Consider the following 57,120-nt stretch of genomic DNA (forward strand, 5'->3'; position numbering starts at 1 on the left):
AGCCGAGGCTGACACCCCGACCGGTGTCAGCGGACCAGCAGCTGCAGCACCAGGGCCGCCACAGACATCCCCAGCAGACCGGCGGCAGGCTGGAGATCGGGGTCCTTCACCCGCAGGTGGGCCACCACGGCGCAGACGAAATAGGCCACCAACCCGATCGCAGCCGCGACCCCCAGCGGCATCCAGACCAGCAGTCCGACCACCAGCCCGGCGGCACCGGCGAACTCCACCAGCGCCAGCATCCACATCCTCTCGGTCGGAAAGTGCACGGCCTGCATCGACGCGGCGACGGCCGGCACCTTGCGCAGCTTGCCCACGCCGGAGGCGAGCAGGACGACGGCGAGGATGACCGTGACGGCCAGGGCGGCGGTGAACATGGTGCTCCTTGCGAAGAGATACGTAGCGGGTCGGCCCGCAGCACCGGAAGTATGCCGGATACCTCACGTCGTGGTCAGCGGTTTTATGCCTCGATAGGTCGATCGCGACCGGCGCGTGCCAACACCCCCGCAGGAGCGCTACACCACCGGCTCCGCCGCCGGACGTGCGGTTCGGGTCGCCCCGACGCTGGCCACCACGACACAGCCCAGCGCCAGCCACTGGTTCCAGCCGAGAAACTCCGCCAGCAAGATCATCGCCGCGACCGCGGCCACCGCCGGTTCCAGGCTCATCAGGATGCCGAACACCCGCGGGGGAATTCGGCGCAGCGCAGTGAGCTCCAGGCTGTACGGGATCACCGACGACAGCAGTCCCACCGCGACGCCGAGCAGCAGCACCTTCGGCTGCAGCAAGGTGGCGCCGGCCTCGGCCACCGCGGGCCCGGCCAGGACCAGCGCGCCGACCAGACTGGCCACCGCGAGCCCGGACAGCCCGGACCAACGGCGCCCGGTCTGCGCACTGAGCAGGATGTACGCCGCCCACCCGGCCCCCGCCAGCAACGCGAACAGCACCCCGGGCACCGTCAGGTTCGAGCGGCTGAAGCCGAGCAGAGCGACGCCGACCGCCGCCAGGCCCACCCACAGCAGGTCGCGGGGGCGCCGCGACCCGGCCACCGCCACCACCAGCGGCCCGAGGAACTCGATGGTGACCGCGACCCCGAGCGGGATCCGGGCGAACGACTGATAGATGGCCCAGTTCATCGTCATCAGCGACACCCCGAAGGCGAGCGCCACCCCCCAGTCCGCCCGGCTACGTCCCCGCAGCCGCGGCCGAACCACCAGCGCGAAGATCACCGCCGAGGTGACCAGCCGCATCCAGACCATCGCGGTGGGCGGCACCAAGTCGAACAGGTCCTTGGCGATCGCTGCGCCGAACTGGACCGAGAAGATGCCGCCGACCACCAGCCAGACCGCGGGGATCCGCTCGAGCGCTCCGGTCGGCAACGAGGTCGGGGCGGGCGGCACCCGCCCACTCTGCCATGCGAGCGCGCACCGGCACGTGGCCGGCCTGCCGCCACGGCCGCCTCACGACCCGGACAGGTCCACCAGGCCACGGCTGTAGGCCAGGACCACCGCGTGGGTCCGGTCCCGGGCGCCCAGCTTGCGCAGAACCGCGGCGACCTGGCTGCGGACGGTCTCCACCCCCACCACCAACCGGTCGGCGATCGCGGCGTTGGACAACCCCTCGGCCATCAGCTCCAGCACCGCGTGCTCCCGGTCACTCAGGACAGGACCGGCGTACGGCTCCGGTCGGCGCTGTCGCAGCGCCAGGTCCCGGATCGCGGCGGGGAAGAGCAGGCCAGTGCCCCCGGCGACGGTCCGGACGGCCGCCACCAGCGCGTCAGCGGTGGCCCGCTTGAGAATGAAGCCTGCGGCGCCGGCCCGCAACGCGTCGAAGACGTACTCGTCACTGGAGAACGTAGTCACCACCAGCACCTTGGGCGGGTCGGGCAGTGCCAGCAGCAGCTCGGTGGCGCGGATGCCATCCACGTCGGGCATCCGCACGTCCATGCACACGAGGTCCGGCTGAAGACGACGGACGAGGCCCACCGCCTCGGCCCCGTCGCCGGCCTCCCCGACCACCTCCAGGTCCGGCTCGCCGTCGAGGATCATGCGCAGACCCTGCCGGACCAAGGGCTCGTCGTCGACGAGCACCAGCCGAATGATGTGCTGCGGTTCGCGCAGCTGGGCGGGAGGCGGCTCACTCACGGCCGGCCCCCGTGGGGATCTCGGCCCGGAGCACCCAGTGGGTGTCGACCGGCCCGGCGCTGATGGTGCCGCCGAACAGGGCCACCCGCTCCGCGATGCCGGTCAGACCGCGACCGCTCCCCTGCCTCGGGTGGGGCGCCGAGGGCAGCTGGTTCCGCACCTCGACGACGAGCCGGTCCCGAGCACGCCCGAGCTGCAGCTGGACCGGTCCGGCGCCGGCGTAGCGCTGCGCGTTGGCCAGGGCCTCGGACACGATCCGGTATCCGGTGCTCGACACCAGCCGAGGGAGTGCGCAGTCGGAGCCGAGGTCGGCCTCGAGCTCCATCCCCGCGGACCGGTACGCCGACACGAGCCCCGGCAACCGCCCCAGATCCGGCTCCGGTGCGCGTCCGGCGGCGTCTTCACGAAGTAACCCCAGCATGGCGTCGAGTTCGTCGGCCGCGTCCCGCGCGGTGCTCTCGATGCTGCCCAGCGCCGCTTCGGCCCGCCCAGGGTCTCGGGCCAGCACCCGTCGACCTGCGGCTGCCTGAACCCCGATGATGGTGAGCGCGTGACCGATCCCGTCGTGCAGCTCTCGCGCGAGCCGGGTGTGCTCGGACTCGGCCTGCAACCGGGACAGCGCCACCTCCAACCGGTCCTGCGCCGTCGGTCCCAGCAGCCGGGCGGCACACCAGGCCGACCACCGGCCGAGTGCGTACGTGCCGGCCAGCAAGCCGATGATCGCCGCCACCCCGAGCCCGAGCGCGACCGCCGGAGGGGCCGGCAACACCCGCAGCCCGGCCAGAACCACGGAGCGACCCTGCAGGCTCGACGCGACCAGGACCACCGTCCCGGGCAGCAGGCCGAACAGGAACGCCGCCGCCAGCAGGCCGGCCACGAGGTGCAGGAGGACGGTGACCACCGTCCGCCAGCGGTGCTCGGGGCGGGGCCGACCGGGTTGCACCAGATCGGAGGTGACCCCCAGCAGCGTCCGCGCCGAGGTCACCTCCAGCTCGCGGGTGCCCGGGAGCAAACCGATCAACAGGGCGGGGACGAGGCAACCCGCGGTCAGCGCCAGCGACGCCGCACCGACCTGTTGGGCCAGGGTCTGCGCCACGCTGAGCAGCAGCAGCAGCGCGGCCAGTCCGATCGCGGCGCCGACCAGCAGCCACACCGTCCGCAGCGCCGCCCTGCGCAGCCCGTGCCTCATCTGCCCATCCTCTGCCGCCGACGCTCAGCGCGTGACCCGGCGCGACAACGCATAGCCCCAGACGGCCAGCGCCAGTGCTGGTCCCCAGATCCAGAAGGGGAAGATCAGCGTAGCCCCCAGACGCTCCGTCAGGCTCAGACCGCTGAACACCGTCTCCCCGGGCTCGGGCACCAACGTCCCACGGAGCATCGGCAGGGCGGACAGGCACAGGGCGGCGGCGACCAGGCCACCGGGGATCGTGGCCGCCCGGACCGGCACCGGACGACCTGACCAGTAGGGCATCCAGCGAGGGAACACCACGCCCCAGGGGCGGATCAGCCCACAGGTCAGCACAGTGCCCAGCACGGCTGCACCACCCAGCAGCAGGCCCCAGAGCCGGATCTCCGGGTCGACGGCTTCACCGGGGTTGATCAAGGGCCAGGGGGTGAGCCAGCTGGCGCGGATGGTGGCGTACGGGAGCGGGCAGACGGCTGCGAGCACCGTGAGGCCCCGCCGGTGCCGCAACACCCAGCCCGCCAGCTCGGACGAGGACCCGCTGGACCTCAGGCCTGCGCGCAGGACCAGTGCCCAGCAGAGGGCGCCGGCGGTGACCAGCACGGCCAGGACCAGCTGGAGGGCGTTGCCTGCGAAGCCGGCTCCGAGTTTGCCGACCAGCCCGGCGAGGTGGCCGGGCGACATGGTGCCGGTGACGACTCCCCAGGCGGCCACCGCCCCCAGCACGGCCACGGCGAACCACCGCAGCCGCCGGTAGCGCCGGATGACCTGCACGATCAACCACCCGATCCCCACGGGCAGAGCCATGGCGATCAGGTAGCCGGCCAGCGTGATCGTGCTCATGGACCCGACGAGCAAGGCACCGACCAGCTGGACGACGGCCACGGTGAGCAGCATGCGGCGAGTCCCGCGGGCGGCCGGACGAGCCTGCGCCACCGTGCCGGCCAGGAAGCCGACCGCGCCGAGCGCGACCAGCACGAGGGTGGCGCCGGTGACCCCGAGGAGGGCCCGGACCAGCGCCGCATCGGCGTCGAGCAGAGGGTTCGAGGCAGGGTGGGCCAGAAACCAGACACCTGCGGTCAGGAGGGCGACCGAGCAGGCGCCGGCGGCGCCGACCAGGGCTCGGCTGAAGGTGAGCGGGCTGTTCGTGAGCCGGGCTGGGCCGGCGGGCGCTGTCTGAGACATCGGGACTCCGATCGGTGCGGTTGACCCTCCCTACGCTCGTCGACCCGCGCACCAGGCGGGTCCCCCGATCGGGTGAACTCACCCGTCTACCGGGTGAACCAGGTCCGGCGTCGCTCGGCGCACCGGCACGACGGCCCGGACAGCACAAAGCCCCCGCTACCGGAAGGTAGCGGGGGCTTTGTGGGTGGAGCGGTAGGTCAGTCCTTGGGCTCGGTGCCCTCGGCCAGACCTTCGATGTCGAGGATGCCCTCGAACTCCACCGGCGGGGTGTCCGGCGCAGGCGTACGCCGGTTGCCGGTGAAGGTGAACGGGAACTCCGACCCCGGGTCGGCCACGTCGACGACGACGATCTCGCCGGCCTTGAGCTCGCCGAACAGGATCCGCTCCGCCAGGTGATCCTCGATGTCGCGCTGCAGCGCACGGCGCAGCGGCCGGGCACCCATCACCGGGTCGAACCCACGCTGGGCGATCAGGCTCTTGGCGGCAGGGGTCAACTCGACACCCATGTCGCGGTCCTTGAGCCGGCCCTCGACCTCGGCCAGCATCAGGTCGACGATCCGCTCGATGTCGGTCTGGGTCAGCTGGCGGAACACCACGATCTCGTCCACCCGGTTGAGGAACTCGGGACGGAAGTGCTGCTTGAGCTCGTCCGCCACCTTCGCCTTCATCCGCTCGTAGGAGCTCTCGGTGTCACCGGACTGGCTGAAGCCCAGGGTGACGCTCTTGGCGATGTCGCGGGTACCCAGGTTCGTGGTCATAACGATCACGGTGTTCTTGAAGTCGACAACCCGGCCCTGCGCGTCGGTCAGTCGACCTTCGTCCAGGATCTGCAGCAGTGAGTTGAAGATGTCCGGGTGGGCCTTCTCGACCTCGTCGAACAGCACCACCGAGAACGGCTTGCGACGGACCTTCTCGGTCAGCTGGCCGCCCTCTTCGTAGCCGACGTAGCCGGGAGGCGAACCGAACAGCCGCGACGCCGTGTGCTTCTCGGAGTATTCGCTCATGTCGAGTGAGATGAGCGCGTCCTCGTCACCGAACAAGAACTCGGTCAGCGCCTTGGTGAGCTCGGTCTTGCCGACGCCCGACGGGCCGGCGAAGATGAACGAGCCGCTCGGGCGCTTCGGGTCCTTCAGACCCGCACGGGTCCGCCGGATCGACCGGGACAGTGCCCGGACGGCGTCGTTCTGGCCGATGTAGCGCTTGCCGAGCTCCTCCTCCATCCGGAGCAGGCGGGCCGACTCCTCCTCGGTGAGCTTGAACACCGGGATGCCGGTCGAGGACGACAGCACCTCGGCGATGGTCTCCTCGTCCACCTCGGCCACGACGTCCAGGTCGCCGGACTTCCACTGCGCCTCCCGCTCGGAGCGGGCGGTGAGCAGCTTCTTCTCGTCGTCGCGGAGGCCGGCGGCGCGCTCGAAGTCCTGCGCGTCGATGGCTGCTTCCTTCTCCAGCCGGACTGCGGCGATCTTCTCGTCGAACTCCCGCAGGTCCGGCGGCGCGGTCATCCGACGGATCCGGAGCCGGGCACCCGCCTCGTCGATCAGGTCGATCGCCTTGTCGGGCAGGAACCGGTCGGAGATGTAGCGGTCGGCCATCTGAGCGGCCGCCACCAGAGCCTGGTCGGTGATGGTGATGCGGTGGTGCGCCTCGTAGCGGTCGCGCAACCCGCGGAGGATGTCGATGGTGTGGGAGATGGACGGCTCAGCCACCTGGATCGGCTGGAAACGACGCTCCAGCGCCGCGTCCTTCTCGACATACTTGCGGTATTCGTCGAGGGTGGTCGCGCCGATCGTCTGCAGCTCGCCACGGGCCAGCATCGGCTTGAGGATGCTGGCGGCGTCGATCGCACCCTCGGCGGCACCGGCGCCGACCAGGGTGTGGATCTCGTCGATGAACAGCACCACGTCGCCGCGGGTCTTGATCTCCTTGAGCACCTTCTTGAGCCGCTCCTCGAAGTCACCGCGATAGCGCGAGCCGGCCACCAGGGCGCCGAGGTCGAGGGTGTAGATCTGCTTGTCCCGCAGCGTCTCGGGCACGTCGCCGCGGACGATGGCCTGGGACAGGCCCTCCACGACGGCGGTCTTGCCGACGCCGGGCTCACCGATCAGCACGGGGTTGTTCTTGGTCCGCCGCGACAGGACGGTCATCACGCGCTCGATCTCGGTCTCGCGGCCGATGACGGGGTCGAGCTTGTTCTCGCGGGCCGCCTGGGTCAGGTTGCGACCGAACTGGTCGAGCACCATCGACGACGACGGGGCGCTGCCGGATTCGGGCGCACCGGAGGTCGCGGATTCCTTGCCCTGGAATCCGGACAGCAATTGCAGGACCTGATTGCGTACGCGATTGAGATCGGCACCCAGTTTCACCAGAACCTGAGCGGCGACACCTTCGCCTTCACGAATGAGCCCGAGCAAGATGTGCTCGGTGCCGATGTAGGAGTGATTGATCTGCAAGGCCTCACGCAGGCTGAGCTCGAGGACCTTCTTGGCACGGGGAGTGAAAGGAATGTGCCCACTCGGGGACTGCTGTCCGTGCCCGATGATCTCTTCGACCTTCTGACGGACGGCTTCGAGCGAGATACCCAGTGACTCCAGTGCCTTCGCCGCTACACCCTCACCCTCGTGGATGAGCCCGAGCAGGATGTGCTCGGTGCCGATGTAGTTGTGGTTCAGCATGCGGGCCTCTTCTTGCGCCAACACGACGACGCGACGGGCCCGATCGGTAAACCGCTCAAACATGATTGCTCCTCGCTTTGGATGCCGAGTAGGGACCCACACTAGGAGGGCCGGCATCTGTGACCAACTCTAGTCGGACCGTTTCGACGCAGGCAGCGTCGCGGTGTAACGAGCGTGGAAGAACCACGCAACGATCCGGAGTTCGCCCAGTACAACCACCGACTACCGCCGTGTGTTCCACATCGCGGCGGCTCTGGGCGAACAACTCGTTCGCCCAGAGCGCAACGCGGCGGACAACCTTCGCGGTCGGATCCGGGTGGATCTCAGCCGTGCGCCTGCTCGTACGCCTCGCGGATCTCGGCCGACACCCGCCCGCGCGAGCTCACCTCGTACCCGTTGTCGGCCGCCCAGGCACGAATGTCGCTGGTGTTGTTCGACGACGTCGATGCGGCAGCGGCGGCCGGCTTGGTGCCGCGCCGCCGACGTCCGCCGACCTTGCGGCCGTTGGCGACCCACGGAGCGAGCGCGTCGCGCAGGGCGGCAGCGTTCTCCTCCGACAGGTCGATCTCGTACTCCGCGCCGTCCAGGCCGAAGGTGACGGTCTCGGTCGCGACCGAACCGTCGAGATCGTCTTCGAGGACGATCTGAACTCGTTGCGCCATGTGTTTTCCTCTGCTGTCGTCGTGCGAATCACCTAACCCGAAAAGATTAGCGGATTCGGTCGACGTTCAAGAAACGAAATCCAACGCAATATCCAGAATGGGTGCGGAATGTGTGATCGCACCCACCGCCACGAAGTCCACTCCGGTACGCGCCACAGCCACCGCCGTGTCCACTGTCAAACCGCCGCTGGCCTCGAAGCGGGCCTTTCCTGAATATTTATCAACTATTGATTTCATGGCGTTCACCGACATGTTGTCGAGCAACACCTCGTCGGCTCCGGCCTCGATCACAGCCTCGGCCTGCTCGGGCGTGGTGACCTCCACCTGGACCACCAGGTCGGGGAAGGCGGCGCGCACGGCCCGGTAGGCCGGCACCACCCCGCCGGCTGCGATGACGTGGTTGTCCTTGATCAGCGCGGCGTCGGCCAGGCAGAGCCGGTGGTTGACGCCGCCACCGGCGCGCACGGCGTACTTCTGCAGCATCCGCAGCCCGGGGATCGTCTTGCGGGAGTCGCGTACCCGGGTGGAGCTGCCGTCCAGCGCCCGCACCCAGGCGGCGGTGGCGGTGGCCACCCCGGACATCATGGTGAGCAGGTTCAGTGCCACCCGCTCGGCGGTCAGCAGGGCCCGGCTGTTGCCGCTCACCCGCAGCAGCACGTCACCGCGCTGCACTTCGGCGCCGTCGTCGACCAAGCAGTCGATGGTGAAGTCCCCCGCCGGTGCGCACACCACCCCGACGACGTACGCCGCCACGGCCACACCGGCCACCACGCCCGGTGCGCGGACCACGAACTCCCCCACCGCGGTCGCCTCAGCCGGGACCGTCGCGTAGGAGGTGACGTCCACCCCGGCCCCGGTGCCCGGCGGCAGCACGCCGCGGCCGCCCAGGTCCTCGTCGAGCGCCTCACGGACGATGGTGTCCACGGCGGTCACGTCGAGCCCCAGCTGGTGGACCCAGTCGGCCAGCGCGGTGAGGTCGGAATAGGTCATCGAAGCTCCTCGGTCTCAGACGGTGCGAACTCGTGCTGCAGGCGGTCGCCATCGGCCGCCACCCGCAGATGGCCCCGCCACTCGTCGCGGCGGCCTTCGACGTCGTCGCGCCAGTGCGCGCCGCGGGACTCCTGTCGTATCCGGGCCGAGGTCGCGACGGCGGTGGCCACCGTGATCAGGTTGGTCGCCTCCCATGCCTCCAGCCCGGGCACGGAGCTCTCCACCTCGGCTAGCGCGGCCAGGTCGGTCAGGCAGCGGTCGAGGCCGGGGGCATCCCGCAGGCCGCCGGCGTTGCGGCTCATGGTCTGCTGCAGGGCGGGCACCACCGACCCGTCGACCAGACCGGTGGGTCGGGCGTCGGTCGCCGGGCGGCGCTGGAGCGGCAGGTCGCGGTGCAGCGCGGCGGCGATCCGCCGGGCGAACACCAGACCCTCGAGCAACGAGTTCGAGGCCAGCCGGTTCGCGCCATGCACCCCGGAGGAGGCCACCTCGCCGCAGGCGTAGAGACCGGCCAGGTCGGTGGCCCCGTCGAGGTCAGTTTCCACCCCGCCGCAGAAGTAGTGGCAGGCCGGTGCGACCGGGATGAGGTCGGTCACCGGGTTGATGCCGACCTGGCGGCAGCTCTGCAGGATGGTCGGGAACCGCACCCGCCAGAGCTCCTCGCCCAGCATCCGGCCGTCGACGAAGACGTGGTCGGAGCCCTCCTTGGCCATCTCCTTCATGATCGCCTTGGCCACGACGTCACGGGGGGCAAGCTCGGCCAGGTCGTGCTGGCCGAGCATGAAGCGCTCGCCGCGGGCGTTCAGCAGGTGGCCGCCCTCGCCACGGACGGCCTCGCTGACCAGCGGCAGCTGGCCGCGGGCACCGGGTCCGAGGTAGAGCACCGTGGGGTGGAACTGGATGAACTCGACGTCGCGCAGCCGGGCACCGGCACGCAGGGCCGCCGCGACCCCGTCACCGGTGGACACGGGCGGGTTGGTGGTGGCGGCGTAGACCTGGCCGATGCCGCCACTGGCCAGCACCACGGCTCGGGCATGCACTGCGCCGACACCGCCGCGGGTCCCTTCCCCCATGACGTGCAAGGTCACCCCCGCCACCCCGGGGCGCTCCCCCGGGCCGGTCTCGGCGGGGATCAGGTCGAGGGCGAGAGCGTGCTCGATGATCTCGATGGCGGGATCGGCCCGGACCGAGGAGACCAGCGCCCGCTCGATCTCGGCTCCGGTGGCGTCCCCGCCGGCGTGGGCGATCCGGTTGCGCAGATGCCCGCCCTCGCGGGTCAAGGCGAGCTCTCCGGTCGCCTCCCGGTCGAACTCCGCTCCACGGGCGATGAGCTTGGCGACTTCGTCCGGGCCCTCACTGACCAGCACCCGGACCGACTCCTCGACGCAGAGGCCGGCTCCGGCCACCAAGGTGTCGCGGACGTGCTGCTCGACCGTGTCCCCCTCGCCCTGGACCGAGGCGATGCCGCCCTGCGCCCATGGGGTCGACCCGGCCGCCACCACGCTCTTGGTCACCACCAGCACCCGACCGAGGTCGCGGCACTCCAGCGCGGCAGTCAGGCCGGCGATGCCGGAGCCGACGACCACCACGTCGACCTCGTGCACCCATCCCGGGGTCTCCGCGGCCAGGCGCCGCGGCAGGGCGGGGAGAACATCCGGCCCGGTGATGGTGGCGATGGGTGAGCTGGTGACGTCGGGCAGCATGGGCTCCATGCTTGCGTACCCGCCGACCTGGTTTCGCGCCTGGGTCGACTCGGCCTACGGACCGAACGGCTTCTGGACCCGAGAGCGGCCGTCCGCCCACTTCCGGACGGCCGCGGCGACCACCGCGCTGCTGGCGGAGCTGGTCGACGCGGTGCTGCGCGAGCACCCCGAGATCGCCACGGTGGTCGACCTGGGGGCCGGGGAAGGTGAGCTGGTGACTGCGCTGGTGGCCCGGCGCCCGGACCTGGCCTGCTATGCCGTGGACCTGCGTCCCCGGCCGGACCGCCTCAGCGAGCAGGTGACCTGGTGTCAGGACCGGTGGGACGTCGAGTCGGGGGCCTGGACCAGTGCCGAAGCGGAGGTGGTGCTGGCCACCCTCGACACACCGACGCTGATCACCGCCGTCGAGTGGCTGGACGACCTGCCCTGTGTGGTGGCCGAGGACGACCGGGAGCCCCCGTCCGGCCCGCCGCTCGCGGCCGAGGACGCGGCCTGGGGGCGTACCTGGTGGCCCGAGGGCCGGCGGCGCGAGATCGGCCGTACCCGCGACGTCGCCTGGGCGGCCGCGATGGCACACCTGCGGCCTGTCGGCGGCCTGGGACTGGTGGTGGACTACGGACACGTCGGGCCTGACCGGCCCGCCGACCTCACGCTGACCGGCTTTCGCGACGGTGCCGCGGTCAGTCCGCGCCCGGACGGCAGCACCAACCTGACGGCGTGGGTCGCGATCGACGCAGTCGCCGCCGCGGCGGTGCGCTGCGGGGCGCGCACGCGATGGTGTGACCGGCAGCAGGCGGTGGTGGAGCGGCTGCTGCCGCGTACGGCCGCCTCCGCTGACCCGCTGGCTGCCCTGACCTACCGCAGCGAGCGCGCGGCGCTGGCCCGGCCAACGGGCTGGGGCGCCCAGTGGTGGCTGCTGCAGCAGGTCGCGGCGGTCGACGCCGCCGTGGTGGACTGACGCCATGCACGAACCGGTCCACGTCCTCGTCGGGTCGCTGTCGGCCGGCATGCTGCCCACTCCCGACGGCGAGACTCCGCCGGCGGGCACCATCCTGCTCGACCTGGGTCCCGATCATCCCAGTCGTGCCGGTCTGCTGGAGCTGCGGCTGTGGGTCGAGGATGACGTGGTCAGCAGCGCCGAGGTGGTGGTCGGCGCCATGCACCGCGGCGCGGAGAAGCTCTTCGAGGTCCGCGACTATCGCCAGATCCTGATGCTGGCCGACCGGCACGACTGGCAGGCCCCGTTCGCCGGCGAGCTGGGCATCGCCCTCACCTGCGAGCAGCTGCTCGGCCTTGAGGTGCCCCGCCGGGCGGTGTGGCTACGCACGCTGCTGGCCGAGCACACCCGGCTGCTCTCCCATCTGGGCTTCCTCGGCTTCGTGCCGTACGCCCTTGACGCAACCAGCGGCGTGGCAGCGGTGCGCGAGCGGCTGCGGAACCTCACAGCCGCCCTGACCGGCAACCGGATCCATCCGATGGCCAACCGGATAGGCGGTCTGGCCGTCGACGCCGACCAGAGCTGGCTGGATGCCGAGGAGGCGGCGATGGCCGCGGTCCTGGCCACGCACGCCGAGCTCGAGGAGCTGGTCACCAGCGCTGACTTCGCGGCGAGAACCGCCTCGGTCGCCGTGCTGGCGCGGGAGACCATCGAGCAGTACGGCGTGAGCGGTCCCGCGGCACGCTCCAGCGGGGTCGAGCTGGACCTGCGCCGGCAGCGGCCGTACCTGGCCTATGCCGAGCTGGCCGAGCTGCTCGAGCCCACCCGGTCGGTCGGCGGGGACGCCCACGCCCGCTTCGCCACCCTGCTGCACGAGGTCCGGGTGAGCGTGTCGCTGGTGCTGGCGTGCGTCCGGCGGCTGCGGACCGAGCCGGGGCCGGTGGCCGTCAAGCTCGGCAAGATCGTCAAGCTGCCGGAGGGCGAGGCTTATCTGACCACCGAGGCGCCGCTGGGGCTGGCCGGGGTGCACCTGGTCTCCCGGGGGGAGAAGACACCGTGGCGGCTGAAGCTGCGGACTCCGTCCTTCAGCAACGTGTCAGCCCTGGAGTCGCTGCTCCGGGGAGTGAACGTGCACGACCTGGATGTCGCGCTGGCGTCGATGGGCTATGTGGTCGGGGATATCGACCGCTGAGGTCGGCCCTAAAGCACGACCGCTGAGGTCGGCCCATAAGCACGACCGCTGAAGCGATCAGGCGTGCTTGCGGTCCTCTTCGTAGTTGGGCAGGACCATCGCCGTCTGCAGCATCTTGAGGTCCACCACGGTCGGATGGCTGCCGTCGGTCCACAGCTCGTCCGCCGCGGGGAGCTGCTCCCAGACCGACTCGTGCTCGGCCAGCACCCGACGCGGCAGCGCATGCACCTCGGCGTCGTCGCCCTCGTCCCGCAGAGCGATGAGCTCGGCCTCGCGGGCCCGGACCGTCTCGCGGAGCGCGGCGATGGCCTTCTCCCGCTGGGTGACCTCGGTGCGCAGGAAGGCGTTGTCGCCGTGCAGGGTGGAGATCTCGCTGCTCAGCTCGGCGATGGTGACCTTGTGCTTCTCGACCTCGGTGCGCGCGGCGGCGACCCGGTCCGCGAGGGTGTCGACCACCAAGCCGTTGTGCTTGCGCTCGGCCGACAGCGCGGCACCGTGCTGCCGGGTGGCGGCGAGCATGTCCGCGGCGTGCAACCGGCGGGCCTGGGCGGCCTCGCGCCAGGCATACCCGACGGCGACGACGCCGGTCACCACGGCGCAGATCACGCCGGCCCGTACCACCCAGACCGGACCGAATGCCGCCGCGAGTGCGAGCACGGCACCGACCGCGAGGACGACACGGGAGACGGTACGAAGGGACGAACGGCTGGTACGGCGCGCGGCGGGTGCGTTTCGGGTGGTCACGCGAGAATCCTAGGCCAGGAAGGCCCCGGATCAGTGGCGGGCGCGCTCAGGTTTGCGGCGCCGTATCGGTGTCTTCGTCGTCGTCGCCACCGGGCACCTTGCAGGCACGCTCGAGCAGCAGTCCGGCGACGAGCAGCAGGATGCCGCCGACCACCGCCACCGCGGACTTGATCACCCGGTCCCGCGGGTTGGTCGCGTCGATCCGGGCCAGGAACATCACCGCGTACGCCAGATAGCCGCCGGCCACGAACGCCCCGGCCAGCGCCGAGGCCTTGCCCAGGACCAAGAAGGCCACCGCGCGCTGCGGGTCCATCCGTTCCCGGCGTACCTGGATCCGCTGGTGGGTGTTGTACGCGAGCGCGCCGACCAGGGCGACGATGAGCAGCACCCCGATCGGGGCGGTCCACGGCACGCCGGGGGGAATGAGGTCCATCGCGTTCGCGATGACGACGACGAGCCAGCCGCCGAGCGCGCCGAACAGCGCTGCGACGACAAGGGCCTGGACCGGGGTGCTCCGCAGCGAGCCGGGCGAGGGCTGGTCAGCCAACCGAGCTACCGTCCTCAGTCGGTTTCGATGTCGAGGTCGTCGCGGCGTACCACGCCGGACAGGTCCACCGCGGCCAGCAGGTCGGCGATCGGGCCCTTGCCGGGCAGCTCACCCCGGGGGTCGATCTCGACCCACGGCGCCAGCACGAACCCGCGCTCGTGGGCGCGCGGGTGCGGAATCTTCATGTCGTCCTGGTCGGTCACGGTGTTGCCGACCACCACCAGGTCGACGTCCAGGGTGCGCGGAGCCCACCGCTCGGTGCGGACCCGGCCGAAGGCGTCCTCCACGGCGAGCGCCCGCTCGAGCAGGGTGCGCGGTTCCAGGGTCGTCTCGGCCACGATCACCAGGTTGAGGAACGCCGGGCTGTCCTCGGGCCCGCCGACGGAAGCCGTCTCATAGACCGACGACACGTCGACGACGATCACGTCCGGGGTGTCGCGGATGGCGTCGACCGCCCCCTGCAGGTTGGCCAACCGGTCCCCGAGATTGGAACCGACGGAGTAGACGACCTTGCGCAGCGGCTTCATGCCACTGAGCGTGTCGGCGTCGATGGCATAGGGGTTGGGGCTACTCATGCTTGCTCCTGGTCATCGTGACGGCCACGTCGGCGAACTCCACCGAGATGGGGGCGTCAGGTTTGTGGACCGTGACCTCGACCGTTCTCACGGCCGGCACGGCCAGGCACGTCTTGCTGATCCTCGTGGCGAGGGCTTCGATCAGGTTCAGCGGCTCGCCCTCGATGTCGGCCACGACGGCGGTGGAGAGCGCTCCGTAGTCGACGGTGTTCTCGAGGTCGTCAGTCTCGCCGGCCCGGCGCAGATCAGCCCAGCACACCAGGTCCACGACGAACCGCTGGCCCTGGGACCGCTCGAAGTCGAAGACACCGTGGCGACCGAAGCCGGCCAGTCCGCGGAGCGTGATCCGATCGAGCACCGTACGCCCCTCCGGGTCGCCCGAACGCTGTTGTGTCTCCGCTGACATCTGCCACCTCCTCAGGCGTGAACCCTACCGAACCCCCAAGGTACGTCCGAACCGCGATGGCACTGTCGAGACCGTATACCCCGATCATGAACAGCAGGCTCGCTGCACCACCGCGATCGCGTCCCGGTGGGGCCGAACAGTGTGCGTGCGGACCCCCCAGACACCGCGGGCGGCGACCAGGGTGGTCAGCGCCAGCGAGGCGTCATCGCGCTCCAGCGCCGGGCGGGGAGCGCCGTCCGGGCCGGCCAGCAGCCGACCCAGGAACGCCTTCCGGGAGACCCCGATCAGCAGCGGCAGGCCCAGCTGCTCGAGCTCGGCCAAGCGCTGCAACAGCTGCCAGTTGTGCTCACCGGTCTTGGCGAACCCGAAGCCGGGGTCCAAGACCAGCTGGTCGTCGTGGATACCGGCGGCCCGAGCCCGGTCGAGCTGCTCGGCCAGCTCCGCCGTCACCTGGGCGACCACGTCGTCGTAGACGGCCCTGCTCTGCATGTCCTCCGCGTGGCCACGCCAGTGCATGCAGACATAGCCGACCCCGAGGTCGGCCACCTGTCCCAGCATGTCCGGGTCCGCCAGACCACCGGAGACGTCGTTGACCATCCGCGCGCCAGCCTCGACCGCGGCCAGCGCCACCGGTGCCCGCATCGTGTCGACGCTGACGACGGCACCGGCCGCGGCCAGCGCTGCGACGACCGGGACAACCCGGCGAAGCTCCTCCTGTTGACTGGGCCGCACGGCGCCCGGGCGGGTGGACTCACCGCCCACGTCCACCAGATCGGCTCCCTCGGTCAGCAGGTCGAGCCCGTGCTGGATCGCCTCGGCCGGGTCGAACCACGTCCCTCCGTCGGAGAACGAGTCGGGCGTCACGTTGACCACGCCCATCACCAGGGTGCGACCGGGAGCAGGCATACGCCGGACCGGAGCCGAAGGAGAGGCAGTCACGCCGGTCAGCCTAGTGTCGAGTCGCCGGGCCTCTTCGTCGACCGCCCGCCGCGCAACCGGGCCAGATCGTCCTGCAGCTCGAGCACCATGGCGACTCCGGCCAGGTTCAACCCCTGGGCCAACAGGTCGACGATCCGCCCGACCCGATGCAGGTCGTCTCGGCTGTAGCGGCGGGTTCCGCGCTCCGTCCGGGCGGGTTCGACCAGGCCGCGCTCCTCATACAGCCGGAGGTTCTGCACCCCGGTGCCGACGATCTCGGCGGCGACGGAGATCGCGTACACGCCGCGCGCCGGATCCGGCTCGCCCCGACGCTGCTCGCGGCCGGGATCGGGACCGGGGCGGTGAGGCGTTCTTTCCTCCGACATGTACTTGATGTTATCGGCGAGCAGCGATATAAGAAACCTATAGTCGCCAATAGAGATTTGGCGCTCCTACTACTGAACCAGGAGGCACAAGACATGCTGATGCGAACCGACCCCTTCCGTGACCTGGACCGGCTGACTCAGCAGGTCTTCGGCACCGCAGCACGGCCCGCCGTGATGCCCATGGATGCCTGGCGCGAGCAGGACAGCTTCGTGGTGGAGTTCGACCTGCCCGGCGTGGATGTCAACTCCATCGACCTCGACGTCGAGCGGAACGTCCTGACCGTCCGGGCGGACCGGCCGGCTCGGGAGGGCATCGCCGAGCTGGTCGCTGCGGAACGTCCACGGGGCGTCTTCAGCCGCCAGCTCATCCTCGGCGACAACCTGGACACCGAGCGAATAAGCGCGCACTACGACAGCGGCGTGCTGAGGCTGGAGATCCCGGTGGCCGAGAAGGCGAAGCCGCGCAAGATCGAGATCGCCAAGTCTGACGACCAGAAGGTGATCCACGCCTGAGAGTCCACCCCGGCCCGCCCACTGCACCCCCCGTCGGTGGGCGGGCCCTGGCACGCCGCGCGCCGAGAGGTGCGGTGGTCAGCCGTGGCGGAGCACGTCCGGACGCAGCCGCCCCGCCACCACCACCGAGGGCCAGCGAGGGTCCGTGGTGAGGCAACGGTGGCCGGCGGCGTCCAGCAGCACCGTGTCCTCCACCTTGGCCCCGAGCGCCGTGGGATTCCAGGCGAAGGCCGTCGGCGCCATGATCCGGTCCGCTGCGCCTTCGGTGCCTCGGGGGTCACGACCGGCGTAGCCGGCGACCCCGCCCTGGTGATGGCGGCGCCACTCCTCGGGGTCGAATCCGTGCTCGGCGTACGCGTCGCAGCCGGCTGCGAATGCCTCCCCGACAGTGGCTCCCGGACGCGATGCGTCGAGATAGGCCGCCTCGACGGCGAGGATCCGGGCGTCGGCATCGGCCTCGGCCGGGTCAGAGCCGTCGAACTGCACCCAGCGGGTGGCGTTGACCACCAGCCCATCGCGGCGGCCGCAGACCACGGCCATCGCCCGGCGACCGAGGACCTCCTCGGTGGGCAGCGGGTGACGGTAAGCGCGGCGGGCGAACCCGCCCACCAGCACCACCAGTGGGTCGGCCGCCAGCTCGACCAGTCCACCGGTCAGCCGCGCGGCCACCGACCGCTCGGTGTCGTCCGGGCGGGCCTCGAGCAGCGTGTCAGTCAGCAGACCGGCCACGTCGACGCCGAGGGCGGTGAACCGCTCCACCTCACCGGGGAGCAGCGGGGTACGGGCAGCCCGCAACTCGGTCTCCAGCTCGTTCTCGATGACCGTGCCCAGAGCATCGAGTCGCGCGGCCGCGAGGACCGAGCCGTGCCACGGCACCGCCTGCACCTGCACCGAACCCGGCAGCTCCTCGGCCATCAGCCGCTCGCTCTCGTTCTCGGTCGCCACCAGCAGGTCGCGGTCGGCGTCGACGACCACGCAGACGATCGGCGGCGCCGCCAGGCTCACGTGCACCCGGGCGCCGTCGAGATACCAAGCCAGGGCGGTCTGCGAGGTGAGGACCAGCCGCTCGGCGCCGCGATCCCGAAGCAGGCCCAGCAGCCGTTCCCGTTTGACCTGATGCTCGGCGAGTCCGGGGAGGTGGTTCACGGCGGGGTCCAGTCTCTTCGATGTCGTCGGGCGCACCCGAGCGCGGCTCGTCCTGAGTAACCGCTTTCTAGCCAACCCGCACCGCGGATGTCAACCGGCCGCTTCGGGTCGGTCGTCGGTCAGTCAGCCACCGTGACGGCCGCTGCTGCCGCGAGCGACCAGCCGTGGTCGGAAGACCACGTTGTGCTCGGGCGTCTCACCGGCGATCATCGCCTTGAGCCGCAACCAGGCCAGCTCCCCCAGCTCGGTCTGCGGAACGGACGCGGTGGTCAGCGCCGGGCTGGTGAACTGAGCGAACGGGATGTCGTCGAAGCCGACCACCGACAGCTGCTTGGGCACCTCGATGCCGAGCTCGTGCAACGCGCCCAGCAACCCGAGCGCGACCACGTCGTTGTAGGCGACCACCGCGGTGACGTCGGCGTCCAGCACCTGCCCGGCCACGGCGTGGCCGTCGGAGAACAGCGCCCCGCAGGGGATCTCTGTCAGTTCGAGCTCGGACCGGAATGCCTCGAAGCCGCGCAGCCGGTCGGTGTTGGAGGCGCTGGCGACCGGACCGGCCAGATAGGCGATCCTGCTGTGGCCCAGGCCGGTCAGGTGCCGGACCAGGTCGCGGATCCCCGATGCCCAGTCCACAGCCAGCACTGGGGTGGAATCGTCCCCGGCATCACGGTTCAACAGCACCACCGGCGCCAGCTCGGGCAGCAGCGCCGTGAGGACCTCCTGTGGCATCCGGGGCGCACAGAGCACCAGGGCGTCGCAACGGCGGCGCGCCTCCACCGCCAGGATGGCTTCCTCGGTGGGGTTCTCGACCGAGTCGGCGATGAGCACCCGGTAGTCGTCGCGGGCGGCCGCCAGACTCAGCCCACGCATCGCGCCGTGGAAGGCGGGGTTGGTCAGATCCGGCACCACAAAGCCGACAGTGTGGGTACGCCCCAGCGCCAGGCTGCGCGCGGTCAGACTCGGCGTATAGCTGAGCTCGGCCGCCGCGGCGCGGACCCGGGTCGTGATGGCGGGGTCGACGGTGGCGAGACCGTTCATCACCCGCGAGACGGTGGCGCGGGAGACGCCGGCCCGATCCGCGACGTCGCCGATGGTGACCCGACGGCCACTTCGTGAACGACCCATCGCTCTCCTCACCGACCCCGGGTGGACCAGCCTAGCAAGGGCGCCGCCGCAGCGACCGACCCCGAGCCCACCGGCCGCCGCACGTCGAACCGGTCGGCGCGGATTCGCTTGTCCTCCCTCCCGTCCGCCGACTAAGGTAGCGAGAAACCGGTTACCCTGGAGGACTCCACCGTGTCGAACACTCCTCGCCGCTACGCCGTCGTCGGTACGGGTTCGCGGTCAGAGATGTACATCCGGGCACTGCTCACCACCCACGCCGACGTCGGAACGCTGGTCGGCTGGTGCGACGTCAACCCGCTGCGGATCGAGCACCACGCGGCCACGGTCGCCGCACTCGGTCTGCCGCCGGTGCCGGCGTACGCAGCCGAGGACTTCGAGACGATGCTGGCCGAACAGCGACCCGACGCGGTCATCGTCACCTCCCCCGACTACACCCATGCCTTCTACATCTGCGCCGCCTTGGACCGCGACATCGACGTTCTCAGCGAGAAGCCGATGACCATCGACGTGCCCAGCCTGGAGGCCATCGTCGCCGCGGTGGAGCGATCCAAGGCGCGCCTGGTCGTGACCTTCAACTACCGCTACTCCCCGCGCAACTCGATCCTGCGCGAGCTGATCGCGGCCGGGGAGATCGGCGACGTCACCTCGGTGCATTTCGAATGGCTGCTGGACACCGCCCACGGCGCCGACTACTTCCGCCGCTGGCACCGGGAGAAGAAGAACTCCGGCGGCCTGCTGGTGCACAAGGCCACTCATCACTTCGACCTGGTGAACTGGTGGCTCGCCGACGTCCCCCAGACGGTGTACGCCCTGGGCGGACTGCGCTTCTACGGGGACGCGAACGCCGCCGCCCGCGGTCTCGGTCCGCGCCCGGCGCTGAGCCGTGACACCGACCCGGCCACCGACCCGTTCCACCTCGAGCTGGCCGACGACCCGAAGCTGAAGTCGCTGTATCTCGACGCCGAGTCCGCCGACGGCTACCACCGCGACCAGGACGTGTTCGCCCCCGGCATCACGATCGAGGACACCATGAACCTCGCCGTCTCCTACGCCCGCGGAGCGGCCATGTCGTACTCACTGACCGCGTACTGCCCCTGGGAGGGCTACCGGGTGGGCTTCAACGGGACCGCGGGCCGGCTGGAGATCGAGGTGATCGAGCGCAGCGCCGTCCCGGCGGCCGGCGTCACCGGCGCCCAAGCCGTGGTGGACCCCAGCGCGAACCCCGAAGACGCCTCGGCCACCACCGAGCTCCGCCCGGTCGGCGCCCGGGTGCTGCTGCAGAAGCAGTGGGGACCCGCGGTCGAGGTGGCCATCCCCGAGGGCGGCGGCTCGCACGGCGGCGGCGACCAAATGCTGCTGGACGACCTGTTCCGTGGTGCCGGGGAGGACCCGCTGCATCGCCAGTCCGGCTATCTGGACGGCATTCGCAGCGCACTGGTCGGGATCGCGGGCAACGACAGCCTGCGCAGCGGCGCGGCCGTACGGCTCGCCGACTATGGCCTGCCACTGGCTGAACCTGTGGTGACCCGATGAAGGTCGCGGTCACCGGCGGCGGCGGCCGGCTGGGCACCAGCGTGGTCACCGGGCTGGTCGCGGCCGGTCACGAGGTCGTCTCCATCGATCGGGCCGTGTTCGCCGGCCTGCCCGCGCAGCACCAGATCGTCGCCGACCTGACCGATCACGCCGCGGCCACGGCGGCACTGGCCCAGGCTCGCGCCCAGGCGCTGGTCCACCTCGCCGCCCTGGCCGTGCCGTTCTCCCGGCCCGAGCACGAGCTGCTCCAGACCAACACCATGATCGCCTTCCACACCCTCGAGGCGGCGGTGGCCGCCGGAGTCGACCGGATCCTGGTGGCGTCCAGTCCCACGCCGATCGGCTACGGCGCACCGGGCGGCTGGCTGCCGGACTATCTGCCGATCGACGAGGACCATCCGCTGCGGCCGTGGAACGCGTACGCGCTGTCGAAGCAGACGATGGAGGCGACCGTGGCCATGTTCGCCGCCCAGCACGGGGACCGGCTCAGCATCGGTGCCTTCCGGCCGTGCTTCGTGCTGTCGCCGGACGAGTGGCGCGGCGCCCCGACCCAGCAGGGCCACACGGTCGCCGACCGGCTCGCCGATCCCGGCCTGGCCGCGGTGTCACTGTTCAACTATGTCGACGCCCGCGACGCCGCGGACTTCGTCGACACGTGGCTGTCCGGCGCCCCCGACCTGCCGCCGGCGGAGGTCTTCTTCGTCGGCGCCGCGGACGCGTTGGCGCGGCGGCCGCTGGCCGAGCTGTTGCCCGAGTATCTTCCGGGCAGCGAAGAGCTCGCCGCCGGCCTGACCGGCACCGCCCCAGCCTTCTCCTGCGCCAAGGCCGACCGGCTGCTCGGCTGGCGACCTCGCCGGTCCTGGCGCACCGAGCTGGTCGAGACACCCGAGTCCCTCGCCACCACCAGGAGCGCCTGATGACATCCACCCCGCTGCAGTTCGACGGTGTGCTGTTCTTCCCCATCACCCCGTTCACCGAGGACGGGGCGGTCGACGCCGGGCTGCTGCGCGAGCACGTCGCCTCGAGGATGGAGCACCGGCCCGGCGGCGTGTTCGCCGCGTGCGGCACCGGTGAGTTCCACAGCATGACCGCGGACGAGGTCGGCACGGTGACTGCCGCCGCCGCCGCCGGCTCGGGCGGTGCCGTTCCGGTGCTCAGCGGAGCCGGTGGGCCGCTGGGGCATGCCGTCGCCTGCGCCCGGGCCGCCGAGGAGGCGGGCGCCGCGGGCCTGCTGGTGCTGCCCCCGTACCTGGTCTCCGCACCCGCGGCCGGGCTGGTGCGCTATGTGGAGACCCTGGCCGCGGCGACCGAGCTGCCGCTGATCGTCTACCACCGCGCCAACGCCCAGTTCAGCGTCGCCGCGATGGCCCAGCTGGCCGCCGACCCGCAGGTGATCGGTTTCAAGGATGGCGTCGGCGACATCGGACAGACCCAGCGGATGGTGCTGGCGGTCAAGCAGGTCCGCGGTGACGACTTCTGTTTCTTCAACGGGCTGCTGACCGCTGAGCTGACCCAGGCCGCATACCGCGGCATCGGCGTCCCGCTCTACTCCTCGGCCGTGTTCGCCATGGCCCCCGCCATCGCCACCGCGTTCTACCAGGCGTACGTCTCCCACGACGAGCCCCGCCGGCTGCAGCTGCTGAGTGAGTTCTATGAGCCGTTGGTCGCCCTGCGCGACCGCGTTCCCGGTTATGCCGTCTCGCTGATCAAGGCCGGCGTACGCCTGTCCGGCCTGCCGGTCGGTTCGGTCCGCCCGCCGCTGGTGGACCCGACCGAGGAAGATCTCGCCGCTCTTCGCGCGCTGCTCGCCGCCGGGCACGATCTGGTGGCATGACCGAGCCCTGGTCCCCCGGCTGGGACACCCGCCGGGTGCCACGCATCGCAGAGCTGCGGACCCGGCTGCTGACGGCACCACTGCCGCGGCCGTGGGGGCCGACCGTGACCGAGAACTCCGTGATCGTGGTGGAGGTGATCACCGACGACGGCGCGCTCGGTACCGGCTTCAGCTGGACCCCGACCATCGGGCCGTACGCGGTGCAGGCGCTGCTCGAGCACGACATCGCCGACTTCGTGATCGGCCGGGAGGCCGCACCGGCAGCGATCTGGGACGCCCTCTGGGTGCACCTGCACGAGGCCGGCGGCGGTGGGCTGACGACCATTGCGATGGCCGGGCTCGACCTGGCGTTGTGGGACCTTCGTGCTCGCGCCGCCCAGACCTCTGTGGCCACCCTGATCGGTCGGCGCCGCGACACCGTCACCGCCTACGGCAGCGGCGTGAACCTGCACTACGAACTGGACGAGCTGATCGACCAGGCCCGTCGCTGGGTGGCTGCCGGCTATCCGGGCGTCAAGATCAAAGTCGGCAGCCCGGACCTGGACCGCGACGTCGAGCGGGTGGCTGCGGTGCGCTCGGTGATCGGGCCGCGCCGTCGGCTGATGATCGACGCCAACCAGCGCTGGGACCTGGCCGCGGCGCTGCGCGCGGTGAGCGCCCTCTCCCGGTTCGACCTGCATTGGCTGGAGGAACCGCTCCGCGCCGATGACACGGCTGCCCACGTGGCCCTGCGGAGCCGCGTATCGGTGCCGATCGCGGTCGGTGAGAACCTGCACAACGCGTACCGCTTCGCACAGCTGATCGAGGCCGGTGGCTGTGACGTGGTGCAGCCCAATGTGGTCCGGGTGGGCGGCATCACCCCGTTCCTGCGGATCGTCGAGCTCACCCGGCGCTGCTGTCTCCAGCTCGCCCCGCATCTGCTGCGCGACCTGTCCGCCCAGTTGGCGTGCACGCTGGCCGAGCCGGTCTGGGTGGAGGAGGTGGAGGACGCCTCGTTCGCGTCGATGGGCTTCCTCCGTTCGCCGAGCCCGGTGCAGCTGGAGGGAGCGGTGTATCGCGTCGCCGAGGAGCCTGGGCTGGGCCTGGACTTCGTACCCGAGCTGCCCGCCCGCGGCTGATCGCTGGGCGAGAACCGCAACCGCGAAAGTCGTGATCGAACCGGAACCGTCCGTGCGGGCTGTAGGCCTGGTCATGACCGCTACGGCCTCTATGCTCATCGCGTGTCCTATCCCCCGTCGGGCCCCCGTGGTGATGAATCGGAAGACGGACCGCAGGGGCAGGCGCTCCCGCCGTCAGAGGGGTCGGCGGGTGCCCGGCTTCCGCAGGGTCAGCCGCCCTCTGGATGGCCAGCCCCCAGCCAACCCGCCGCCGGGTGGCCACCCCGGCAGCAGTGGCCGAACCAGCCCGACCCGAACCAGCCCGGGCAGGGTCAGTTCGGCCCCAACCAGCCCGGCCCCAACCAGCCCGGCCCCAACCAGTACGGGCAGAACCAGCCCGGCCCCAACCAGCCCCGCCCCGACCAATACGGCCCCGGTCAGTACGGCCCCGGCGGGCAGTTCGGCGGCGGGCAGTTCGGCCCGAGCCCGTCCGGGCCGTACCCACCGCCCCCGCCCGGTGCGTGGTCGGGGGGCGGCGGCTGGGGCCCACCGCCACCCCCACCGAAGAAGAAGTCACCGGTCGGCAAGGTCATCGCCGCGGTCGGCGGCGGGCTGGCCATCTTGATGCTGAGCACCTGCGGCACGATCGCCCTGCTCGACCGCGACGAGACGACCACCGCCGGCAGCACCCCGCGTGCCGGCGGACCGAGCGCCTCGGCCAGTCCCGCCCGGACGCCGACCCCGTCGGCGTCGACCTCGGCGAAACCGACACCGAAGCCGAGCCGATCCACCGCGGCCCCGAAACCCCGCCAGCCGACCCCGCCGCCGGAACCGGACCAGTCACTGACCGGCAACAGCATCTACAAGATCGACCTGCCCACCGGGGCGACCAGCTGCAAGGTCAAGCTCAAGCGGGCCAAGCCCCCGGTGAAGAACTCGGCCCTGGACGACCACATCGAGGACCTCGTCGGCTGCATGATGAAGGCCTTCAAGGCGCCGATGGCCAAGCAGGGTTTTGAGCTCACCACGCCGGCGGTCAAGACCTACAAGGGCAGCATCGAGTCCCCCTGCGGGCGACTCGGCTCCGGCCTGTCGCCGGCCTACTACTGCGACAACACGATCTATTGGCCGGTCACCAGCGACGACGACAACCAGGCGTACACGTTCGCGCGGCTGGGCTATCTCGGGCTGACTGCGCACGAGTTCGGGCATCACCTGCAGCAGACCAGCGGGATGTTCTATGAGTTCAACGCCGCGTACGCCGAAGCGAGCACGAAGAAGCGGTTGGAGCTGAGCCGCCGGCTGGAGCTGCAGGCCCAATGCTTCGAGGGTGTCTTCCTGGCCAACGTGGCCAAGTCCATCGACCTCAGCAAGGCCGACCGTGCCGAGATCCGGGAGTGGCACTCCTACACCGGCGACGAGGATCCGCCGTCCGACCGCAAGCCCGACCACGGCACCAGCAAGGCCCAGCTGGCCTGGCTGGACAAGGGCCTGGACGGCGCCGACTTCGGCCGCTGCAACACCTGGAAGGCGTCCGCCAAGTCGGTGAAGTGACCGACGGTCCGCTCGGGTGACCTCAGGGGAGTCAGCGGCCGGCCATGATCAGGCTCATCGCCTCGGCGCGGGTGGCCACGTCACGCAGCTGCCCACGGACGGCGCTGGTGACGGTCCGCGATCCGGGCTTGTGGACCCCCCGCATGGTCATGCACAGGTGCTCGCACTCGAAGACCACGATGACGCCCCGCGGCTGCAGGATCTTCACCATCGCATCGGCCACCTGGGTGGTCAGCCGCTCCTGGACCTGCGGCCGCTTGGCGTAGACATCGACCAGCCGGGCCAGCTTGCTCAGTCCGGTGATCTTCCCGTCGCCGCTGGGGATGTAGCCGACGTGGGCCACACCGCTGAACGGCACCAGGTGGTGCTCGCAACAGCTCCAGACCTCGATGTCCTTGACCAGCACGAGCTCGTCGTGGCTGAGGTCGAAGGTGGTGGAGAGCACTGTCTCGGGGTCCTGGCGCATGCCCTGGAACATCTCGGCGTACGCCCTGGCCACCCGGGCCGGGGTGTTCACCAGCCCGTCCCGGTCGGGATCCTCGCCGATGCCGATCAGCACCTCGCGGATGCCGGCCTCGATCCGGGCATGGTTGAACTCGCGCGGCTCGGTCTGCGGGATGGAGACCGGGTCGACGCCGTTGGTCCCTGCGTTCACCGGAAGTCAGGCCCGGACGACGGTCCCGGGTCGGTGGCGTCGGTGATGCCGGGGGGCTGCGGCGGGGTGGTGCCGCCGGCGGGCGGCTGACCGCCGAGCGGCGGCTGACCGCCCGGGTACGGCTGACCCGGACCCGGCTGGCCCGGCAGATTCGAGCCGGGCTGGCCGGGCAGCTCCGGCGGGACCGGGCTGTGCCCCGGCGGGACCGGCGCGCCGCCGGGCGGCAGCTGACCGTTGGGGCCACTGCCGTTCAGGCCGGAGCCGTTGACCGAGGGAGGCGGCGGCTGCACCGGCGGTACGGTGGACGGGACCCGGGTGTCGGACCCGGTCCAGGCGGGGCGGTGGGGCCACAGCTTGAGCGGCTTGAACACCTCAGCGACCTCCTGGCGATCCAGGGTCTCCCGCTCGAACAGCGCGTTGACCAAAGCATCGAGCACCGCGCGGTTCTCGTTCAAGATGTCGAACGCCTCCTGGTGGGCGTTGCCGATCAGCTTGGCGACCTCCTCGTCGACCGCCGCGGCGACCTCCTCGGAATAGTCGCGGCCGTGGCCACCCATGTCGCGACCCAGGAAGGGCTCGGCGTCGCCCGAACCCAGCTTCACCGCACCGAGCCGCTCCGTCATGCCGTACTGCGTGACCATGGCCTTGGCCACGCTGGTGGCCTTCTCGATGTCGTTGCTGGCGCCGGTGGTCGGGTCGTGGAAGACGAGCTCCTCGGCGGCACGGCCGCCCATCATGTACGCCAGCTGGTCCAGCAGCTCGCCGCGGGTGTTGGAGTATTTGTCCTGCTCCGGCAGCACCATCGTGTAGCCCAGTGCGCGGCCGCGAGGCAGGATCGTCACCTTGTGCACCGGGTCGGTGCCGGGCAGCGCCGCAGCGACCAGGGCGTGACCGCCCTCGTGGTACGCCGTGACCAGCTTCTCCCTCTCGTTCATGAGCCGGCTGCGCTTCTGCGGGCCGGCGACGACACGGTCGATGGCCTCGTCGAGGTATTCCTTGGTGATCATTCGGGCGTTCTGGCGGGCGGTCAGCAGCGCGGCCTCGTTCAGCACGTTGGCGAGATCGGCACCGGTGAAGCCGGGCGTGCGCCGAGCGACCGACTCCAGGTCGACGCCGGGTGCCATCGGCTTGCCCTCGGCGTGCACCTTCAGGATCTGGAAGCGGCCCTTGAGGTCCGGCGCCTCTACCGCGATCTGCCGGTCGAACCGACCCGGACGCAGCAGCGCCGGGTCCAGGACGTCAGGACGGTTGGTCGCGGCGATCAGGATCACGCCACCGCGGACGTCGAAGCCGTCCATCTCCACCAGCAGCTGGTTGAGGGTCTGCTCGCGCTCGTCGTGACCGCCGCCCATGCCGGCACCGCGGTGCCGCCCGACGGCGTCGATCTCGTCGATGAAGACGATAGCCGGGGCGTTCTCCTTCGCCTGCTCGAACAGGTCGCGTACCCGGGAGGCACCGACGCCGACGAACATCTCGACGAAGTCAGAGCCGGAGATCGAATAGAAAGGCACCCCAGCTTCGCCGGCCACCGCGCGGGCCAGCAGCGTCTTGCCGGTCCCGGGCGGTCCGTAGAGCAGCACACCCTTGGGGATCTTGGCGCCGACGGCCTGGAACTTCGCCGGCTCAGCCAGGAACTCCTTGATCTCGTCGAGCTCCTCGATCGCCTCTTCGCACCCAGCCACGTCGTGGAACGTGGTCTTCGGGGTGTCCTTGTTCATCACCTTGGCCTTGGACTTGCCGAACTGCATCACCCGACTGCCGCCACCCTGGACGGAGTTGAGGAGGAAGAAGAACAAGACACCGATGATCAGGAACGGGATCAACGTGCCGAGCAGCGAGGAGAAGAACCCAGGCGTCGGGTTCTTTCCGACCCAGGTCGCGAGGCTCTGGTCGGCCACCCGCTGGTTCAGCCGCGGGATGATCTGGTCGCTCTGGTTGCCGACCCAGACCGCCTTGTACTTGGTCTTGGCCGCATCGTCCATGGTGACCCGGATCTCCTGCTCACCGTCGATCAGCGTGACATCGCTCAACTTGTCGGTGCCGTTGATGATGCTGATCACCTGCGAGGTCGGAACCTCCTTGTACCCACCGCTGAGCCGGCCGCTGAAGTCGATCAGGAATCCGATCGCCAAGACGGCGAGGATGATCCACAGAATGGGTCCGCGGAAGATGCGCTTGAAGTTCATGACCTGCCTGCTGGGAGAGGGGTGCCGTGCGTGACGTTACAGACGGCAAGGCTAGCGTTCTCTCCCAAGACTCCCCTAGTCGGCGCGGGTGCACCGACCGGGTCTCAGCCCGCTCAGCCGCAGGCTCAGCTGTAGACGTGGCGCGACAGCGTGCCGACGCAGGTCAGGTTGCGGTAGCGGCCGTCGAAGTCGAGCCCATAGCCCACCACGAACTCGTTCGGGATGTCGAACCCGACGTACGCCACGTCGACGGCGTTCTTCTGCGCCTCCGGCTTGCGGAACATGGTCATGATCTGCAGGCTGGCCGGCTCCCGGGAGAGCAAGTTGGAGACCAGGTAGGACAGGGTCAAGCCGGTGTCGATGATGTCCTCCACCACCAGCACGTGCTTCCCGCTGATGTCGGTGTTGAGGTCCTTGAGGATCCGCACCACGCCGGAGGACTGGGTCCCCGAGCCGTAGGACGAGATGGCCATCCAGTCCATCTGCAGGTGGCTGCGCATGGCCCGGGACAGGTCCGCCATCACCATCACCGCGCCGTTGAGCACTCCGACCAGCAGCAGCTCCTTGCCCTCGTAGTCGGCGTCGATCTGAGCCGCCAGCTCCGCCACCCGGGCGGCCACGTCGTCGGCGCTGTAGAGCACCCGGTCCAGGTCACCACTGATGTGTGCGTCATCCACGGGGTCAGCCTGCCACATCGCTTCCGTGGCGGGAAAACCCCAGTCGCCCGTCCCCCCGCCGCACGGTGCCGCCCGGTACGTCGATCCCCTGCTGCCCGCGCCAGTCACACACCAGGGCATCGACGGCGAGGACGTGGGCGGCCGCCGGCTCCGGCGAACCACGGCCGACCAGCCAGCGCCGCAGCACCCGTCGCCGCAGCGCCGCCGGCGCCGGGGCGAGGACCGCGCAGTCCAGCGTCTCGGTGTCGGGGTGGAGATCAGCGGCGAGCTCGTCGAGCAGGTCAGCGTCGTCGCGGGCCAGCTGGGCCGTTCGGGCCAGGGCCTCGGTCACCCCGGGTCCGAGCTCCCGCTCGAGCACCGGCAGCACCTGCTGACGTACCCGGACCCGGGCATACGCCGGGTCGGCGTTGTGCGGGTCCTCCCACCAGCCGAGCCCGAGCTCCTCGCAACAGGTGCGGGTGGCGACCCGGGACAGTCCGAGCAGCGGGCGCAGCCGGTCGGTCGAGCCGGCCGCCATGCCGGCCAGGGAGCGTACGCCAGAACCGCGGGCGAGCCCGAGCAGCACGGTCTCGGCCTGGTCGTCACGGGTGTGGCCGAGCAGCAGGTCGGCGTCGCGCCGGCGCGCCCGCTCGGTCAGCAGGTTGTATCGGGCCGTACGCGCGTCGGCCTCCGGTCCTGCCGAGGTGGTCACCACCGTGGTCCGGACCGACTCGGCCTGCGGGTAGCCGAGCGTCTGCAACCGGTCGACCGCGACGGCGGCCACTTCGGCCGATCCGGGTTGCAGGGCGTGGTCAACCACCAGCGCTGTGGCGTCGATCCCCTGCCGCCGCGTCACGATGCGAGCTCCGGCGGCCAGAGCGAGGGAGTCGGCGCCCCCGGAGACCGCGACCAGCACGGGGCGATCCGCCCGGTCCCGGCGGGACAAGGCGATGGACACCGCCTGGACGACCGCCAGCGTGGCCGGCCCCAGGGCGCGACGGGCCACGGGGTGTCAGGAGGCCGACAGCGGGCTGTCGGGCGTCTGGGCGGCGTGCACCCGCGACACCCACAGGTGCGGGGCGGCGATCTCGGCCTTGGTCGGCAACGTGTTCGGGGAGGTCCAGACGCGGTTGAAGCCTTCCATCCCGACGGCGCCGATGACGTGCCGGCAGAAGGCCGCGCCGTCGCGGTATTGCCGCATCTTGGCGTCCAGCCCGAGCAGCCGGCGAATGACCTTGTCGAAGCCCTGACCCTTGCGCCGCTGGTCGAACTTGGCCCGGATCTGGGCGATGGAGCCGATGACCTCGGGGCCCACCTGGTCCATCACCACGTCGGCGTGGCCCTCGAGCAGCGACATCACCGCGGTGATCCGGTCCACCCGCTCCCGCTGGGCCGGCGTCTGCACCAGGTCGAGCAGGCTCAGCTCGCCGCCGCTGCGGATCGAGTCGCCGATCCGCATCACCGCATCTCGCAGCATCTGGGCCAGCGCGCCACCGTCGAGCTCTGTCGACTCGACCACCCCGGCGATCTCGGCGTTCATGTGTTCCCGCAGCCACGGGACCGCGGTGAACTGCACCCGGTGGGTCTCCTCGTGCAGGCAGACCCACAGCCGGAAGTCGGCCGGGTCCACCTTCAGCGACCGCTCCACCGCGACGATGTTGGGCGCGACCAGCAGCAGCCGGCCGCCGGGCGCCCCGAACTCGGCGCCGGTTCCGGGATAGAACGGGTCGAACTGCCCGAGGACCTTCGGGGCCAGATAGCTGAGCAGCACTCCGACCTCGGCGCCGGTGACCCGGGCGCCGACGTCGGCCATCGGGCCGGGCTTCACGGCGGCCGACGCCTTGGCGACCAGCGGGGTGAGCACCTGGGAGAACCCGTCGAGGTTGGCCTGGATCCAGCCGGGACGGTCGACGACCAGCACCGGGGCGGTGCCACCCGGGGTCTGCAGCCCGGTCACCTCGGTGACGTAGGCCTCCGCGCGCTCCGCGCAGGCCCGCAGTGAGGCGACCGCCGCGGCCGCGCCGGCGGCGGAGATCGCCGGTCCGGGCTTCACCAGCTTGCGGGCCGTGCTGGCGGCGACGGTCCAGTCGACCATGGAAGGACTCATGCCCCCGACTCTATGCGCCCGGGTCACTGTTCGCCCGCGTCATGTCCGCCCTGGTCACGTCCGCCCGGGTCACGTCCGCCCGGGTCACGTCCGCCCGGGTCACGTCCGCCCGGGTGATCACTCCCCCGGTCATCTCGGCGAACTGGTCGACCGGCAGGCAGCGGCTGGGTCTAGCGGCAGCCGCAGCGGCTGAGTGCCGTGCCGACTCCGTCGAGCCAGACCTGAGCGGCATAGTCGTTCTTCGCGTCGTTGACGACGAAGGCGTACACCAGCAGCGAGCCGTCCCGGGCCCGGACGAATCCCGCCAACGAGTGGACCTGCCGCAAGGTACCGGTCTTGCCTCGAACGACACCGGTACCCGCCTCGGTGGCGTCGGAGGAGAACCGGTGACGCAGGCTGCCCTCGACCCCGGCGACCGGCAGGCCGGTGATCACGGCCCGCAGCTCGGGGCGTTTGTCCTCGGCCGCCACCCGGAGCACGTGCGTCATCGTGTCGGCCGGGACCGTGGTCTGTCGCGACAACCCGCTGCCGTCGTGGACCACCGTCGCCGGGTCCCAGGCACCGAGCTCGGTCAGGGTGGCCCGGACCGCGGCGGCCCCGCCGGCGAACGAGCCCGGCTGCCCCGCACCGAGGGCCGCCTGGCGCAGCAGCACCTCGGCAGCGTCGTTGTCGCTGGTCATCAGCACCTGCTCGACGATCAGCTCCACCGGCATCGACGACACCGCGGCCAGCTGCGTGGCCTCCGCGGCGGCCCGGGTCTTGGTCACCTTGCCGACCTTGATCTGGTTGGCCCGCAACGCGGTGGCGAACGCCTCGGCCGCAGCCTTGGCCGGGTCGCTCTGCCGTCGCCCCGGCGAGCCCTTGTCCAGGCGTCCCGCATCGACCCACAGCGCCGACACCGGCGTCACCTGGTCGGCGTACCCGCTCGGCCAGGTCGGGTTCCAGGCCGGGCCGCTGAACCGGGATGCGTCGTAGCCGAGGGTGACTGTGGTGCGGCCGCTCCGGGCGAGGGCGGCTGCGGTGGCCTTGGCCAGATCGGCGATCGAGGAGCGCGCCGGGTACGTGCTGGCGGTGGTCTTACTGGCCAGATATGGGTCCCCGCCACCGACCAGCACCACCTGATCCCCGCGACCGGCCACCACCGTGGTGGTGAACCTGTGCTCGGGCCCGAGCACCGCCAGGGCCGTGACACTGGTCAACAGCTTCATCGTCGACGCCGGGATGAGGCCCACCTCGGCGCGATGGTCGTACAGCGCGGTCCCGGTGCCGACGTCGAGGACGGACCCACTGAAGGTTCCCCCCATGCTGTCGCGGCTGACCGCCTCGATCTTCGCCGTGACTCCCGCTCGGCTGGCGCGCCGGCCGGACACGGCGGCGGGCAGCACCGGGGCGGGCAGCCCGGTCGACTGATCGGCCCGCGTCGACTGATCGGCCGGCGTCGGCGCGGTGGGTGCGGTGGGACCCGAATCCGACGCGGACGACCCGGCGGTGGCCGGCGCCGTCGAAGGGCCGCCGCTCGACCAGCCGGAGGCACTCAGCCCGCGGTGGAACAGCTCCGAGAAGCCGCCGGTGACGACGCCCGCGGTGACGGCAGCGGCGAGGAGCAGCACTACCAGACCGAGACCAAGTCGTGAAAACCGCACGGCACCTCTTATCCTTTTCGGCACGAGGCTCGAGACTCCTGGCGCTCGGACCCGCCCACCGCGGAGCCCGAACCAGAGCGAGCAGCCCAATCATAAGGAGGCCCGGATGACAGACCCCACCAAAGAGGTGCGACGCCAACCGTTCAGCGATCTCACCTTCGATGTCACGGTCGAGATCCCCAAGGGCCAGAAGAACAAGTACGAGGTGGACCACAAGACGGGGCGGATCCGGCTCGACCGCACATTGTTCACCTCGACCGCCTATCCGGCCGACTACGGCTTCATCGAGGGGACCCTCGGTCAGGACGGCGACCCACTCGACGCCCTGGTGCTGGTGTCCGAGCCGACGTTCCCGGGCTGTCTGATCCGTTGCCGGGCCATCGCCATGTTCCGGATGAAGGACGAGGCCGGCGGCGACGACAAGGTGCTGTGCGTCCCGTCCGACGACTACCGCCGCGACCATCTGCGCGACATCGAGAACGTCCGCGACTATCTGCTGCTCGAGATCGAGCACTTCTTCACCGTCTACAAGGACCTGGAGCCGGGCAAGTCGGTCGAGGGTGCCACCTGGACCGGGGTCGAGGAGGCCGAGGAGGAAGTTCGGGCCAGCTTCCAGCGCGCCGTGGACAATCCCGGCTTCTGGGACAACGCCCACTGAGTCCCGCGCCACGATCGCCGCACTGAGCGGGAGCCGGGTCAGCGGCCGAGGAGCAGTCCGAGGCCGACCCCGGCTGCCGCGGCGAGCACGCCGCCGACCAGGATTCCGAGGGCGTTGACCGCGGCGGCCACCGGTCGGTGCTGCTCGGCGAGCCGGACGGTGTCGACGCTGGCCGTGCTGAAGGTGGTGTAGCCGCCCAGGAAGCCGACGCCCAGCACCAGCGCCGCCGACTCCGGCAGCACGCTGACGCCCAGACCGGCCACCAACCCGAGGGCGAGCGAGCCGGTCAGGTTGACCACCGCGATGCCCACCGGGAAGCGGCCGGACGTACGGGCCTGGATCAGCATGTCCAGCAGAAAGCGAGCCACCGCCCCGAGCCCGCCGGCGAGGGCCACCGCGACCGCGATCATGGCGCCGCCCGGAACCACGGCCGGCGCGCCAGCCAGCTGCCGAGCAGTGCCGCCCCTGCGCCGGCGACCACCGTAACCAGCGCGTACGCCACGGCCGCCGCCGGCAAGCCGTCGCGGAGGAGCGCCTGGGTGTCGACGGTGAGCGCGCTGTAGGTGGTGAAACCGCCGAGGGCGCCGGTGCCCAGTCCCAGCCGTGCGGCACGGCGCCAGCCGGTGTCCGGCCCGCGTCGCGCCAGCCCTTCCAGCAGCAGCCCCAGCGCGAAGGCCCCGGCCACGTTGATGCCGAGGGTGGCGACCGGGATCCCGCCCAGGGTCGGTGCCGCGGTGCCGATGGCATACCGGGCTGCGGTGCCGATCGAACCCCCGAGGAACACCAACACCAGCACCGGCGAAGCCCGTACGGGTCGCGTGGCGGCGGAGGTCTCGGGCATGCGGACGGTCCAGAGGTTGGCGGGCCAGGAGTGATCAGAGCGGGCGCTGCTCACCGTACTGCAGCAGCCGCGGGTGTCCGAGACGCCGCCCGGCGGTCACTACAGTGTCCGCATGCACCTCGTGATCCTTCTCTCCCCGTCCGCCAACCGGGTCTACGCCGGTCAGGCCTCCCAGCTGGCGGCGGCCGAGCTCGGCGTGCTGCTCGGTGGGGATTCCGGGACAGTCGAGATCACCGCTGTCCAGATCGCCGGCGTGGACTACCTGCAGGTGTCGGTGGACGAGCTCGACGACCGGCTGCAGTCCGCCCTCGGTCTGCTCTCGGCCCGGTTCGCGGTCTTCGCCCGCGAGGAGGATGACCGGCTGCGGCCGTTGGCCGTGACCGCCCCAGACCTGTTCGACGACGACCTCGTGTCCATCCCGAAATATCCGGGCAAGACCAACGAGCAGTTCACCCGGCTGCTGGTCAACGTCACCCTGGCCTCGATCCGTCGCCGGCCACAGCCCATGTGGTCCATCCTCGACCCGCTGTGCGGCCGCGGCACCACCTTGAGCACCGGGCTGATCCTCGGCCACGAGGTCGCCGGGGTGGACGCGGACCTGAAGGCGCTGGAGGCGTACACCGCGTTCCTGAAGACCTATCTGCGCCGCAAGCGGCTCAAGCACACTGCCGAGCTCAGTCCGGTGCGGCGCGAGGGCAAGAGCCTCGGACGGCGCCTGGACGTGAGCGTCACGCCTGCGGACTCGGACAAGACGCTGCACCTGACCGCGTTCTCCGGTGACACCCGCCAGTCGGCGGCGCTCTATGGCAAGCGCACCTTCGACGCGGTGATCACCGATGCGCCGTACGGGGTGGTGCACGGCAGCCAGACCGACGTCCGCGGCGTCAGCGGCAAGCGGGACCGCTCAGCCGGCGGACTGCTCCGCGAAGCGCTGCCGGTCTGGGCCGGCCAGCTGCGCACCGGCGGTGCGCTGGGTCTGTCCTGGAACACCTATGGGCTCAGCCGCGAGGACCTGGCGGCGTTGGCCGTGGGCGCCGGGCTGACCCCGCTCGATGACGGGCCCTACCTGCAGCTCAGCCACCGCGTCGACTCCTCGATCCAGCGCGACGTGTTCGTCGCCGTCAAGGAGTAGCCCGGCGCGCCGCTCGGGCGGCGGTCAGCGGCCGAAGAGCTCGGCGACCCAGTCGAGCTGGGCGGCGACCTGATAGCCGGCGCCACCCTCGTGACCGTTGTGCGGATAGACGTTGATCGACTTCGGCGTCTCGGGCGTGCCGTACGCGTTGTAGGCCGCGAACACCGTCGACGGCGGGCAGACGGCGTCCATCAGCGCGACGGAGAACAGCGTCGGCGCCGTGGCCCGACGGGCCAGGTTGACCCCGTCGACGTAACTGAGGGTGCGGTACGCCGCGTCGGCATGATCGCGCCAGGACGCGAGATAGCGGGTGATCTCGCCGTACGGGTCACTGGCGGTCAGCTCGACCGCGCGGCGGAAGTGGCACAGGAACGGCACATCGGGCGCCGCCCCCGCCAGCTCGATCCCGGCCAGCGGCGCCAGCCCGGCGGCGGCGATGGTGAGTCCGCCGCCCTGGCTGCCGCCGGTGACGATGATCTTGGACGGGTCGACCAACGGGCTTGCCTGGGCGGTCTGCAGCATCCTCACCACGTCGACGTAGAGCCGGCGGAAGTAGTACGAGCGAGGGTCGGTGATGCCGACGGTCATGAAGCCCGGGACGTGCACCTGGCCGGCCTCGGGAGCGGCGTCGACCGTGGCCGACGACCCGCCCGTGCTCCAACCCTGACCGCGGGTGTCCATCACCAGGTGCGCGTAGCCGGCCTGGGCCCACACGGTGGTGGCGTGCGGCAGGCCGCGACCACCGGAGTAGCCGTGGTATTGCACGACGGTCGGCAACGGGCTGCTGGTGCCGGCGGGGACATGCAGCCAGGCCTTGACCGGGGTGCCACCGAAGCCGGCGAAGGTGACGTCGTAGGTGTCGAGCAGCGCCAGCCGGTTGTCGACCGGCTCGAACGTGGCGCCGAGATCGAACGCCGTCGCCTCGGCGATGGTGTCGGACCAGAACTGGTCGAAGTCGTCGGGTTCGACCACCTCGGGTGCATAGCTGCGCAGCTGGTCCAAGGGCAGGTCGAAGAGCGGCATGGCAGGGCAGTCTAGGGCTAGGTCTGGATTCGTCTGACGACTGCCCAGATCGCGATCGGCTGCCCGCTGATCTGCTGAAGGTCTCCGGTGCCGGTCCAGTAGTTCCAGCCGGTGGTGTCGGGAGCCGCGGTGGCCATGGACTCCGGCCGACGGCTGGATACCCGGTCGGGCCAGCGGAGAAGGGCCGGCGGGCGGGTCAGGGTTACGGCGATGAGCAGCGCGGCTCTGCATCCCACGCGGTGGGGATACGCCTGCGACTGTCGGTGCGGGTCCGTAATCTGATCATGGCACTGCAGCCGACGAGAAAGGGAGTCCGATGGCCGGGACCACGCCCGAGGTCTTGCTGACCCGCGACGAGCTGATCAGCCGCCGCATCCTCGCCCAGGAGCTGGACCGCGCTCCCGAGAGCAGAGCCCCGGCGGACGTGGCGATCCTCGATCTTGGTGTACAGGACACCGGCAAGGACGCGGCGTCATGGGCGCTGGCCAACCGCGGCGCAGCCATCTCGACAGTGGCCTCAGCGCCGGAGTTCGCCGTAGCGTGGACGGTGCGCGGGGCGCCGCACCTCTATCGTCGCGACGATCTGCCTGACGTCCAGGTGGCCACCTCCCCGTTCTCCGAGGCCGACGCCGGCAAGCGCATCTTCGACGCCAACCGGCCGCTCAAGGCGGCCGGAATCCCGGCCCGGTCGGCCCTCGCCGAAGTGGCCACGGTGATGCGCGACCTGGTCCGCCGTCCCACCGTCAAGGGCGAAGTCTCCGCGGCCCTGGCCGAGCGGCTGCCCGAGCCGTACCTTCGCTTCTGCCGGCCGTGTCAGGCCACGCACCTGCACGAGATGCCGTTCCGGCTGGCCGCGCTGGCGGCCGGGCTGGAGTTGCAACCCGGCACCTCTCCCCCGGTGCTGCAGCGAGTGCCCGGCTGGCCGCGGCGTAGGTACGGCCCCGCCGAAGACCCCGACCAGGCACCGCCACGGCTGCAGGTGATCCGCGCCTGCCTACGCTTCGTCGGCCCGGCCAGCCACGCCGAGGTGGCGGGCTATCTGGACGCTCCGGTGGCCGACGTGAAGCGGCACTGGCCCGCGGATGCCGTGGCGGTCGTAGTCGACGGCGAACCCCTCTGGGCGCTGCCGGATCAGCTCGAGCCGGTCGCCGTCGACGAGAGCCTGGTCAGGCTGCTCGGCCCGTTCGACCTGCTGTTGCAGGCCCGCGACCGGCACCGACTGGTTCCCGACCGGGACCGGCACCGCGAACTCTGGCCGACGCTCGGGCGTCCAGGTGCCGTCCTGGCCGGAGCCGAGGTGGTCGGCAGCTGGCGGCCCCGCGCCAGCGGACGGATGCTGACGGTGCAGGTCACCCCCTGGCGGCCGTGGTCGGCGGAGCTTCGAAGCGAGGTCGAGCAGCAGGCCGAGCGGTTGGCGCAGCACCGCGGGGTGACTTTGAAAGGGCTGGGCGAGCCGTGACGGAGCCGGACAGCTGACACATGGACGAACTCGCAGTTCAGTTGGCCCAAGTCCACGGCATCAACGGACCAGACTCAGCCGCAGACGGTGGAGGCATACTCGATGAGTCGCGTCAGGTCCTTCTTCTTGCCTGAAGATCCCTCTTCGTCGGCCCAAATTGCCTTCAGGTCCAAGTAGCCACCCTCGGTCTTTGCGACGTCATTGAGGTAGTAGACGTCCTCCGTGCCGACGGGCTGGACGGTGTAGGCCTTCACACTCGGACACCCGATCACGGCCTCGTCCACAGTGAGCGGCCACTCGTTCTCGAACTGACTTCGCGTTACTAGGCCGATATTCTCAGTGGGCGTCGGGCTGGGCGGTTGGGGCGGTGAATCAGACCCGTTCGAACACCCCACCAGAATAATCAACAAGAAACCCGTCAAGAGTGTCCGGATTTTGTACATGCCACTCACATTCCATCTTGAGATCCCACGGGGGCTCAGCCAGTATGCACCAGGCGATGACGCGAATCTGACGCCATCGGTCACGTTCTGATCTCAAGGGTCCACGTCCGACCGCCAGACCTGTGCTTGCTCGACGTCAGCACAAGATCTTGCTCACGTGAGCTTCGCCTGACGGGCCGCGATATTCGACTGCGCGATCTTGAAACCGGCCGTGACCGCCGCACCTGCCGCCGTGACGTGGTGGCTGCCGCGAGACGACCTCACACAGACCGTTGTCCCCACCGCTACAGCGGAATCCGATAACATGTACGCGCAAGTCTCTGTCCCGGAGACGACGGCTGTAAGGAAGTGGATGACGAAGCGCGCCTTCATCACCGGCATTACCGGCCAAGACGGCTCTTACTTGGCTGAGTTGCTACTGAGCAAGGGTTACGAAGTACATGGGCTGATTCGGCGAGCGTCGACGTTCAACACCGCCCGGATCGATCATCTGCTTCTCGACTCACACGACCCTCGGGCGAGACTTTTCCTTTACTACGGCGATCTCAGCGATGGAGTGCGGCTCGTTACGCTGCTGGGAAAGATCCAGCCCCATGAGATCTACAACCTGGCCGCTCAATCTCATGTCCGCGTCTCCTTCGATGAGCCCGAGCACACCGGCGACACCACCGGAGTGGGGACGATGCGGCTGCTCGAGGCCGTTCGAGTGTCGCAGGTGGATTGCCGTTTCTACCAGGCCTCGTCGTCGGAGATGTTCGGCGCGTCGCCACCGCCTCAGAACGAGGAGACCCCGTTCTACCCGCGATCTCCGTACGGCGCCGCGAAGGTCTATTCCTACTGGGTGACGAAGAACTACCGCGAGGCGTACGACATGTTCGCCGTGAACGGAATCCTCTTCAACCACGAGTCACCGCGTCGCGGCGAGACTTTCGTGACGCGCAAGATCACCCGGGCCGTCGCCGCCATCAAGGCCGGCCAGCAGGACTCTTTGTACATGGGCAACTTGGATGCCGTCCGAGACTGGGGTTATGCCGCCGAGTACGTCGAAGGCATGTGGCGCATGCTCCAAGCCGACCGTCCCGATGATTACGTGCTTGCGACCGGACAAGGCATCAGCGTTCGTGACTTCCTAACCACAGCTTTCAGTCATGCAGGCTTGGACTGGGAGAAGTACGTCAAGTTCGATGAGCGCTATCTGCGACCCACCGAGGTCGATGCGCTTATCGGGGACCCAACGAAAGCGCATGCCGATCTGGGCTGGAAGGCGACGGTCGACCCGCACGCGCTCGCTCGGCTGATGGTGGACGCTGACATCGAGGCACTCGAGCACGCCGGCTCGCACTGGATCGACAAAGTCACACTCGAAAGCTGGAACGTATGACGAGCGGGCTCGCCTCCCCGCACGGCGGCCGACCCATCGCGGAGATGGATAGGGACGCGACCGTCTACGTCGCTGGTCATCGGGGCTTGGTGGGATCGGCCATTTGGAAGAGGTTGCAGGCCGCAGGGTTCAGCAACCTTGTCGGTCGCTCGTCCGCAGAGTTGAACTTGCTGGACCGCCAGGCCACCTTCAGCTTCTTCGACAAGGTCCGACCGAGTTACGTCATCCTGGCGGCGGCCAAGGTAGGTGGGATACTCGGCAACAGCCAGTACCCCGTCGACTTCCTGAGCGAGAACCTTCGTATCCAGGTCAACGTGATGGATGCTGCTCTTGAGCAACGTGTTGAGCGCCTCCTGTTCCTGGGTTCGTCCTGCATCTATCCCAAGATGGCTCCCCAGCCGATCCGCGAAGAGTACCTCCTGACCGGCCACCTGGAGCCGACGAACGACGCCTACGCGATTGCCAAGATCGCGGGAATCCTCCATGTCCAATCGGTTCGGCGTCAGTATGGCCTCCCGTGGATATCCGCGATGCCGACGAACCTCTACGGGCCTGGCGACAATTTCTCGGCGACCGGCTCGCATGTGCTGCCCAGCCTGATCCGGCGCTATCACGAGGCTTTGCAGGTCGGCGCGGCCGAGGTGACGAACTGGGGAAGCGGATCGCCGCGCCGGGAGTTCCTGCACGTCGATGACATGGCCGACGCCTGTCTGCATCTGTTGGAGAACTACGACGGAGCAGAGCAGGTGAACATCGGGACGGGCACTGACGTCTCAATCCGCGAGGTAGCCGCCATGGTCGCAAACGAGCTGGGCTATGAGGGTGTCGTGCACTGGGACACCAGCAAGCCGGACGGCACCCCGCGAAAGCTGCTCGACGTCAGCAAGCTCAGGGCAGCCGGCTGGGAGGCCCAGATCCCGCTCGCCGACGGGATCGCCTCGACGGTGGCCTGGTATCTGGCGCACCACGCTGAGGTGAGGGCTTAGCCGCCGGAGGTTGTCTTCCGGTGCCAGTCGGCGACAATCGCTGCGGGCCACTAGTACAACGAGAGAGATGTCTGTGCAGTCAAAGGCAAGGTCCGATGTGCTCGTGGTCGGACTCAACTACATTCCCGAGCCCACTGGGATCGCGCCCTATACGGCGGGTCTTGCCGAGGGCCTCGTCCGCGACGGCCGCCAGGTCCGGGTGATCACTGCCTATCCGCACTATCCGCAGTGGCGCGTGTACGACGGCTACGCCGGCCACAGCTCGAGCGAGGTCCTCAACGATGTGCCTGTGAAGCGGTTACGTCCCTGGGTCCCGCGCTCTCCTCGATTGGTTGATCGAACCGTCATGGAGGTGTGGTTCGGACTGCGGTCAGCGTTCACCCCATGGGGTCGCCCCCGCGTCGCTGTGTTGATCTCGCCGGCGCTGTTTGCTGCAGGAATCGCGTTGCTGGCAGCACGTGTGCGGCGCGTCCCCACCGTGATCTGGGTGCAGGATATCTACAGCCTTGGGATCGCAGAGACCGGCCGTTCCAAGATCGCTGGCCGCGCTATTCGCCTCCTTGAGCGGGCAGTGCTTGCATCTGCTGACACCGTGGTCGTCATCCATGATCGCTTCAAGCGCTACCTCGTCGAGGACCTGCATCTACCCGGTGAGAAGATCGAGGTCATTCGTAACTGGTCACATCTGCGCCCGTCGCCGGCGATTGACCGGGCGTCCGTGCGTGCGTCGCTCGGCTGGCGCGACGATGAGATCATCGTTCTCCACGCAGGCAACATCGGTGCGAAGCAGGGTCTGGAGAACGTGGTCGAAGCGGCTGCCCTCGCGGCCGAACGTCGCTCCGCGGTCCGCTTCGTGCTGCTCGGCGACGGCAACCAGCGCGCGGCATTGGAGGCGAGCAGCCGAGGTGATCGGATTACGTTCATCGATCCACTCCCGGACGCCCAGTTCGCCGGAGCGCTGCAGTCGGCGGACATCCTGCTGGTGAACGAACGACCAGGTCTCACCGAGATGTCAGTACCGAGCAAACTCACGTCCTACTTCACCACAGGGCTGCCCGTCATTGCTGCGACCGACGCCACCAGTATCACCGCGGCCGAGTTGGCCGCGGCAGGGGCCGGCCTTCGGGTCGACGCCGCAGACCCCGACGGCCTGCTGGCGGCGGTTGAGCAGCTTGCGGCTGACCCCGATCGGGCGAAGCAGTACGGCGCCGCTGGGCAGACCTTCCAGGTGGAACGACTGTCCCAAGGCGCGGCCATCCGAGCCTTCCGAGACGTGTTGGCTGCCCCAACGTCGCGCCCCTGAGGAATGCGCAGAGCCGTTGAACTGCGCTATTCGCTGATGGTGACCGACCGGAACTGTACCGCCGGGCCTTTGGGATAGTTCTTACACAGCGAGAAGTAGCCGCCGCGATACGCGGAATGCTCGACCTCGAAGTTCCAGGTGTCTAGGCCTTCTCGTGAGACCCGAATATGGTCTGGGTCGACGGTGATCAGGAACCGCATCCACTGGCCCGGGACCGGCGGCTTGGTGGGACAGGCCTCCAAGCGAGCGCCGCTGACCTCGTTCGCCGGACGGGCGAACAGCTCCAGCATTCCGTTCGCTCGAAAGATGATGTGGTAACCCGATACTGGACTCGCTACCCGCACACGGTACGGCTGGTCGTCCGCTTGACCGAAGGCCAGGCCAGCGTGCAGCGCCTTCTCCGGGAGCGATTCCGGCCATCTCATTTCGAAACTGATTGTGTACGTCCCGGCCTTGACGGGTGCCATGGAACCCATGATGTAGCTCTGCACACCTGCCTTCGCAACGGTGAGAGACGAAGTCAGCACATCAAAGGAGGGTTGGTAGGACCAGCCCTTCGTCGTCGTCCACGGCAGGTCCCCGGCCGCTCGTACGCCGCTGCTGAAGGTGTCCGCTGCCTGGGCCGGCTCGGAGGCGGTGACATAGGGGATATTCGAGCACATCATTCCTTGGACGCCCAGCTTCACCAGCCGGTCCCGCATCGACCGCGTGTGAACCTCCCACCCGATCACAGGCTTGCCGACTGCCACCAGTGTTCGGATCTCCTTGTCGGAGGCCGACGTGGGCGCTCCGAGGAAATCGAACCGATCGGAAAGCTCGTCGACTCGACTGATGATGTCGGGGGTGAAGTACCCCCAGCGCTTGAATCCGCGAGCCTTTGCCTCCTTGTACTGGCCCGCACCCGCCCATTGCTTCCAGACGAAGTGGGACTTGGCGTCCGGGTACTTCTCCATGAGGTCCAGCAATGCTTTGGTGTTGGATCCCTGCTTATCTTCGATGAAGATCACGTGCGACTTGGCGTAGGTGTCGAGTACGTCGACCAGCTTCGGGATCGGCTGCGGTTCCACCCCCGGTCCGAGCCACTCACGAGCATCGGTGGGGATAGCAGCCAATGCCTCCCACGTGGTCTCCTCGATCGTGACCGATTCCGCCCCGAGGCGCTTGGTCGTCTGGTCGTGGTGGCACACGAAGACTCCGTCGGAGGTGGCATTGACCGATATCTCGAGCGCGCGAGCACCGGCGGCGACGGAGCCCGCGTAGGCCTGCGCCGTATGCTCCACCCAGTTGTCGCCAGAGCCCCGGTGCGCGATGTAGAACGGCTTGCCAGTCAGCAGCTGGTCAATGGTGTGAACTTCCTCCACACCGACCGGTGAGCTTGCGATCGGCGGCTCCTGCTGCTTGCGAGCGCAAGCCCCCAACAGCATCGACGATGCTGCCCCAAGCAAGAACTGTCGTCGTCCGAACAGTTCCGATCGGAGGCCCGATCCTTGTCGGGCGAATATCTCAGTGGTCACGGGGCCGTTCCTTCCGCACACTCGGTAGTTCTCATGAGGTACTTCGGACAAGACGCAGCATTGGCGGCCCGCCATCGCAGCGAGTGCCACCAATGCAACGTCTTACATTTGAGAGCTCGTCATGACCCCGTCCCGGTGTGCCCTACTCCGACTCGTAGGTCAGAACAAGCGTCGGACGATAACTCGCGCTCGCCTCGGATGACCACAACCGTACGTTGTCCGTTCCCGATCCCACGATCGCCAGCGAGAGCGCCGATCCATCCGTACCCGATAGATCCTCGGCATCCAGATCGACTGTGTAGCTGGTGTTGAGGGCGGTCGCACCGCTGAGCGTACCCAGCGTTGCTCCGAGCCCGGTGGGCCGGGTGTTCCAGGTGACTGTCGACTCGGTCCAGCTTCCGGTGAGAACCCTGATGCTATAGGAGTCCACCGAGGCCGCAGCCGAATCCGTCGACGTCCTGACCCTCAATGTTGCGTTGGTCAGCACCTTTCCGGCGGGAGCAACCGGCACGTCGAACCGAAGATAAGACTCATTGGCCGATGAACCACCACGCGCCACGAGATAGTTCACGTTGCCGTAGTTGGTAGCCTTCGCTGCCGACGCCACCATCGCATCCTCCGTGGTGTTCACGGTCACCGTCGTCGGCGGCTCGGCCGGCGCCACCACAGTGGCCGCGGCCGCGCCCGATGGATCGCTGGCGTTGCCCGCTGCGTCAACCGCGACGACCTTGTAGAAGTAGTCGCCAGCGCTCAGGTTCGAATCCCTGAACTGCCGCCCCGACCCGACGTCGGCCACCTGCGTTGCGGCGCTGACCGCAAAGCCCGCGGTAGTTCCACGATGGACCCGATATCCGACAACGCCGACCGCATCGGTCGAAGCCGACCAGGTGATGGTCACGTCGTCACCAGCGACGGCGGCGTTGACCTCAGTCGGCGCGGACGGCGCCACCGTGTCATCGATGACAGCATCCGCAGCAGCGGAGGGCGAACTAGCGTTACCTGCCGCATCGGTCGCAATCACCTTGTAGAAGTAGCGCCCAGCAGCCAACCCGTCGTCCGTCCAGCTCGTGGCCTCGACTGTCGCCACACGGTTTGACTCGGTCGCCGTGAAGGTCGCACTACTTCCCCGATGCACGAAGTATCCCGAGACCCCGGTGTCATCGGACGAGGCCGCCCAGCTGACAGTCACGGAGTCACCTTCGACTGAGGCCTGCACGCTGGTCGGAGTCGATGGCGCCGCAGTGTCAGTCACCACGAGCTCGTTGCTCGATGCAGCCGGGCTGGCGTTTCCGGCGGCGTCGAGGGCGATGACCTTGTAGTAGAAGGTGCCCTTAGCCGGCGTGGGATCGCTCCATGACTCTTCAGAGACGGTCCCGACCAGGCTGCCGGTCGTGGGAGTGAAGGTAGCGCTCGTGCCCCGGTGCACCTGGTAACCCTCGACCGAAACATCGTCCGTAGCCGCCGACCACGTGACCGACACCGCACCGTCGGAGAGCGTCGCCTCCACATCAGCCGGCGCAGTTGGCGCGGTCGTGTCGGCGACGATCGCCTGGACCGCAGTGCTTGCGTCGCTGGTGTTTCCGGCTCCGTCTACCGCGACCACTCTGTAGTAGTACGTCCCAGGCGCACGGCCCTCATCCGTCCAGGCGAGACCAGGTACTGAGGCAACGACGTTCTCCGACGATGCCGTGAATGAAGCACTGGTGCCGCGGTGCACGCGATAAGCGGCGACACCGTTGTCATCAGTCGATGCAGACCACGTGACTGCGACGTTCGTGCCGTCGACTGCAGCAGCTGCTCCGCTCGGTTGCGAAGGATCTGTCGTGTCGTTCATCCCGGACGCGTAGTGCGAGCCAACGTCGGCTGCTGACAATCCGTAGCTGTAGATGGCCACCTCGTCGATCAGCCCACTGAACTCGAACCGCGACGGGGATGAGGGCCAACTACCGAGGTTGCCGCCACCGACTCGCCAGTATCCATCGAAGCCCTGGTTGGTCGTAGCTGCGTTGGTTCCGACGAGCTGTCCGTCGACATACAGCTTGAGCCCCGAGGAGTCTTGGCTCGACACAACATGGTGCCAGGCGCCGTCGTTGTACTGACCTTGGCTCTGTGCAATCTGAACCGAGCCGTTGTAGATGCCAAAGATGATCTGTCCGGAGTTGGTCATGTACGTCTGGCGGTCATAGTTGTTGCCGTTGCCGACCTCTGCGTCCTCAAAGCCCACGATCTTGCCACCACCGGTCGTGGTGGTGTTGATCCATGCTTCGGTGGTGTAGGCGGATGGTCCCCCGGTCCGAGGGCTGACTACCAACGCGTTGGCAGCACCAGTCGCCACCGCAGAGCCGCCATTCACACGCCCCGGCTGATCGAGCAGGACGCCACTTCCGATGGTGCCAGGTGCGGTGCCGAAGTACGAAGAGTCCTTCGCAACACTCCCAGTGGTCTCGTCGAGTCGCCAGAAGAGGTCCGGCTCGGCCTCGTACACGGCTGCACCGTAGGCGTCAGCGGGCGCTGGGTTTGCTGCGACGGTGCCACCGCCGAGCACATAGTGATTCGCGACCTGTCGCGCCGACAAGACCTTGTCGTAGACGGCCGTCTCGTCGATCGAGCCGCGGAACATGGCCGAGGCGGGCTGATCGGGCCACCCGTTGATGTTGTCGCCACCCACGTGCCACACCCCGAGGTACTGCTGCGCATTGATCTCTGGATTGCGGCCGACCGAGACTCCGTCAACATACATATTCATGCCACTGGAGCCCTGCGTTGCAACCACGTGGTGCCACTTGTTGTCGTTGTACGCGGTAGCGGAGCGGACGGTGCGGGTCCCGCCGGTGTAGACGCCGAAGGTCAACCGGCCGGCGTTATCCATGTAGACGTGACGGTCGTAGCTGTTGCTCAGCACAGTCTGCCCGTTGTCAGTACGCGGTCGTCCGTTTCCGTACCCGATGATCTTGCCGCCGCTGGTGGTGTCGGTCTTGAACCAGGTCTCCACCGAGTAAGTACTGGGTCCGGCCTCGAGCTGATCGTTCCACACGTAGTCGTCGGCCCCGTCGAAGGTCGCGGCCTTGCTCGCATCTCCGGAAAGGGCACCGGTAGCACCCATGGTGACACCGTTGACGGCGAGACCATTCTTGCCCGTCACCGTCTGACCCGACCGGTCTTGGATCCAGGTGCCAGAGGTCTCGTCATAGCGCCAGTAGAGCTTGGCGCCGTCGCCAATCACCTGCGCGACGTAACCAGCCGGTCGCTCCTGAACCCTGGCGACCGATCCGCCCGAGAGCGCACTGGTGTTCGTTCCATCGCTAGCCGTGACGCGGTAGGTGTAGCTGGTGCCCATGGTGCCGGTAGTGTCCACGAAGGTCACCTGCGGTCGGGTCCACCACATCGACCGGGCGGTGCCGGTCCAGATAGGGGTGGACGCTCCATTGCGGTAAACGCTGTAGGTCAGGTCACTGTCATCAGTGTCGACGACTGTGCGGAAGCGGACCTGCACGGCGCCGGAAGTGAGGGCTTCAGCCGACACAACCGGCGTCGGCGGAGCGTTGTTGTCGTCAGGGCCGAATCGAGTAAGACCCTGCTGAGGAGCGCTGTTGATCTGGGTGAACTCCCCGCCGGACCACAGGTAGTCCTTGCCGGTCGTCTTGCCGGTCGACACGATGAGCGCCCGCGGACCGATGCCCTCGCCGATACCGTCATTCCCCCGGGGGAACCACTGGTACAGCTTCGCTGTGTCGGCATTCTGGGCAGTGAAGTAGTTGCGGGAGCCATCCTGAAACGCGTTGATACCGCTGCAGTCGTGAGCGTGGCTCGCGGCGTAGACGGTGTTCTTGTATACGAGTACAGCTTGGGTGGCGCCGAGGCAGGTGTCGCGCCACTTCTCGGTGTGCGTGTTCCAGTCAATGGCGAAGCGACCATCAAACACTCCGCCGCCAGTGCCCTCGTTGCCGCCGTAGAGTACGCCACCGCTGGTAAGCAGGGACTTGGTGATGGAGTCGCGGTGTATGAAGCCAGCCGGGTAGTTCTGAATTACGCCGCCACTGACCGCGTCGACGATCGCGATCGAGTGGGAATCGGCACCGTTGATCGTGTCGAACTCGCCGCCGAGTGCCACCTTGCTGCCGTCGGGCGAGACGGCCAGGGCACGTCCATCGGCGGCAACGGTGGAAGCGCGGTTGATCATTCCCGCATCGGCCACGAACGGGAGCAGGGCTCCGGTCGTTGCGTTTACGGCTGCAAACTGCAGCCGGGGTTGTCCTCCGACAGTCCGGAAGGCACCGCCCAGATACAAGGTGTTCCCCGATAGCGCCAGGCTGTAGACCGTCGAGGACACCTGACTGACTCGCAATGGCTTCACCGTGCAGGCCTGAACATCGATCGCAGCAACTCTGCTCACGCTAACGCCCGCGACATTACTGAAGTTGCCGGCGATGTAGACGGTGCCGTCCGGCGCACTCACGACGGATCTGACCGTCGCCGTGCCCCCACTGAGAGAAACGTTGAGTACGCAGCTATCGGGATTTCCCGTTTCCGCGTCGAAGATCGCCAAGGCGCTCCGCGCTTGGACCGCCCCGGCGGCGCCATTGGGCGGACGCACCTCCGAGAAGGTCCCGCCAGCTACGACTTTGCCCCTCGACTGGGCGAGCGACCACACGATGCCGTTCGTCTGCCACGTCGGCAGGTTCTCCGCGCTGAAGGACACCCCAGCGGATAACGCTGATGCCGGTTGAACGGCCGGTCCGACAGTCACAGCGGTTGCTGCCACCGCAATGGCAGCAAGAATTGAGGCAGACCTGCGCATGAAATTTTCCCCCCCGGGCTTGGCCGAGCCCTCTGACCGCGCGGTCAGTGGACTGAGCACATGAATTTGTCCTCCCCATTTGCGACAGTCCGGACCTCACCTGAGCCGATCCGGTTGCGCGAAAATACAGGAGAACGTCGTGACACTAACACAGGCGCGTCAGGTGGAACGAGGCTCTAGATAACGAAACGATAACCGAATGGACGCGACGCCTCTGTGAAGCTGGAATTCGGCCACCGGACCGTGTAGTCGACGACCACGAGAGCATTGGCGCGACCACGCGCGGTCCCGCGCCCGTCGCATGATGTCAGCCGCGCTTTCAGACCCGGACCGAGGGCCCGTCGCGGGGGTGGTCGTCAGGCTCCACCCGACGCCCGCTGATCAATAGCAAGGAGCCGAAGATGACCACCAACGTGCCCATCGCCTGCAGCAGAGAGCCGCGGAGCAGGATCAGAAGATAGAACGGGAGCACCGCGGCTGTGATGGCGGCGGTTCCGAACTGGCCGGCCGAGCGGAAGGATCGGTCGAGGCGCCCAAGTAGTACACCGACGAGGACCGAGATCACGAGTACTCCAACCACGCCGAAGTTCAGCAGCATCTCCGCCCAGATCGGAGCCGAGAGGTTCGTGAAGTTGTAGCCACGGAACTGCGCCAGGAGCACCCCTGAACCGGTGGGCTTGTCAGACCACACCGAACGTGGAACCCAGAAGAGAAGCAGGCCGAGAAGCTGGCGGCCGAACTGCAGTGGCATCGTCTGGTCGTAGAGGATCGCGTTGGACAGCTGGCCGAAAGCGTCATAATCGCCGTTTCCGGCATACTCACCGAGGAATCCGGAACGAGCAGCATTCACCCGGTTCTCCCGTCGAAAGAGGTCCGCTATCGGGAACAGGAACAGCAAGCCTATGACGACGCCGATCATGGTGATCGAAGTCCTCCGGCGAGTGGAGTACGCACCCAGGGGTCCAAGAAAACTCCCCCACACGACGCCGGCGGCATAGCGAGAGCTTGAGATCGGGTTGGTCACCAGGAGCGCGACGCCGGTCAAGGTTGCCGCGATAAGCCGCGACCGAGTGCGTCGCGAGGACCGCTGGGCGACGCTCCACCAGCCGTGCGCAGCAATGAGCACCAAGAACGATGACGCCGATCGAACGATTGCCGCGACACTGGAGTCGGGCCACAGCTGTTCCTCGATCAACGATGACGCCGCCCTGCTCGAGAACAGGGTGCCGACGCCGACACGACTGACGTAGTACGCCGCCGCCACCAGCGCGACTCCGCTCAGCACCACCAGCCTCGGCTGGCTGATGTCATATTGACGCATGGGCTTGACCCGCACGTCTGACCCGCGGTTGGCGATAGCAAAGCCCACCGCAACGGTCAAGATCCCAACCAGCGACAACAGCGCTGTGGGCACGTCCAGGGTCGGGTCGAGATCCGCAGTCGTCGTCGGCATACTGCCGGCCCGCATCTGAATGGTGGGTGCCAGACCGAAGAAGACGTAGGCGAACAGCCAGAAAATGAACTCACACAGCCGGCGTTCACCACGCGACACGAGTACGGCAAGTCGAGTGCCGGCCATGATCACGATGAAGAATGTCACCCACCAGCCAAGGCTGCGGCCCTGGTCACCGGTGGACAAGATCATGGCTGGGACGATCAGGACCAGTGCGGCCAACGTCGCAAAACCGAGGACAAGACCGAGTATCTGATCACTATCTTGATCGCGTCGCACTGTCGAGTCGGGCTGCTGGTGGCCGGCTTCACCTGTCGTCACTGGGACCACCTCCGTCACGTTGGGCTGATTTCGAGCGCCACGTCAGTACGGCACCGACACACGACGCGAGGACCACGGCTCCGGCAAAGCCCCAGGCGCCGCCGAGCGTGCCCAGCACGAGCGCAGCCAGCAGCGGCAGGACAAGCGTCAAGATCGCGAGTACCCCGCGCATCCGCGAGGAGAGCGCATGGAGAAGACTCGAGCGGTAGTAGCTCAGCAGCACCGTGTAAGCCACCATTGCCAGCGACTGAACGAAGTTGGGCAATCGAAGGCCCTTCGCTGCGTCCCACGTTTCGCCCAGGATCAACCGCCCCCACGCCTCGGGCAAGAACAGGACCACCGCACCCCAGACCAACGCCAGGGCGGACAAGATGACGCCGGTCTCCAGCAGCCCTCTCTTGTATCGACGGGTAGAGCGAACGCGTACCAACTCCGGAATCATGGCGATCCGCACCGCGTTGAACGCTGTGTTGAGAGGTGAGAACAGCAGCGACGCCCCCCGCAAGGCCGCGACGCCAGCCGCGCCTAGTGGCACCGCCAGAGCGAACCAGACCAGCGCCGTGGACGCGTTCAAGCTCGCGTACTCAAGGGAGAACCGAGTGGCGAGGTCGCGGTTGGTGCGGTACCACCGCACCCCCTCGATCGGACGCGGGACGGCCCGGGTCACTAGCAAGCCCACGACGGTGGAGATGACCGCCCCGGCAATCCACCCGCAGATGATCCACAGTGTTCCGAAATCCGCAGTAGCCAACAGCAACATGGCGACGATCGCCGTTAAAGCCCACACCGCATCCAACACGAAGGCGTATCCCGACAGCTTCCGACATATGAATACGTATCTCAGGGCGTCCTGCAGCAACACCACTGGCATCGACACGGCCAACACGATCCACGTGGCTCGGTCCTGCGTCGTGGCAACAGCACCGACCAACAGCACGAGTGCGGCCGCCGCACCGGCCACAGTCGCTAGCCCTGCAGCAGCCGCGAACACCTGCGGAAGTGTTGTGGGGCCGGAGAACCTGACCAGGAGGACCTCACCGACGAGGGAGCGCTCCAAGCCCAAGAAGAAGATCAAGACGACATAGGCAAGCGAAAACTGACCGAACGAGGAAGGGGTAGAGACGTGCGCGACCACCCCCACCAGCATGAAGTTCGAGGCGCTGGAGGCGATCTGATCCAGGATGGTGACCGGACGGGAGTGGAACCATTTCACCGGGCATCGCCGTCGACGACGACGGCGGAAGTGTGCGCCTCGCCCTGCCGACGTTCGGCTCGATCACGATCGATCTTGCACAAGGCGCGGTACCACTTGATCAGGAATGCACTGGTGGACAAGATCTTCGCCGCGGCCATCAGCGCATAGACCGGCACGAAGACCGCCGTCCACGGAACTAGAAGGAAAGCCACACACGCGAAGCCGTAATCCACTGGCAGCATCAGAGTCGCGCGAAGTGCTGACCCGCCACCAGCGCCAACGGACGGCGCTCGGCTCGCCGCATCGGCGGGCCGAGGAACCTCTAGCTTTTCGTAGAGCGTTGCCCCGAAGAAGACCAGCGTCGCCGCCAACATGAACACTGTGCACATCACTGCAGCAATCTCGGCCGGAATCGCCTCGTTGCGAACCAGATACCACAAGGTGGCTACGTGCATCAGCACGATCCGTCCGCTGTCGAGAAGGTGGTCGAGCCACTCGCCGCTGACCGAACCGGCGTCACGCAGTCGTGCGAGCTGACCATCGGCAGAGTCGAAGAAGAACCCAACAACCAAGGCTATGCCGACCACGATGGACGCCGGCTCGGTGGTCGCGAAGAACATCAACCACACCAGCGACCCGTAGGTGAGAGCAGCGCCAACCGCCGTCAGATGGTTGGGGGTCACCCAGCGAGGACTCGCCGCTGCGATCAAGCGACCCGCAGGGCGGTTGATGTACAGCGTGTACAAAGGCACGCCCCGCTTGCGTTTCTGCGCGCGCTGAAGCAGGTCAAACCGGCCTCGGAAGGTACTGACATCCACTGTCACGCTCTAACCAATCACTCTCGCGGCAAGTTGCCCGTCGTCTTGCTCAAGTTCGGCCCGGTCCATCGAATAGTATTGCTCCAAGACGTCCACCACCGACGCGACACTGTATGCCTCGGCGATGGTCTGCACGGCCTGTTCACCAAGCTCAACCCGACGCGCCAGGTCTGTAGCCAAGCCGGTCATCACGTCGGCCAGCTCAGCGGCCTCGTCACCGAAGGTAGCTACACCACCGGATTCCGTCAGCCTCGCGGCGATGTGGCAGCTTGTCGAGATAATGCAAGGTATCCCCACCGACATCGCTTCGAGCACGGTCATCGGGAACGGCTCGTTCAAGCTTGGGAGGACGTAGACGTCGGCCTTCCGGAGCCTCTCGGGGGCCGAACCAGGGGCGAGCGGACCCTCATAGCGAATGACGTCGTCCAGAGAGTGTGCAGTGATGAAAGCCCGCAGCCGTGCGAGGTCGCCCTCATCTGGGCCGGCAACAGTGAAGGCCGCGTCAACTCCGGCGGCAGACACCAGGCGAGCCGCCTCCGCAAAGAGCATCACCCGCTTTCGCGGTTGAAGCCTGGCCAGGAAGATGAACTCGGGTGTGTTGCCGCTGGGCCGGTGCAGCTCGGACTGGGCGGGCACTCCGTTCGGGAGCTCAAGTACCGACACCCCTGAGCGGCCAACCGCAGTAATGCGCTGCGCGTCGGGGTGGTTCAGCGCCAGGACGGACGTGCTTCGCCGCAGGGCGCTCCGGACGGCTATGTCGAAGACTCTCGCTGATCGCCGCGCATCCGGCTTGACCATTCCATGCGTCTGGAGGAATACCTTCGGGCCAGCGTTGCCTCGTCTCCGGACACCCAGCACCGCGATCGCGGCAGGCAAGGTGATCAGATCGCGTGACATGTGAAGGTGCACAACGTCGAACTCGGAAGCGCGGCGTTGCACGGTGCGGACGAGCCGGGACGACACCAGGCCGCTGAACCCCACCGGCAGGTATTGGCGCACCCGGAACAGGTGAACCTTCACCCCCGGGATCTGCAGCTCCGCGACTCCGTCCCAGCCGGCGAAGACCTCAACAACATGCCCGCGCGCTGCTAGCTCTCGGCAGTGAGCCACCAGCACCGCGAGGGGTCCCCCGTAGGCGCCGTCCCGAGACACATAGGTGAGCACATGGGCGATCCTCATGCGGTTCCCTCGGTACGAAACCGTGGCCCGACGATGGTGGGATCTGCGGCCGACACCACGGAGTTCGGCGGAATGTCGCCGCGCACCACGGTCAGAGGTGACACCACAGCCGACCGCCCGATGTGCGCCCCACCCAGGACCACACATCGCGAGGTCACCCAGGCACCGGAGTCGATGCGAATAGGACGGGTGATCAACGCCATGTCGGTACGCATGGCGTGCGCACCCGTTGTCAGATACGTCTCCTGCGAGATGACCACGTCGTGGCCGATGGTGATCTTGTCACGATTGTGAAACCAGACCCCGTCCCCGATCCAGCATCGATCACCGATCTCAAGGTTCCACGGCGACTTGACCCGAGTCCGAGGGCGGAATACCACCCCGGACCCGATGGTCGCGCCGAACCGACGCAGAGCGGCGACCCGCAGGCGCGAGCTGATCTGAATCCGGTTGCTCACCACGGCGAGCTCAACCAACTGCCATGCCAACTGCAGCAGCAGCGGCTTCCGCAGGGGATCAGGTGCACCGGGCGCCTTGGACAAGTCGATGACGGGGATATCCGTCGTGGGATCGTCGGGTGCGCTCACTGTCTGACTCCTCGTTTCGGACCAGTGGTGGCGGTCAGCTTGTTCCGTCCAACTTCGCTATCACCCGGTCCGCTATTGCACGGTGACCCTCGTCATTTAGTTTTCGGCCATCGCTAAGGGTCATTGTGTCGTTCACCAGTCGTGGTGACAAAAGACTGACATATGTAGCGCGAACCGAGCTGGCGGCAGACTTGACTGCCGACTCCAAGACGAGAGTCTGTTTTGACGGGCTTTTTTCCGGCGACCAGGGGCCGACCGCTATTATGGTCGCCTCCGGGAGCCCGGACCGCAAGTCTCGGTAGAACTCCCGCACCTGACCTGCCGACTTGACCGGGTCGGTCTCGTCTCCACCCGGTCCGCCTGCGACTACGACGACCTGAGGCCGCGCCTCGATGATCTGCTCCAGCATCTCTGCGTAGAGGTGGCATCGGGTGGCACCGTCACACCCGCCCTTAGGGTCCGTCGGCACGTATCCCCTACCGGCCTTCGCAAGATTGATCTCTTTCCAGCCGACCAACCCTGACACCACACTTGTCCATCGCAGCTCCGGCTTCGAGGCACCGGCACCCGCCACGGACGAGTCACCGACAAAGATCGTCGTGGGCTGCACAGGGACCGGTGCGAGGCTCGGCAACGGCCGGTTGAGCATCGGCTCCTGGGACGACCGGATGACCCCGTGCACGAGAGCACCGGCGACGATGAGAAGAGCGACCAAGCCTAGATAGCTCCACACTCGGGACTTGCGAGCGTAGGCGGCCACGGTCAGCCAATCTGCTTCGTAGGACGAGCACGATGCACTAAGACGATATCGGCTCCGGACTGTTGCTATCCTACGTGTCTACGGTTGTCTGGGTTGGCTTCTACGCCCATCTCTAAACGGAATGGTGTACGTGAACTTTCGCGAAAGTTGGAGCCTACTACGAGCACACTGGGTCAGCGTTGTGGCCATCGCAGCATTAGGAACGATGTTGTCGGCTGCCTATCTGCTCACGACGACCCCGCAGTACACAGCCAAGACTGAGCTGTTCGTTGCGGTCGAGGGCGGCGCCACGACGATGGAGCTGGCGCAGGGAAGCAACTACTCCCAGCAGCAGGCGAGGAACTACAGCGCGGTCGCCACTCGCCAGGTGGTGCTCGATCCGGTCATCAAGGCGCTCGGGCTGAAGACCACGGCCAGTGAACTCAGCCGCCAGGTGTCGGCCTCCGTACCTTTGAACACGTCCCTCATCTCGATATCGGTGACTGATAGTTCTCCGGAGCGCGCCGCGGCGATTGCCAACGCGGTGGCAACCAGCCTGTCGAACGTGGTGGTGAAGCTTGTGCCCATGCGCCGCGACGGCACGAGTCCGGTACAGCTGGAGCCAGTTCAGACCGCAGCAGTCCCCGTCATCCCCTCCACTCCCAGTAGCCGTCTGTTGCTCGTAGTCGGAGCCTTGGCCGGACTTCTCGCGGGCATAGCTTTCGTCATCATCCGCGAGCGGATCAGCGCCAAGGTCCGCAGCGCCGAGCAGGTGCAGAGCATCGAGGGAGCTACGGTGCTCGGTTCCATCTCCTATGATCGCCGCGCCGGGTCCAGCCCGATGCTCAGCCGCACGGGCGACTCGCCGAGAGCTGAGGAGTTCCGACAGCTGCGAACCAACCTTCGGTTCCTTCAGACTGACGTGCCACACAAGGCATTCGTCGTTACCTCCTCCATCCCAGGTGAAGGCAAGAGCACGTCCGCAGCGAACCTCGCTGCCACCCTCGCCGCGTCTGGCAGCTCGGTGTGCCTCGTCGAGGCCGACTTACGGAAGCCCGTTCTCGGGAGCTACCTCGACCTCGAGGGAAGTGTCGGGCTCACCTCTGTCCTCACCAACGAAGTGAGTCTCGAGGAGGCGCTCCAACCGTGGGGACCGTACGGCCTGAAGGTGCTGCTCTCCGGAGATCTGCCGCCCAACCCGAGCGAGCTACTTGGCTCGAGTCAGGCCGAGTCGCTGTTCCGTTCGATCACCGAGAAGTTCGACGTGACGATCATCGACTGCCCGCCTCTCCTTCCTGTCACGGATGCCGCCCTGCTCGCGAAATCCCTCGGCGGCGCCATCTTGGTTGTCGGCACCGGACGGGTGGAGATGCGCGAGCTCCGCAAGACGGTCGAAGTCCTCCAGACCGCTGGTGCCCACTTGCTAGGGGTTGTCCTCAACTTCGTCCCCGGCGGCACGGTGGGCCAGTACAAGCAGGTGTACGGCCAGAAGGACAAGCGATCTTCAACAACGACCAACGACGCCGCAAAGTACGCCACCAGCAGCGTCGAGCGGACGGCGGAGTAGCCTCAAAAATACAACTTCGACTCGGGGGAGAACGTGGTTCACGAGACAGAAACTGACGGTCGCATTCTGTTGGTCTGTACGGGGAACGTGTGCCGTTCCCCGTACCTTGAACACACCTTGCGAACAAGCCTGGCTGCGCGAGGGATCCCTGGCATCGCCGTGACGTCGCGAGGAACATCCGCGCTGGTGGGCGAGCCCATCGCTGTGCCGATGGCTCGGATACTGGCCGCGGAGGGCGTCGTGACTGACGGATTTCGAGCGGAACAACTCACTTCCGACGATGTGCGGCTGGCGGACCTAGTCCTCACTGCGGAACGATCCCATCGCAGCGCCGTGGCCCGGCTTGCACCACAGAGCCTCGGTCGGATCTTCACCGTGCGACAACTCGGCCGACTGTTACCGACGCTCGAGGACGTACCGGACCTCGGCGAGCTCGAGCCGGCCGACCGCTTGAGGGAGGTCGTACGCCTCGCGGCCGCCGCTCGCGGAGTCTTCGCGCCGTCAGCCGACAGCTCCGACGACGTCATGGATCCTTGGCAGCAGGACGAGTCCGTCTATCTCGAGTCAGTCGTGGCCATGCAAGCGCCCGCGCTTCGCCTCGTGGAGGTACTGGCCGCTACCGGGTAGTCACTGGCCGCGGCTGCTCGCAGAGTAGTACTGAAGATCCTGCACCTGGAGTCGTGCAACCACCGAATAGGGCGAGGTGACTTTGGCCACGGTGACCCCGTTTCGTACTGCGGCGACGGAGACCTGTCCCAGTCCGAGGGGAACGGTACCGACCCACTGCCCGCGTGGTGCATCAAATGTGTGCCGAGCTGCCCCGACTGTCACCGTGATCTTTGCGGGCGCAGTGAGGAAGGTGGTCACCTCTACCCGGTCCGTTGGAGACGTCTTCGAGTTCCCCAGCGTCGGCAACATCAGCTGGTGCTTGATCACTGGCTGCGACTTGTAGGACTGCCTGCGGTGGGTGACGTAGACGGCGTCGCGAACCACGGCTGGTGCGCTGCCGGCCTTGTAGCGGGTCGCGTAGTAGGCGCTCAGATCCAGGAAGGTCGCACCATGCGCCACTGACGGGGCGAAGGACGTGCCTTCGCTGTAGTCGTTCCAGGTGACCAGCTGCACGTAGTCGGCCTTCTCAGCGATGGCCTTGTTCCAGGTTGCCCGCAGGGTCTCGGTGTTGCGCGCCTCGGCGTAGATCCGCTGATTCGGTCGAACGTCTTGGATGCCCACCCCTGCCATCCACTTCTTCCCCAGCGCGTGGGCCTTGGCCGCCCGGTTTGGGCGGGCGTAGACCCCGACCGGGTTACGGGTTCCCCAGTCTCCCAGGGCATGGCTGATCGGGGCGAATGCCTTCAGGTTCGCGTCGCCGGAATCGAGCAGGATGGCAGTAAACGCAGTTTTGATCCCGTATTTGCTGCTGAGAGTTC

The 57,120-nt window shown here is 68.2% G+C and carries 54 protein-coding genes (2 of these 54 only partly in view); 17 read left to right on the forward strand and 37 right to left on the reverse strand.

The window, feature by feature from the left end:
- Positions 1 to 2, forward strand: partial view of an aldo/keto reductase gene (locus AC1XX3_RS09990; protein ID WP_483320935.1) — a 2-nt sliver only. Its footprint begins 859 nt before the window's first position; a 2-nt sliver of its 861-nt coding sequence is all that appears in the window; the start codon falls outside the window, past its left edge; only part of the stop codon is in view: it crosses the left edge, with 2 bases visible at positions 1 to 2.
- Positions 3 to 26: 24 nt separating this feature from the next.
- On the opposite strand, the gene AC1XX3_RS09995 is transcribed toward AC1XX3_RS09990, so the two are convergent.
- The 9 genes from AC1XX3_RS09995 to AC1XX3_RS10035 form a co-directional block, all read right to left on the reverse strand.
- Entirely contained in the window at positions 27 to 377 is a 351-nt protein-coding gene (locus tag AC1XX3_RS09995; protein WP_483320936.1) for a DoxX family protein, read from the reverse strand.
- Positions 378 to 515: 138 nt separating this feature from the next.
- On the reverse strand, positions 516 to 1,400 hold the full coding sequence (locus AC1XX3_RS10000) for an EamA family transporter (RefSeq protein WP_483320937.1): 885 nt from the start codon (positions 1,398 to 1,400) through the stop codon (positions 516 to 518).
- Between the two features lie 60 nt (positions 1,401 to 1,460).
- Positions 1,461 to 2,144, reverse strand: coding sequence for a response regulator transcription factor (locus AC1XX3_RS10005; protein WP_483320938.1), 684 nt, complete (start codon positions 2,142 to 2,144; stop codon positions 1,461 to 1,463).
- On the reverse strand, positions 2,137 to 3,333 hold the full coding sequence (locus tag AC1XX3_RS10010) for a sensor histidine kinase (protein ID WP_483320939.1): 1,197 nt from the start codon (positions 3,331 to 3,333) through the stop codon (positions 2,137 to 2,139). The genes AC1XX3_RS10005 and AC1XX3_RS10010 overlap by 8 nt, the downstream gene beginning before the upstream one ends.
- Positions 3,334 to 3,357: 24 nt before the next feature.
- Positions 3,358 to 4,512 carry a hypothetical protein gene (locus AC1XX3_RS10015; RefSeq protein WP_483320940.1) on the reverse strand — a complete coding sequence of 385 codons (1,155 nt, stop codon included), beginning with the start codon at positions 4,510 to 4,512 and terminating at the stop codon, positions 3,358 to 3,360.
- A 197-nt stretch (positions 4,513 to 4,709) separates the two neighbouring features.
- Positions 4,710 to 7,250 (reverse strand): ATP-dependent Clp protease ATP-binding subunit, encoded by a 2,541-nt coding sequence (locus AC1XX3_RS10020; protein WP_483320941.1) that lies wholly within the window; start codon positions 7,248 to 7,250, stop codon positions 4,710 to 4,712.
- A gap of 260 nt (positions 7,251 to 7,510) precedes the next feature.
- The gene (locus AC1XX3_RS10025) at positions 7,511 to 7,849 is read right to left on the reverse strand and encodes a histone-like nucleoid-structuring protein Lsr2 (protein WP_483320942.1); all 339 of its coding nucleotides are present in this window, start codon (positions 7,847 to 7,849) and stop codon (positions 7,511 to 7,513) included.
- A gap of 66 nt (positions 7,850 to 7,915) precedes the next feature.
- A complete protein-coding gene (gene nadC, locus AC1XX3_RS10030; RefSeq protein ID WP_483320943.1) occupies positions 7,916 to 8,839 on the reverse strand; it encodes a carboxylating nicotinate-nucleotide diphosphorylase in 924 nt (307 codons plus the stop codon).
- Positions 8,836 to 10,542, reverse strand: coding sequence for an L-aspartate oxidase (locus AC1XX3_RS10035; RefSeq protein ID WP_483320944.1), 1,707 nt, complete (start codon positions 10,540 to 10,542; stop codon positions 8,836 to 8,838). Before AC1XX3_RS10035 ends, nadC begins: the two co-directional genes overlap by 4 nt.
- Before the next feature lie 7 nt (positions 10,543 to 10,549).
- Between AC1XX3_RS10035 and AC1XX3_RS10040 the strand changes: the two genes are divergently transcribed.
- Together AC1XX3_RS10040 and AC1XX3_RS10045 are read left to right on the forward strand one after the other, a co-directional pair.
- Complete coding sequence (locus AC1XX3_RS10040; protein WP_483320945.1) at positions 10,550 to 11,500, forward strand: hypothetical protein; 951 nt, start codon at positions 10,550 to 10,552, stop codon at positions 11,498 to 11,500.
- Between the two features lie 4 nt (positions 11,501 to 11,504).
- A complete protein-coding gene (locus AC1XX3_RS10045; RefSeq protein WP_483320946.1) occupies positions 11,505 to 12,671 on the forward strand; it encodes an NADH-quinone oxidoreductase subunit D-related protein in 1,167 nt (388 codons plus the stop codon).
- A gap of 57 nt (positions 12,672 to 12,728) precedes the next feature.
- Here the strand turns inward: AC1XX3_RS10045 and AC1XX3_RS10050 are convergent, their stop codons facing one another.
- From AC1XX3_RS10050 to AC1XX3_RS10075, 6 genes are all read right to left on the reverse strand, one after another.
- The gene (locus AC1XX3_RS10050) at positions 12,729 to 13,415 is read right to left on the reverse strand and encodes a hypothetical protein (protein ID WP_483320947.1); all 687 of its coding nucleotides are present in this window, start codon (positions 13,413 to 13,415) and stop codon (positions 12,729 to 12,731) included.
- Between the two features lie 46 nt (positions 13,416 to 13,461).
- Positions 13,462 to 13,962, reverse strand: coding sequence for a DUF3180 domain-containing protein (locus tag AC1XX3_RS10055; protein WP_483320948.1), 501 nt, complete (start codon positions 13,960 to 13,962; stop codon positions 13,462 to 13,464).
- A 14-nt stretch (positions 13,963 to 13,976) separates the two neighbouring features.
- Positions 13,977 to 14,537 carry a 2-amino-4-hydroxy-6-hydroxymethyldihydropteridine diphosphokinase gene (folK, locus tag AC1XX3_RS10060; protein ID WP_483320949.1) on the reverse strand — a complete coding sequence of 187 codons (561 nt, stop codon included), beginning with the start codon at positions 14,535 to 14,537 and terminating at the stop codon, positions 13,977 to 13,979.
- Positions 14,530 to 14,943, reverse strand: coding sequence for a dihydroneopterin aldolase (folB, locus tag AC1XX3_RS10065; RefSeq protein WP_483320950.1), 414 nt, complete (start codon positions 14,941 to 14,943; stop codon positions 14,530 to 14,532). The genes folK and folB overlap by 8 nt, the downstream gene beginning before the upstream one ends.
- A gap of 84 nt (positions 14,944 to 15,027) precedes the next feature.
- The gene (gene folP / locus AC1XX3_RS10070) at positions 15,028 to 15,849 is read right to left on the reverse strand and encodes a dihydropteroate synthase (protein WP_483321182.1); all 822 of its coding nucleotides are present in this window, start codon (positions 15,847 to 15,849) and stop codon (positions 15,028 to 15,030) included.
- Positions 15,850 to 15,887: 38 nt separating this feature from the next.
- The gene (locus AC1XX3_RS10075; protein WP_483320951.1) at positions 15,888 to 16,247 is read right to left on the reverse strand and encodes a MerR family transcriptional regulator; all 360 of its coding nucleotides are present in this window, start codon (positions 16,245 to 16,247) and stop codon (positions 15,888 to 15,890) included.
- A 93-nt stretch (positions 16,248 to 16,340) separates the two neighbouring features.
- On the opposite strand from AC1XX3_RS10075, the gene AC1XX3_RS10080 reads away from it, so the two are divergent.
- Positions 16,341 to 16,760 carry an Hsp20/alpha crystallin family protein gene (locus tag AC1XX3_RS10080; protein WP_483320952.1) on the forward strand — a complete coding sequence of 140 codons (420 nt, stop codon included), beginning with the start codon at positions 16,341 to 16,343 and terminating at the stop codon, positions 16,758 to 16,760.
- Between the two features lie 78 nt (positions 16,761 to 16,838).
- Here the strand turns inward: AC1XX3_RS10080 and AC1XX3_RS10085 are convergent, their stop codons facing one another.
- A complete protein-coding gene (locus tag AC1XX3_RS10085; protein ID WP_483320953.1) occupies positions 16,839 to 17,906 on the reverse strand; it encodes a M24 family metallopeptidase in 1,068 nt (355 codons plus the stop codon).
- A gap of 123 nt (positions 17,907 to 18,029) precedes the next feature.
- Positions 18,030 to 19,031 carry a LacI family DNA-binding transcriptional regulator gene (locus AC1XX3_RS10090; protein WP_483320954.1) on the reverse strand — a complete coding sequence of 334 codons (1,002 nt, stop codon included), beginning with the start codon at positions 19,029 to 19,031 and terminating at the stop codon, positions 18,030 to 18,032.
- A 171-nt stretch (positions 19,032 to 19,202) separates the two neighbouring features.
- On the opposite strand from AC1XX3_RS10090, the gene AC1XX3_RS10095 reads away from it, so the two are divergent.
- The 5 genes from AC1XX3_RS10095 to AC1XX3_RS10115 all read left to right on the forward strand — a co-directional run bounded on the left by AC1XX3_RS10095 (position 19,203) and on the right by AC1XX3_RS10115 (position 25,049).
- A complete protein-coding gene (locus tag AC1XX3_RS10095) occupies positions 19,203 to 20,564 on the forward strand; it encodes a Gfo/Idh/MocA family protein (RefSeq protein WP_483320955.1) in 1,362 nt (453 codons plus the stop codon).
- A complete protein-coding gene (locus AC1XX3_RS10100) occupies positions 20,561 to 21,481 on the forward strand; it encodes an NAD-dependent epimerase/dehydratase family protein (RefSeq protein WP_483320956.1) in 921 nt (306 codons plus the stop codon). Before AC1XX3_RS10095 ends, AC1XX3_RS10100 begins: the two co-directional genes overlap by 4 nt.
- Positions 21,481 to 22,398 (forward strand): 5-dehydro-4-deoxyglucarate dehydratase, encoded by a 918-nt coding sequence (locus AC1XX3_RS10105; protein ID WP_483320957.1) that lies wholly within the window; start codon positions 21,481 to 21,483, stop codon positions 22,396 to 22,398. The genes AC1XX3_RS10100 and AC1XX3_RS10105 overlap by 1 nt, the downstream gene beginning before the upstream one ends.
- Complete coding sequence (locus tag AC1XX3_RS10110) at positions 22,395 to 23,516, forward strand: mandelate racemase/muconate lactonizing enzyme family protein (protein WP_483320958.1); 1,122 nt, start codon at positions 22,395 to 22,397, stop codon at positions 23,514 to 23,516. Before AC1XX3_RS10105 ends, AC1XX3_RS10110 begins: the two co-directional genes overlap by 4 nt.
- 102 nt (positions 23,517 to 23,618) lie before the next feature.
- On the forward strand, positions 23,619 to 25,049 hold the full coding sequence (locus AC1XX3_RS10115; protein ID WP_483320959.1) for a neutral zinc metallopeptidase: 1,431 nt from the start codon (positions 23,619 to 23,621) through the stop codon (positions 25,047 to 25,049).
- Between the two features lie 31 nt (positions 25,050 to 25,080).
- Here AC1XX3_RS10115 and folE read toward each other — a convergent pair whose 3' ends face one another.
- The 6 genes from folE to dacB all read right to left on the reverse strand — a co-directional run bounded on the left by folE (position 25,081) and on the right by dacB (position 32,296).
- Entirely contained in the window at positions 25,081 to 25,668 is a 588-nt protein-coding gene (folE, locus tag AC1XX3_RS10120; RefSeq protein WP_483321183.1) for a GTP cyclohydrolase I FolE, read from the reverse strand.
- A gap of 32 nt (positions 25,669 to 25,700) precedes the next feature.
- Positions 25,701 to 27,890 (reverse strand): ATP-dependent zinc metalloprotease FtsH, encoded by a 2,190-nt coding sequence (gene ftsH / locus AC1XX3_RS10125; protein ID WP_483320960.1) that lies wholly within the window; start codon positions 27,888 to 27,890, stop codon positions 25,701 to 25,703.
- 125 nt (positions 27,891 to 28,015) lie between these two features.
- Positions 28,016 to 28,567 carry a hypoxanthine phosphoribosyltransferase gene (gene hpt, locus AC1XX3_RS10130; protein WP_483320961.1) on the reverse strand — a complete coding sequence of 184 codons (552 nt, stop codon included), beginning with the start codon at positions 28,565 to 28,567 and terminating at the stop codon, positions 28,016 to 28,018.
- Between the two features lie 4 nt (positions 28,568 to 28,571).
- The gene (gene tilS / locus AC1XX3_RS10135; RefSeq protein ID WP_483320962.1) at positions 28,572 to 29,552 is read right to left on the reverse strand and encodes a tRNA lysidine(34) synthetase TilS; all 981 of its coding nucleotides are present in this window, start codon (positions 29,550 to 29,552) and stop codon (positions 28,572 to 28,574) included.
- Between the two features lie 6 nt (positions 29,553 to 29,558).
- On the reverse strand, positions 29,559 to 30,653 hold the full coding sequence (locus AC1XX3_RS10140) for a zinc-dependent metalloprotease (RefSeq protein ID WP_483320963.1): 1,095 nt from the start codon (positions 30,651 to 30,653) through the stop codon (positions 29,559 to 29,561).
- Positions 30,654 to 30,823: 170 nt separating this feature from the next.
- Positions 30,824 to 32,296 carry a D-alanyl-D-alanine carboxypeptidase/D-alanyl-D-alanine endopeptidase gene (gene dacB, locus AC1XX3_RS10145; RefSeq protein WP_483320964.1) on the reverse strand — a complete coding sequence of 491 codons (1,473 nt, stop codon included), beginning with the start codon at positions 32,294 to 32,296 and terminating at the stop codon, positions 30,824 to 30,826.
- Between the two features lie 106 nt (positions 32,297 to 32,402).
- On the opposite strand from dacB, the gene AC1XX3_RS10150 reads away from it, so the two are divergent.
- Positions 32,403 to 32,954, forward strand: a complete 552-nt coding sequence (locus AC1XX3_RS10150; protein ID WP_483320965.1) for an inorganic diphosphatase — start codon at positions 32,403 to 32,405, stop codon at positions 32,952 to 32,954.
- Between the two features lie 38 nt (positions 32,955 to 32,992).
- On the opposite strand, the gene crcB is transcribed toward AC1XX3_RS10150, so the two are convergent.
- Complete coding sequence (gene crcB, locus AC1XX3_RS10155) at positions 32,993 to 33,364, reverse strand: fluoride efflux transporter CrcB (RefSeq protein ID WP_483320966.1); 372 nt, start codon at positions 33,362 to 33,364, stop codon at positions 32,993 to 32,995.
- Positions 33,361 to 33,795 (reverse strand): fluoride efflux transporter FluC, encoded by a 435-nt coding sequence (locus AC1XX3_RS10160; RefSeq protein ID WP_483320967.1) that lies wholly within the window; start codon positions 33,793 to 33,795, stop codon positions 33,361 to 33,363. Before AC1XX3_RS10160 ends, crcB begins: the two co-directional genes overlap by 4 nt.
- Before the next feature lie 112 nt (positions 33,796 to 33,907).
- On the opposite strand from AC1XX3_RS10160, the gene AC1XX3_RS10165 reads away from it, so the two are divergent.
- Positions 33,908 to 34,927: a TRM11 family SAM-dependent methyltransferase gene (locus AC1XX3_RS10165; RefSeq protein WP_483320968.1), complete on the forward strand. Its 1,020-nt coding sequence runs from the start codon at positions 33,908 to 33,910 to the stop codon at positions 34,925 to 34,927.
- A 24-nt stretch (positions 34,928 to 34,951) separates the two neighbouring features.
- On the opposite strand, the gene AC1XX3_RS10170 is transcribed toward AC1XX3_RS10165, so the two are convergent.
- Positions 34,952 to 35,950, reverse strand: a complete 999-nt coding sequence (locus AC1XX3_RS10170) for an acetylxylan esterase (protein ID WP_483320969.1) — start codon at positions 35,948 to 35,950, stop codon at positions 34,952 to 34,954.
- A 17-nt stretch (positions 35,951 to 35,967) separates the two neighbouring features.
- Positions 35,968 to 36,186 carry a hypothetical protein gene (locus tag AC1XX3_RS10175; RefSeq protein ID WP_483320970.1) on the reverse strand — a complete coding sequence of 73 codons (219 nt, stop codon included), beginning with the start codon at positions 36,184 to 36,186 and terminating at the stop codon, positions 35,968 to 35,970.
- A gap of 80 nt (positions 36,187 to 36,266) precedes the next feature.
- Between AC1XX3_RS10175 and AC1XX3_RS10180 the strand changes: the two genes are divergently transcribed.
- Positions 36,267 to 37,409, forward strand: a complete 1,143-nt coding sequence (locus tag AC1XX3_RS10180) for a winged helix DNA-binding domain-containing protein (RefSeq protein WP_483320971.1) — start codon at positions 36,267 to 36,269, stop codon at positions 37,407 to 37,409.
- Positions 37,410 to 37,483: 74 nt separating this feature from the next.
- Here the strand turns inward: AC1XX3_RS10180 and AC1XX3_RS10185 are convergent, their stop codons facing one another.
- Positions 37,484 to 37,852 (reverse strand): DUF2511 domain-containing protein, encoded by a 369-nt coding sequence (locus AC1XX3_RS10185; protein ID WP_483320972.1) that lies wholly within the window; start codon positions 37,850 to 37,852, stop codon positions 37,484 to 37,486.
- Between the two features lie 352 nt (positions 37,853 to 38,204).
- On the opposite strand from AC1XX3_RS10185, the gene gmd reads away from it, so the two are divergent.
- From gmd to AC1XX3_RS10200, 3 genes are all read left to right on the forward strand, one after another.
- Complete coding sequence (gmd, locus tag AC1XX3_RS10190) at positions 38,205 to 39,233, forward strand: GDP-mannose 4,6-dehydratase (protein ID WP_483320973.1); 1,029 nt, start codon at positions 38,205 to 38,207, stop codon at positions 39,231 to 39,233.
- Positions 39,230 to 40,219, forward strand: coding sequence for a GDP-L-fucose synthase family protein (locus tag AC1XX3_RS10195; protein ID WP_483320974.1), 990 nt, complete (start codon positions 39,230 to 39,232; stop codon positions 40,217 to 40,219). Before gmd ends, AC1XX3_RS10195 begins: the two co-directional genes overlap by 4 nt.
- A gap of 103 nt (positions 40,220 to 40,322) precedes the next feature.
- Positions 40,323 to 41,522: a glycosyltransferase family 4 protein gene (locus tag AC1XX3_RS10200; protein WP_483320975.1), complete on the forward strand. Its 1,200-nt coding sequence runs from the start codon at positions 40,323 to 40,325 to the stop codon at positions 41,520 to 41,522.
- A 26-nt stretch (positions 41,523 to 41,548) separates the two neighbouring features.
- On the opposite strand, the gene AC1XX3_RS10205 is transcribed toward AC1XX3_RS10200, so the two are convergent.
- From AC1XX3_RS10205 to AC1XX3_RS10240, 8 genes are all read right to left on the reverse strand, one after another.
- On the reverse strand, positions 41,549 to 43,036 hold the full coding sequence (locus AC1XX3_RS10205) for a glycerophosphodiester phosphodiesterase (RefSeq protein ID WP_483320976.1): 1,488 nt from the start codon (positions 43,034 to 43,036) through the stop codon (positions 41,549 to 41,551).
- Positions 43,037 to 43,178: 142 nt separating this feature from the next.
- Positions 43,179 to 47,582: a LamG-like jellyroll fold domain-containing protein gene (locus tag AC1XX3_RS10210; protein WP_483320977.1), complete on the reverse strand. Its 4,404-nt coding sequence runs from the start codon at positions 47,580 to 47,582 to the stop codon at positions 43,179 to 43,181.
- 571 nt (positions 47,583 to 48,153) lie between these two features.
- On the reverse strand, positions 48,154 to 49,509 hold the full coding sequence (locus AC1XX3_RS10215) for a hypothetical protein (RefSeq protein ID WP_483320978.1): 1,356 nt from the start codon (positions 49,507 to 49,509) through the stop codon (positions 48,154 to 48,156).
- Positions 49,510 to 49,594: 85 nt separating this feature from the next.
- Positions 49,595 to 50,821 carry an MATE family efflux transporter gene (locus tag AC1XX3_RS10220; RefSeq protein WP_483320979.1) on the reverse strand — a complete coding sequence of 409 codons (1,227 nt, stop codon included), beginning with the start codon at positions 50,819 to 50,821 and terminating at the stop codon, positions 49,595 to 49,597.
- The gene (locus AC1XX3_RS10225; RefSeq protein ID WP_483320980.1) at positions 50,818 to 51,621 is read right to left on the reverse strand and encodes a CDP-alcohol phosphatidyltransferase family protein; all 804 of its coding nucleotides are present in this window, start codon (positions 51,619 to 51,621) and stop codon (positions 50,818 to 50,820) included. Before AC1XX3_RS10225 ends, AC1XX3_RS10220 begins: the two co-directional genes overlap by 4 nt.
- A gap of 9 nt (positions 51,622 to 51,630) precedes the next feature.
- On the reverse strand, positions 51,631 to 52,800 hold the full coding sequence (locus AC1XX3_RS10230; protein WP_483320981.1) for a glycosyltransferase: 1,170 nt from the start codon (positions 52,798 to 52,800) through the stop codon (positions 51,631 to 51,633).
- Positions 52,797 to 53,387, reverse strand: a complete 591-nt coding sequence (locus AC1XX3_RS10235) for an LbetaH domain-containing protein (RefSeq protein WP_483320982.1) — start codon at positions 53,385 to 53,387, stop codon at positions 52,797 to 52,799. The genes AC1XX3_RS10230 and AC1XX3_RS10235 overlap by 4 nt, the downstream gene beginning before the upstream one ends.
- Positions 53,388 to 53,421: 34 nt before the next feature.
- The gene (locus tag AC1XX3_RS10240; RefSeq protein WP_483320983.1) at positions 53,422 to 54,147 is read right to left on the reverse strand and encodes an SGNH/GDSL hydrolase family protein; all 726 of its coding nucleotides are present in this window, start codon (positions 54,145 to 54,147) and stop codon (positions 53,422 to 53,424) included.
- Between the two features lie 121 nt (positions 54,148 to 54,268).
- Between AC1XX3_RS10240 and AC1XX3_RS10245 the strand changes: the two genes are divergently transcribed.
- Together AC1XX3_RS10245 and AC1XX3_RS10250 are read left to right on the forward strand one after the other, a co-directional pair.
- A complete protein-coding gene (locus AC1XX3_RS10245; protein WP_483320984.1) occupies positions 54,269 to 55,693 on the forward strand; it encodes a tyrosine-protein kinase domain-containing protein in 1,425 nt (474 codons plus the stop codon).
- 33 nt (positions 55,694 to 55,726) lie between these two features.
- Entirely contained in the window at positions 55,727 to 56,320 is a 594-nt protein-coding gene (locus tag AC1XX3_RS10250) for an arsenate reductase/protein-tyrosine-phosphatase family protein (protein ID WP_483320985.1), read from the forward strand.
- Here AC1XX3_RS10250 and AC1XX3_RS10255 read toward each other — a convergent pair whose 3' ends face one another.
- On the reverse strand, positions 56,321 to 57,120 hold the 3' portion of the coding sequence (locus AC1XX3_RS10255; RefSeq protein ID WP_483320986.1) for a glycoside hydrolase family 71 protein. The gene runs 1,243 nt beyond the window's last position; the window shows 800 of its 2,043 coding nt (coding positions 1,244–2,043); its start codon lies off the right edge, out of view; the stop codon is at positions 56,321 to 56,323. It abuts the gene before it with no gap.

The organism is Microlunatus sp. M237 (genome assembly GCF_056896895.1).

Bases quoted from the DNA above. Each gene is read 5' to 3' on its own strand.
- AC1XX3_RS09995 (WP_483320936.1), bottom strand. From the start codon at position 377: ATGTTCACCGCCGCCCTGGCCGTCACGGTCATCCTCGCCGTCGTCCTG.
- AC1XX3_RS10010 (WP_483320939.1), bottom strand. From the start codon at position 3,333: ATGAGGCACGGGCTGCGCAGGGCGGCGCTGCGGACGGTGTGGCTGCTG.
- AC1XX3_RS10015 (WP_483320940.1), bottom strand. From the start codon at position 4,512: ATGTCTCAGACAGCGCCCGCCGGCCCAGCCCGGCTCACGAACAGCCCG.
- AC1XX3_RS10020 (WP_483320941.1), bottom strand. From the start codon at position 7,250: ATGTTTGAGCGGTTTACCGATCGGGCCCGTCGCGTCGTCGTGTTGGCG.
- AC1XX3_RS10025 (WP_483320942.1), bottom strand. From the start codon at position 7,849: ATGGCGCAACGAGTTCAGATCGTCCTCGAAGACGATCTCGACGGTTCG.
- nadC (WP_483320943.1), bottom strand. From the start codon at position 8,839: ATGACCTATTCCGACCTCACCGCGCTGGCCGACTGGGTCCACCAGCTG.
- AC1XX3_RS10035 (WP_483320944.1), bottom strand. From the start codon at position 10,542: ATGCTGCCCGACGTCACCAGCTCACCCATCGCCACCATCACCGGGCCG.
- AC1XX3_RS10040 (WP_483320945.1), top strand. From the start codon at position 10,550: ATGCTTGCGTACCCGCCGACCTGGTTTCGCGCCTGGGTCGACTCGGCC.
- AC1XX3_RS10045 (WP_483320946.1), top strand. From the start codon at position 11,505: ATGCACGAACCGGTCCACGTCCTCGTCGGGTCGCTGTCGGCCGGCATG.
- folK (WP_483320949.1), bottom strand. From the start codon at position 14,537: ATGAGTAGCCCCAACCCCTATGCCATCGACGCCGACACGCTCAGTGGC.
- folB (WP_483320950.1), bottom strand. From the start codon at position 14,943: ATGTCAGCGGAGACACAACAGCGTTCGGGCGACCCGGAGGGGCGTACG.
- folP (WP_483321182.1), bottom strand. From the start codon at position 15,849: ATGCCTGCTCCCGGTCGCACCCTGGTGATGGGCGTGGTCAACGTGACG.
- AC1XX3_RS10075 (WP_483320951.1), bottom strand. From the start codon at position 16,247: ATGTCGGAGGAAAGAACGCCTCACCGCCCCGGTCCCGATCCCGGCCGC.
- AC1XX3_RS10080 (WP_483320952.1), top strand. From the start codon at position 16,341: ATGCTGATGCGAACCGACCCCTTCCGTGACCTGGACCGGCTGACTCAG.
- AC1XX3_RS10090 (WP_483320954.1), bottom strand. From the start codon at position 19,031: ATGGGTCGTTCACGAAGTGGCCGTCGGGTCACCATCGGCGACGTCGCG.
- AC1XX3_RS10100 (WP_483320956.1), top strand. From the start codon at position 20,561: ATGAAGGTCGCGGTCACCGGCGGCGGCGGCCGGCTGGGCACCAGCGTG.
- AC1XX3_RS10105 (WP_483320957.1), top strand. From the start codon at position 21,481: ATGACATCCACCCCGCTGCAGTTCGACGGTGTGCTGTTCTTCCCCATC.
- AC1XX3_RS10110 (WP_483320958.1), top strand. From the start codon at position 22,395: ATGACCGAGCCCTGGTCCCCCGGCTGGGACACCCGCCGGGTGCCACGC.
- ftsH (WP_483320960.1), bottom strand. From the start codon at position 27,890: ATGAACTTCAAGCGCATCTTCCGCGGACCCATTCTGTGGATCATCCTC.
- AC1XX3_RS10140 (WP_483320963.1), bottom strand. From the start codon at position 30,653: ATGAGTCCTTCCATGGTCGACTGGACCGTCGCCGCCAGCACGGCCCGC.
- AC1XX3_RS10150 (WP_483320965.1), top strand. From the start codon at position 32,403: ATGACAGACCCCACCAAAGAGGTGCGACGCCAACCGTTCAGCGATCTC.
- crcB (WP_483320966.1), bottom strand. From the start codon at position 33,364: ATGATCGCGGTCGCGGTGGCCCTCGCCGGCGGGCTCGGGGCGGTGGCT.
- AC1XX3_RS10160 (WP_483320967.1), bottom strand. From the start codon at position 33,795: ATGCCCGAGACCTCCGCCGCCACGCGACCCGTACGGGCTTCGCCGGTG.
- AC1XX3_RS10165 (WP_483320968.1), top strand. From the start codon at position 33,908: ATGCACCTCGTGATCCTTCTCTCCCCGTCCGCCAACCGGGTCTACGCC.
- AC1XX3_RS10170 (WP_483320969.1), bottom strand. From the start codon at position 35,950: ATGCCGCTCTTCGACCTGCCCTTGGACCAGCTGCGCAGCTATGCACCC.
- AC1XX3_RS10180 (WP_483320971.1), top strand. From the start codon at position 36,267: ATGGCCGGGACCACGCCCGAGGTCTTGCTGACCCGCGACGAGCTGATC.
- AC1XX3_RS10185 (WP_483320972.1), bottom strand. From the start codon at position 37,852: ATGTACAAAATCCGGACACTCTTGACGGGTTTCTTGTTGATTATTCTG.
- gmd (WP_483320973.1), top strand. From the start codon at position 38,205: ATGACGAAGCGCGCCTTCATCACCGGCATTACCGGCCAAGACGGCTCT.
- AC1XX3_RS10195 (WP_483320974.1), top strand. From the start codon at position 39,230: ATGACGAGCGGGCTCGCCTCCCCGCACGGCGGCCGACCCATCGCGGAG.
- AC1XX3_RS10230 (WP_483320981.1), bottom strand. From the start codon at position 52,800: ATGAGGATCGCCCATGTGCTCACCTATGTGTCTCGGGACGGCGCCTAC.
- AC1XX3_RS10245 (WP_483320984.1), top strand. From the start codon at position 54,269: ATGGTGTACGTGAACTTTCGCGAAAGTTGGAGCCTACTACGAGCACAC.